General features: G+C 36.9%; 57 protein-coding genes (1 of these 57 running past the window's edge). 23 read left to right on the forward strand and 34 right to left on the reverse strand.

Annotated features, from left to right (window positions below; translation table 11 throughout):
- Positions 1-816: 816 nt before the first annotated feature.
- The 3 genes from DU508_RS18725 to DU508_RS18735 are packed head-to-tail and all read right to left on the reverse strand — an operon-like array spanning position 817 to position 3,246.
- The gene (locus DU508_RS18725; RefSeq protein ID WP_115404303.1) at positions 817-1,176 is read right to left on the reverse strand and encodes a CoA-binding protein; all 360 of its coding nucleotides are present in this window, start codon (positions 1,174-1,176) and stop codon (positions 817-819) included.
- Between the two features lie 21 nt (positions 1,177-1,197).
- Entirely contained in the window at positions 1,198-1,665 is a 468-nt protein-coding gene (locus DU508_RS18730; RefSeq protein WP_115404304.1) for a DinB family protein, read from the reverse strand.
- Positions 1,666-1,698: 33 nt separating this feature from the next.
- Positions 1,699-3,246 (reverse strand): NAD(P)/FAD-dependent oxidoreductase, encoded by a 1,548-nt coding sequence (locus tag DU508_RS18735; RefSeq protein ID WP_115404305.1) that lies wholly within the window; start codon positions 3,244-3,246, stop codon positions 1,699-1,701.
- Positions 3,247-3,923: 677 nt separating this feature from the next.
- On the opposite strand from DU508_RS18735, the gene DU508_RS18745 reads away from it, so the two are divergent.
- From DU508_RS18745 to DU508_RS18765, 5 genes are all read left to right on the forward strand, one after another.
- Complete coding sequence (locus DU508_RS18745) at positions 3,924-4,505, forward strand: LemA family protein (protein WP_115404307.1); 582 nt, start codon at positions 3,924-3,926, stop codon at positions 4,503-4,505.
- A gap of 84 nt (positions 4,506-4,589) precedes the next feature.
- Positions 4,590-5,033 carry a TPM domain-containing protein gene (locus DU508_RS18750; protein ID WP_115404308.1) on the forward strand — a complete coding sequence of 148 codons (444 nt, stop codon included), beginning with the start codon at positions 4,590-4,592 and terminating at the stop codon, positions 5,031-5,033.
- A gap of 3 nt (positions 5,034-5,036) precedes the next feature.
- Positions 5,037-5,825 (forward strand): TPM domain-containing protein, encoded by a 789-nt coding sequence (locus DU508_RS18755; protein WP_115404309.1) that lies wholly within the window; start codon positions 5,037-5,039, stop codon positions 5,823-5,825.
- Between the two features lie 141 nt (positions 5,826-5,966).
- Entirely contained in the window at positions 5,967-6,353 is a 387-nt protein-coding gene (locus DU508_RS18760; RefSeq protein WP_115404310.1) for a hypothetical protein, read from the forward strand.
- 52 nt (positions 6,354-6,405) lie between these two features.
- Positions 6,406-6,954 carry an NUDIX hydrolase gene (locus DU508_RS18765; protein ID WP_115404311.1) on the forward strand — a complete coding sequence of 183 codons (549 nt, stop codon included), beginning with the start codon at positions 6,406-6,408 and terminating at the stop codon, positions 6,952-6,954.
- A 156-nt stretch (positions 6,955-7,110) separates the two neighbouring features.
- Here the strand turns inward: DU508_RS18765 and dnaA are convergent, their stop codons facing one another.
- The 3 genes from dnaA to DU508_RS18780 form a co-directional block, all read right to left on the reverse strand.
- Positions 7,111-8,541, reverse strand: coding sequence for a chromosomal replication initiator protein DnaA (gene dnaA, locus DU508_RS18770; RefSeq protein WP_115404312.1), 1,431 nt, complete (start codon positions 8,539-8,541; stop codon positions 7,111-7,113).
- 643 nt (positions 8,542-9,184) lie between these two features.
- The gene (locus tag DU508_RS18775) at positions 9,185-10,723 is read right to left on the reverse strand and encodes an acyl-CoA mutase large subunit family protein (RefSeq protein ID WP_115404313.1); all 1,539 of its coding nucleotides are present in this window, start codon (positions 10,721-10,723) and stop codon (positions 9,185-9,187) included.
- Positions 10,724-10,831: 108 nt separating this feature from the next.
- A complete protein-coding gene (locus DU508_RS18780) occupies positions 10,832-11,362 on the reverse strand; it encodes a DUF7935 family protein (RefSeq protein ID WP_115404314.1) in 531 nt (176 codons plus the stop codon).
- A 91-nt stretch (positions 11,363-11,453) separates the two neighbouring features.
- On the opposite strand from DU508_RS18780, the gene DU508_RS18785 reads away from it, so the two are divergent.
- Positions 11,454-11,807: a HesB/IscA family protein gene (locus DU508_RS18785; RefSeq protein ID WP_115404315.1), complete on the forward strand. Its 354-nt coding sequence runs from the start codon at positions 11,454-11,456 to the stop codon at positions 11,805-11,807.
- A gap of 138 nt (positions 11,808-11,945) precedes the next feature.
- Positions 11,946-13,175 carry an ABC transporter permease gene (locus DU508_RS18790; RefSeq protein ID WP_115404316.1) on the forward strand — a complete coding sequence of 410 codons (1,230 nt, stop codon included), beginning with the start codon at positions 11,946-11,948 and terminating at the stop codon, positions 13,173-13,175.
- A gap of 118 nt (positions 13,176-13,293) precedes the next feature.
- Here DU508_RS18790 and DU508_RS18795 read toward each other — a convergent pair whose 3' ends face one another.
- The 4 genes from DU508_RS18795 to DU508_RS18810 are packed head-to-tail and all read right to left on the reverse strand — an operon-like array spanning position 13,294 to position 16,620.
- Entirely contained in the window at positions 13,294-14,031 is a 738-nt protein-coding gene (locus tag DU508_RS18795; RefSeq protein ID WP_115404317.1) for a tyrosine-protein phosphatase, read from the reverse strand.
- Between the two features lie 17 nt (positions 14,032-14,048).
- A complete protein-coding gene (locus DU508_RS18800) occupies positions 14,049-14,606 on the reverse strand; it encodes a hypothetical protein (RefSeq protein WP_115404318.1) in 558 nt (185 codons plus the stop codon).
- On the reverse strand, positions 14,607-15,629 hold the full coding sequence (gene galE, locus DU508_RS18805; RefSeq protein ID WP_115404319.1) for a UDP-glucose 4-epimerase GalE: 1,023 nt from the start codon (positions 15,627-15,629) through the stop codon (positions 14,607-14,609).
- A 1-nt stretch (position 15,630) separates the two neighbouring features.
- Positions 15,631-16,620, reverse strand: coding sequence for a UDP-glucuronic acid decarboxylase family protein (locus DU508_RS18810; RefSeq protein ID WP_115404320.1), 990 nt, complete (start codon positions 16,618-16,620; stop codon positions 15,631-15,633).
- Positions 16,621-16,874: 254 nt separating this feature from the next.
- On the opposite strand from DU508_RS18810, the gene DU508_RS18820 reads away from it, so the two are divergent.
- The gene (locus tag DU508_RS18820; RefSeq protein ID WP_317047854.1) at positions 16,875-18,113 is read left to right on the forward strand and encodes a 3-deoxy-D-manno-octulosonic acid transferase; all 1,239 of its coding nucleotides are present in this window, start codon (positions 16,875-16,877) and stop codon (positions 18,111-18,113) included.
- Here the strand turns inward: DU508_RS18820 and DU508_RS18825 are convergent.
- The 12 genes from DU508_RS18825 to DU508_RS18880 all read right to left on the reverse strand — a co-directional run bounded on the left by DU508_RS18825 (position 18,103) and on the right by DU508_RS18880 (position 26,194).
- Complete coding sequence (locus DU508_RS18825) at positions 18,103-18,552, reverse strand: RES family NAD+ phosphorylase (RefSeq protein WP_115404322.1); 450 nt, start codon at positions 18,550-18,552, stop codon at positions 18,103-18,105. The two genes, DU508_RS18820 and DU508_RS18825, sit on opposite strands and share 11 nt — an antisense overlap.
- Before the next feature lies 1 nt (position 18,553).
- A complete protein-coding gene (gene parS / locus DU508_RS18830; protein ID WP_115404323.1) occupies positions 18,554-19,024 on the reverse strand; it encodes a type II RES/Xre toxin-antitoxin system antitoxin in 471 nt (156 codons plus the stop codon).
- Between the two features lie 172 nt (positions 19,025-19,196).
- Positions 19,197-19,694, reverse strand: a complete 498-nt coding sequence (locus tag DU508_RS18835) for a gluconokinase (protein ID WP_115404324.1) — start codon at positions 19,692-19,694, stop codon at positions 19,197-19,199.
- A gap of 8 nt (positions 19,695-19,702) precedes the next feature.
- The gene (gene hemH, locus DU508_RS18840) at positions 19,703-20,716 is read right to left on the reverse strand and encodes a ferrochelatase (protein WP_115404325.1); all 1,014 of its coding nucleotides are present in this window, start codon (positions 20,714-20,716) and stop codon (positions 19,703-19,705) included.
- Positions 20,717-20,881: 165 nt separating this feature from the next.
- Positions 20,882-21,556 carry a fatty acid desaturase gene (locus DU508_RS18845; RefSeq protein ID WP_115404326.1) on the reverse strand — a complete coding sequence of 225 codons (675 nt, stop codon included), beginning with the start codon at positions 21,554-21,556 and terminating at the stop codon, positions 20,882-20,884.
- Between the two features lie 77 nt (positions 21,557-21,633).
- Positions 21,634-22,485 carry a 4-hydroxy-3-methylbut-2-enyl diphosphate reductase gene (locus DU508_RS18850; protein WP_115404452.1) on the reverse strand — a complete coding sequence of 284 codons (852 nt, stop codon included), beginning with the start codon at positions 22,483-22,485 and terminating at the stop codon, positions 21,634-21,636.
- Between the two features lie 10 nt (positions 22,486-22,495).
- Positions 22,496-22,777 carry a Txe/YoeB family addiction module toxin gene (locus tag DU508_RS18855; protein WP_115404327.1) on the reverse strand — a complete coding sequence of 94 codons (282 nt, stop codon included), beginning with the start codon at positions 22,775-22,777 and terminating at the stop codon, positions 22,496-22,498.
- Positions 22,759-22,965: a DUF2683 family protein gene (locus DU508_RS18860; protein WP_115404328.1), complete on the reverse strand. Its 207-nt coding sequence runs from the start codon at positions 22,963-22,965 to the stop codon at positions 22,759-22,761. Before DU508_RS18860 ends, DU508_RS18855 begins: the two co-directional genes overlap by 19 nt.
- 9 nt (positions 22,966-22,974) lie before the next feature.
- A complete protein-coding gene (locus DU508_RS18865) occupies positions 22,975-23,649 on the reverse strand; it encodes a carotenoid biosynthesis protein (RefSeq protein ID WP_115404329.1) in 675 nt (224 codons plus the stop codon).
- Complete coding sequence (locus DU508_RS18870) at positions 23,619-24,716, reverse strand: glycosyltransferase family 2 protein (RefSeq protein WP_115404330.1); 1,098 nt, start codon at positions 24,714-24,716, stop codon at positions 23,619-23,621. Before DU508_RS18870 ends, DU508_RS18865 begins: the two co-directional genes overlap by 31 nt.
- Positions 24,713-25,336, reverse strand: coding sequence for a 1-acyl-sn-glycerol-3-phosphate acyltransferase (locus DU508_RS18875; protein WP_115404331.1), 624 nt, complete (start codon positions 25,334-25,336; stop codon positions 24,713-24,715). Before DU508_RS18875 ends, DU508_RS18870 begins: the two co-directional genes overlap by 4 nt.
- Before the next feature lie 351 nt (positions 25,337-25,687).
- Positions 25,688-26,194, reverse strand: coding sequence for a phosphoribosyltransferase family protein (locus DU508_RS18880; protein ID WP_115404332.1), 507 nt, complete (start codon positions 26,192-26,194; stop codon positions 25,688-25,690).
- 127 nt (positions 26,195-26,321) lie between these two features.
- Between DU508_RS18880 and DU508_RS18885 the strand changes: the two genes are divergently transcribed.
- The gene (locus DU508_RS18885; RefSeq protein ID WP_115404333.1) at positions 26,322-27,026 is read left to right on the forward strand and encodes a head GIN domain-containing protein; all 705 of its coding nucleotides are present in this window, start codon (positions 26,322-26,324) and stop codon (positions 27,024-27,026) included.
- A 135-nt stretch (positions 27,027-27,161) separates the two neighbouring features.
- On the opposite strand, the gene DU508_RS18890 is transcribed toward DU508_RS18885, so the two are convergent.
- From DU508_RS18890 to DU508_RS18900, 3 genes are all read right to left on the reverse strand, one after another.
- Positions 27,162-27,575, reverse strand: coding sequence for a hypothetical protein (locus tag DU508_RS18890; protein ID WP_115404334.1), 414 nt, complete (start codon positions 27,573-27,575; stop codon positions 27,162-27,164).
- A gap of 72 nt (positions 27,576-27,647) precedes the next feature.
- On the reverse strand, positions 27,648-29,060 hold the full coding sequence (rlmD, locus tag DU508_RS18895) for a 23S rRNA (uracil(1939)-C(5))-methyltransferase RlmD (RefSeq protein WP_115404335.1): 1,413 nt from the start codon (positions 29,058-29,060) through the stop codon (positions 27,648-27,650).
- 162 nt (positions 29,061-29,222) lie between these two features.
- A complete protein-coding gene (locus DU508_RS18900) occupies positions 29,223-29,333 on the reverse strand; it encodes a phenylalanyl-tRNA synthetase subunit alpha (RefSeq protein ID WP_115404336.1) in 111 nt (36 codons plus the stop codon).
- 214 nt (positions 29,334-29,547) lie between these two features.
- Between DU508_RS18900 and DU508_RS18905 the strand changes: the two genes are divergently transcribed.
- The 7 genes from DU508_RS18905 (at position 29,548) to DU508_RS18945 (ending at position 33,595) form a co-directional block, all read left to right on the forward strand.
- The gene (locus DU508_RS18905) at positions 29,548-30,006 is read left to right on the forward strand and encodes a DoxX family protein (RefSeq protein WP_115404337.1); all 459 of its coding nucleotides are present in this window, start codon (positions 29,548-29,550) and stop codon (positions 30,004-30,006) included.
- Positions 30,007-30,047: 41 nt separating this feature from the next.
- On the forward strand, positions 30,048-30,392 hold the full coding sequence (locus tag DU508_RS18910; protein ID WP_199562746.1) for a zinc-binding metallopeptidase family protein: 345 nt from the start codon (positions 30,048-30,050) through the stop codon (positions 30,390-30,392).
- Positions 30,393-30,525: 133 nt separating this feature from the next.
- A complete protein-coding gene (locus tag DU508_RS18920; RefSeq protein ID WP_115404338.1) occupies positions 30,526-30,810 on the forward strand; it encodes a hypothetical protein in 285 nt (94 codons plus the stop codon).
- Positions 30,782-31,630 carry a hypothetical protein gene (locus DU508_RS18925; RefSeq protein ID WP_115404339.1) on the forward strand — a complete coding sequence of 283 codons (849 nt, stop codon included), beginning with the start codon at positions 30,782-30,784 and terminating at the stop codon, positions 31,628-31,630. Before DU508_RS18920 ends, DU508_RS18925 begins: the two co-directional genes overlap by 29 nt.
- Complete coding sequence (locus DU508_RS18930) at positions 31,627-31,971, forward strand: hypothetical protein (RefSeq protein WP_115404340.1); 345 nt, start codon at positions 31,627-31,629, stop codon at positions 31,969-31,971. Before DU508_RS18925 ends, DU508_RS18930 begins: the two co-directional genes overlap by 4 nt.
- Before the next feature lie 5 nt (positions 31,972-31,976).
- Positions 31,977-32,384: a hypothetical protein gene (locus DU508_RS18935; protein WP_115404341.1), complete on the forward strand. Its 408-nt coding sequence runs from the start codon at positions 31,977-31,979 to the stop codon at positions 32,382-32,384.
- Positions 32,385-32,989: 605 nt separating this feature from the next.
- Positions 32,990-33,595, forward strand: coding sequence for a tetratricopeptide repeat protein (locus DU508_RS18945; protein ID WP_115404343.1), 606 nt, complete (start codon positions 32,990-32,992; stop codon positions 33,593-33,595).
- 971 nt (positions 33,596-34,566) lie between these two features.
- Here the strand turns inward: DU508_RS18945 and DU508_RS18950 are convergent.
- Entirely contained in the window at positions 34,567-36,384 is a 1,818-nt protein-coding gene (locus DU508_RS18950) for a serine hydrolase domain-containing protein (protein WP_115404344.1), read from the reverse strand.
- Positions 36,371-38,005 carry an amidohydrolase gene (locus tag DU508_RS18955; RefSeq protein WP_115404345.1) on the reverse strand — a complete coding sequence of 545 codons (1,635 nt, stop codon included), beginning with the start codon at positions 38,003-38,005 and terminating at the stop codon, positions 36,371-36,373. The genes DU508_RS18950 and DU508_RS18955 overlap by 14 nt, the downstream gene beginning before the upstream one ends.
- 440 nt (positions 38,006-38,445) lie before the next feature.
- On the opposite strand from DU508_RS18955, the gene mutL reads away from it, so the two are divergent.
- The 6 genes from mutL to DU508_RS18985 all read left to right on the forward strand — a co-directional run bounded on the left by mutL (position 38,446) and on the right by DU508_RS18985 (position 47,038).
- Positions 38,446-40,281 carry a DNA mismatch repair endonuclease MutL gene (gene mutL, locus DU508_RS18960; RefSeq protein ID WP_115404346.1) on the forward strand — a complete coding sequence of 612 codons (1,836 nt, stop codon included), beginning with the start codon at positions 38,446-38,448 and terminating at the stop codon, positions 40,279-40,281.
- A 144-nt stretch (positions 40,282-40,425) separates the two neighbouring features.
- The gene (locus DU508_RS18965) at positions 40,426-41,139 is read left to right on the forward strand and encodes a rhomboid family intramembrane serine protease (protein WP_115404347.1); all 714 of its coding nucleotides are present in this window, start codon (positions 40,426-40,428) and stop codon (positions 41,137-41,139) included.
- Complete coding sequence (locus DU508_RS18970; protein ID WP_115404348.1) at positions 41,132-41,986, forward strand: rhomboid family intramembrane serine protease; 855 nt, start codon at positions 41,132-41,134, stop codon at positions 41,984-41,986. The genes DU508_RS18965 and DU508_RS18970 overlap by 8 nt, the downstream gene beginning before the upstream one ends.
- Entirely contained in the window at positions 41,986-43,092 is a 1,107-nt protein-coding gene (locus tag DU508_RS18975; protein ID WP_115404349.1) for an endonuclease/exonuclease/phosphatase family protein, read from the forward strand. Before DU508_RS18970 ends, DU508_RS18975 begins: the two co-directional genes overlap by 1 nt.
- Positions 43,093-43,501: 409 nt before the next feature.
- Positions 43,502-44,134 (forward strand): NAD(P)H-dependent oxidoreductase, encoded by a 633-nt coding sequence (locus DU508_RS18980; protein WP_115404350.1) that lies wholly within the window; start codon positions 43,502-43,504, stop codon positions 44,132-44,134.
- 177 nt (positions 44,135-44,311) lie between these two features.
- On the forward strand, positions 44,312-47,038 hold the full coding sequence (locus DU508_RS18985) for a carboxypeptidase regulatory-like domain-containing protein (RefSeq protein WP_233509674.1): 2,727 nt from the start codon (positions 44,312-44,314) through the stop codon (positions 47,036-47,038).
- Positions 47,039-47,165: 127 nt separating this feature from the next.
- On the opposite strand, the gene DU508_RS18990 is transcribed toward DU508_RS18985, so the two are convergent.
- The gene (locus tag DU508_RS18990; RefSeq protein WP_158542211.1) at positions 47,166-48,188 is read right to left on the reverse strand and encodes an IS110 family RNA-guided transposase; all 1,023 of its coding nucleotides are present in this window, start codon (positions 48,186-48,188) and stop codon (positions 47,166-47,168) included.
- A 634-nt stretch (positions 48,189-48,822) separates the two neighbouring features.
- Between DU508_RS18990 and DU508_RS18995 the strand changes: the two genes are divergently transcribed.
- Positions 48,823-49,125 (forward strand): GIY-YIG nuclease family protein, encoded by a 303-nt coding sequence (locus tag DU508_RS18995; protein WP_115404454.1) that lies wholly within the window; start codon positions 48,823-48,825, stop codon positions 49,123-49,125.
- A gap of 720 nt (positions 49,126-49,845) precedes the next feature.
- On the opposite strand, the gene DU508_RS19000 is transcribed toward DU508_RS18995, so the two are convergent.
- From DU508_RS19000 to DU508_RS19025, 6 genes are all read right to left on the reverse strand, one after another.
- On the reverse strand, positions 49,846-50,805 hold the full coding sequence (locus tag DU508_RS19000) for a 2-hydroxyacid dehydrogenase (protein WP_115404352.1): 960 nt from the start codon (positions 50,803-50,805) through the stop codon (positions 49,846-49,848).
- 59 nt (positions 50,806-50,864) lie between these two features.
- Positions 50,865-51,665: a DUF4249 domain-containing protein gene (locus tag DU508_RS19005; protein WP_115404353.1), complete on the reverse strand. Its 801-nt coding sequence runs from the start codon at positions 51,663-51,665 to the stop codon at positions 50,865-50,867.
- Between the two features lie 4 nt (positions 51,666-51,669).
- On the reverse strand, positions 51,670-53,994 hold the full coding sequence (locus tag DU508_RS19010) for a TonB-dependent receptor (protein WP_115404354.1): 2,325 nt from the start codon (positions 53,992-53,994) through the stop codon (positions 51,670-51,672).
- 71 nt (positions 53,995-54,065) lie between these two features.
- Entirely contained in the window at positions 54,066-55,193 is a 1,128-nt protein-coding gene (locus DU508_RS19015; RefSeq protein WP_158542212.1) for a multiheme c-type cytochrome, read from the reverse strand.
- A gap of 91 nt (positions 55,194-55,284) precedes the next feature.
- Entirely contained in the window at positions 55,285-57,036 is a 1,752-nt protein-coding gene (locus DU508_RS19020; protein ID WP_115404356.1) for a cellulase family glycosylhydrolase, read from the reverse strand.
- Positions 57,037-57,095: 59 nt separating this feature from the next.
- Positions 57,096-57,671, reverse strand: partial view of a glycosyl hydrolase family 28-related protein gene (locus DU508_RS19025; RefSeq protein WP_115404357.1) — the final stretch only. Its footprint extends 2,424 nt past the window's final position; 576 of the gene's 3,000 nt are visible here — the last part of the coding sequence; its start codon lies beyond the right edge, outside the window — the gene reads right to left on this strand; it ends in the stop codon at positions 57,096-57,098.

Here is a 57,671-nt window from a genome sequence, read left to right on the forward strand (position 1 = left end):
TAAAATTGGTCATCTTTTTTTGTTATGTCTGTCAGACATTGACTTTAAAATCAAGCTTCGGAACTCTGTACTTGAATCCGTACTTCATTACCCCGCTTGCGCTACATTGACATCTCTTTTAAGAACTCATCGACTGTTGTTACCTCGCGGCCCGTCTGTGTATATATCTTCGAACTTCAGTTCGCTTAAGTCGTATTCGTCTTAGCGTGTTTTCGCTCGTTTTGATCTTTGTTTCTTGATCGTCGTGACATCCGCCACCTGATCTCTTGTTTTCCCTTCGTTTCCGTTGGGAGTGCAAAGGTAGGAATCTTTTTTTGACTTCCAAATAAAAAATGATTTATTTTTTCGTCGTCCATTTCCCCCTTTTGCCTTTCAATGCGCCGGCCTTCCGGCCAGCCCCCCGTTCCTTCCGGACCGGGCCGCAAAGGTAGCGATCTTTTTCTTCTCTCCAAATTTATTTTGAAAAAAAATCCAGGCCCTTTTCCTCTCTCACGTTCCCCATGCCCAACCTTTCAACCTTACCGTCTCCTCCGAAGCGGGATGCAAAGGTAGAAAAAACAAACCCATTTCCAAAGCCTTTGTCGCTTTTCTTCTGCTGTTCTCCGTAAGCCACTGTCCATCAAAGGGAAAAATTTAACGCGGCCACAGCCAAATCCCTCATGGGCCATCAAGTCATTAAGGGAATCAAGGCCTGGACGTGGGGCATATGACCTTGAACCCATCTCCATAAAAGGCCGTTTGGCAACCGGTAAACGTTCAAAAAGAAGGATCGGATGATGAATATTAGAATGGAACTGTATTTGTTTTTCTAATTGACTAGTATTGTCCGGTACTCAACATTACTAAAGTACATGCTCTGATGGGCTCAATATCATGTTGATCAAGCAACTTTTCTAGTTCATAGTTTTCAGTGCCAGGATTAAAAATCACACGTTTTGGTTTCGTATCTAAAATGTAATCGTGATATTGAGGTTGTAAAGCTGGTCCAATATATAACGTAATTGTATCAATATCCTGATGAATTTCGGTCGGATTTTCTATCTCTACCCCAGCAACCTCTCCTTTTTTAATACCAACGTTAACAATATCATGATTGAAATGCTTTAACATATGTGCAGCTTTGTATGAATATCTCGATGGATTTGGCGATGCGCCAATAATTAATGTCTTTTTCATTTTATAATTAAATTACACAGATTAAAACTTTGAAAGTAATGCAATCTGCCCAGAGTGATAAGCATGGTGCTGGGCTAAACCATTCAAAAGCTCTGCATTGGTAACACCTGATCCTAAAGCTGGATTTCTTTCATCCATAACTTCGTTATTCCACTCGTTATCTTTTATAGTTTCGCAGTGTCGGATTAATTCATCATTAGCGACTTTAAAATCAAAAATGATTTTTTCCCAAGCTTGTGGTGTCTTCTTTTCCGGAACCGGCCAATCGCCCATTGCTGGTTCGGCAGCTGGTTCACCCATTAACCGCGAAGTGACTTCTTCTGTCCATGCCGTTAAATGCAGGGCTATTTCTGCTATGGAATGTGCATTGGGGATAAAATGTTCAAATGCATTTTCTGGCTTAACGTTATTTAAAATCTGCATTGCATGATTTCCGTGCCAGGCATCGCCATTAAAGGCTTTCCTAATTTCGTTCGTAATATTAAGCATAATTAAATAACAACCCGATGATTATAAAGTTTTCTAAGATGCGTTTAAGATTGCATTGGCACAATTGATTCCATCAATCGCTGCTGAAACAATTCCGCCCGCATAACCAGCACCTTCCGCGCAAGGATACAGTCCTTTAATTTGTGGATGCTGAAAGGTTTCTTTATCTCGTGGGATACGAACCGGAGATGAAGTTCGACTCTCTACACCAACCAAAATCGCTTCATTGGTATAATAACCTCTAATCTTTTTTCCAAATAACGGCAAAGCAGATTTTAAGCTTTGAGAAACAAACTCAGGAAGGATATTATCAAGCATTACACTTTTTGTACCAGGAAGGTATGAGTTTTTAGGCAGATCAATTGATAGCTTATTATTCACAAAATCAATCATTCGTTGTGCAGGAGCCACTAAATTACCTCCACCGGCTTCAAATGCAAGTTTTTCAACTTCAGATTGGAAATTCAACATCCTTAGCGGATCATAGCCCTGAACATCATTTAATGTTACCTGCACAACCGTACCCGAGTTAGCAAAAGGGTTATTCCGTTTTGACGGCGACCATCCATTTACTACAATCTCATTTTCACCTGTGGCGCAAGGCGCAATAATTCCGCCCGGGCACATACAAAAAGAAAATACGCCACGAGTGCCCACTTGCTCTACTAAGCTATAATACGCAGGAGGTAAAAACTCTGAACGGATATCACAATGGTATTGCGCCGAGTCGATTATTTCTTGTGGGTGTTCGATTCTTACCCCTAAAGCAAAAGGTTTTGCTTCTATTAATATATTTTTGCTGTTCAACAATTCGTACACATCTCTTGCAGAGTGGCCTGTGGCGAGGATGATGTGATCAGCAAATAATTTATCTTCAAAATTTATTTCTATACCTTTTACCCTGCCAAACTCGGTGATGATATTTGTCATCTGGCTATCGAACATGACCGCTCCACCTGCATTTAAAATGGTATCTTTTATCGAAGTGATGATATGAGGCAATTTATTTGTACCGATGTGCGGACGAGCATCGATCATAATATCTGCTTCAGCACCATGATCAACAAATACCTGAAGTACTTTATTAATATCTCCACGTTTATTGGAACGGGTATATAATTTCCCATCAGAATAAGTTCCGGCCCCGCCTTCGCCATAGCAATAATTAGATTCGGTATTGACTAATCCTTGTTTATTTATAGCAGCGAGATCACGACGGCGTTGCTTTACATCCTTGCCCCGCTCAATAATAATCGGTTTTAACCCATTTTCGATACATTGCAATGCAGCAAATAATCCGGCGGGACCTGCACCAATAATTAACACTGGTTTTGCATCACTGACATTTTGATAGTTGACAACATGAATTTCAGTTATCGGCATTTCATCAATAAAAACCCTTACCTGAAGACGGAAAATAACTTTTCTGGAGCGCGCATCTATAGAGCGTTTTAGAATTTCGTAGCCTTTAACTTTAACACGCGTTTCCGGTATTTTCAGGCCTTCGGCCAATTTGGCCTTGATTACCTCCGTTTGCTCAACCTGATGGGGAAGCAACGTAATTTCAATGTCTTTTTGCATATAATTTGTCAGGTTTTTATCCCGATATGATACAAAAATACTGTTTTTTCCTTGATAGGAAATATTTATAGCTCAATCATCTGGCCTTGCTGAACTTAATTCACCATCTTTTACTTTGCGTTCATACTATTAAGGTCCTGAAATAAATTCAGGATGACGAGCGTTCATATACGGTGTTTGAAGCGCTTAGCCAAACCACCACGCCTTGCTGAACTTAATTCACTATCTTTTTTTGCTTTGCGTTCATACTATTAAGGTCCTGAAATAAATCCAGGATGACGAGCGTTCATATACGGTTTTGAAGCGCTTAGCCAAGCCACCACGCCTTGCTGAACTTAATTCACCATCTTTTTTACTTTGCGTTAATACTATTAAGGTCCTGAAATAAATTCAGGATGACGAGCGTTCATATACGGTTTTGAAGCGCTTAGCCTAACCACCACGCCTTGCTGAACTTGATTTACCATCTTTATTGCTTTGCGTTCATGCTGTTAAGTTTCTGAAATAAATTCATTATGACAACCGTGTTAACCAGAACAAATAACGTTGTAAATTGTAATCTTAACACGCCATGCTGACAGCAAATTTCAGAAAATGTAACAAAGGCATGCAATTTGATATCTAATTCGTAAATTGAATAAATTTCAGTTTGGAATAAAAAGACAAAAACCATAAAAATGAAAAGATTAGTATTTGGAATTTTAGCTGCTGTAATTGCAGTTAGCACTTTAAGTTCATGCGGATACAATAGCATGGTTAACCTTGATGAGAATGTAAAATCGAAATGGGGAACTGTACAAACCCAATATCAAAGAAGAGCGGATTTGATTCCGAATCTGGTAGCAACTGTTAAAGGGGCTGCTAAATTCGAGCAAAGTACCTTAACCGCTGTAACTGAAGCTCGTGCAAAAGCAACGCAAATGACAGTTAAGGCCGATGAATTAACTCCAGAAAACATCCAAAAATATCAGGCTGCTCAGGGACAGTTAAGCCAGGCTTTAGGTAAGTTATTATCCATCACTGAAAATTACCCTGAATTAAGAGCTACTCAACAGTTTAGCGACTTATCAGCACAATTAGAAAGTACAGAGAACAGAATTACTGTTGCGCGTAAAGATTTTAATGATGCTGTACAGCAATACAATGGCAAGATCAGATCATTTCCAACCAATTTAACCGCAGGGATGTTCGGCTTCAAGCCAAAAGGTTATTTTGAAGCCGATGCGACTGCTAAGGATGCACCAAAAGTAGAATTCTAATTATTTAGCCATAATATTTAAGGGTAGTGCATGTTTAATTAGTTGAACATTCATTACCCTTTTTACTTCTTTAAAAATAAAGACATGTCATTATTTTCAGATTTAGAACAAGATAAAATAGCAAAAGCGATAGCAGATGCCGAAAACACTACTTCGGGAGAGATTAGAATTGCTATTGATAAACATTGTGCAGGTGATCCTTTTGAAAGAGCCACAGAATATTTTGCACAATTGGATATGGATAAAACAGCACAACGAAATGGTGTTTTAATTTATTTAGCACATGCCGACCATAAATTTGCAATTATTGGTGATTCTGGAATAAATCGCGTAGTACCAGAAAATTTTTGGGAGACCACCAAAATTGCCATGAGTGCCCATTTTGCAAAGGGCGATTTAGCTGATGGAATTATTGCAGGGATTGCTTTAGCGGGCGAGAAATTAGCACTATTCTTTCCTCCACAAAAAGGAGATATTAACGAGTTGCCAAACAGTATTGTATTTATGGATAATCAAGAAAATAAATAAGCGATGAAAAAATTATTTCTTTTATCGTTATTCTCTTTAATATTTTTATTTGCATTTGCACAGGATTTCCCGGGGAAACCATCAACTTTGGTTAACGATTATTCTGGAGTTCTTTCTATTGAGCAAAGAGCCATGCTCGAAAAAAAGTTAGTTGCTTTTGACGATTCCTCCTCAACACAAATCGCCATTGCTATATTAAAATCGGTTGGCGATTACGATATTAATGAATATGCTGTAGAACTTGGCCGAAAATGGGGTGTTGGGCAGAGCGGCAAGAATAACGGGATTATGATTGTTGTGGCTGTTGGCGACAGAAAAATCTCTATCCAAACGGGTTACGGTGTTGAAGGCGCTTTGCCTGATGTATATGCCAAACGCATCATCGATGAGGATATTAAGCCAAATTTTAGAAACGGGGATTATTATGCCGGCCTGGATGAAGCCACTACGGCAATAATCAAATATACAAGAGGCGAATACAAAAATGACAAACCAAGGGTTTCTTCTTCTAAAAAAGGAACTGGCGGAAGTGTTGCCCTTATTGTGATCATTGTTATCGTAATCATTATCATTATGAGGAAAGGCGGTGGTGGTGGCAACAGCGAAGTAATAGGTGGTCGTGGTGCATCAAATGCACTGTTCTGGGCCATGCTTCTTGGTAGCAGTGGTGGCCGTCGTGGTGGAAATAGCGGTTGGGGCAGCGGCGGTTTTGGAGGTGGATCTTCAGGAGGTGGATTTGGTGGCTTCGGCGGTGGAAGTTTCGGAGGGGGCGGATCGAGCGGAAGTTGGTAGACCAGGATGAATGGGGTTTTGGGATGACAGGATTATAGTCCGTAGTCCGTAGTCCGTAGTCCGTAGTCCGTAGTTTGGAATGTTTACTGTAGCTATATGTTACAGTAAACATTGGCATTAATAAATATACTATCCAAAAAAATGTACAGAAGAGATTTACTTACGGCAGAAATCCAGAAACTTGCGCAGGTTTTAGCTCGTATTATGGGTTTAAAATTAGAGGGAAAACTTGAAGATGCCCAACAAGTTTTTGATGAAACCATGGAAAATAGCTTTGGTCTTCCTAAGGAAATTTTGGAAGGACAAGATATTATTGGTTTTGAAGATTGGCTTCATCGCGTTGATCTGGCTCCTGAGCAACTGGATTCGCTTAGTGAATTCCTATATTATGAATTAGGCATTAGTGAAAATAGAAATAGTCTTATCGCGCCAAAACTGAATCTGGTTTATCAATATCTTGCTGATCGGCATAAAATTGTACATTTAGTTAATTTGCATCGCCAGAAATCCATTCAACAGTATCTTTAATTTACAAATTTTCAATCACTGTTAAAACTGAACAACTCAAATAATAAAATTTATGATTATAGAAAAGTGGCAAAAACTTGCCTCTAAATATTTGGTAAATGAGAAATGGGCTACCCTACGGGTAGATGAAGTAAAACTTCCTGATGGTGTAGTCAAGGATGATTATTACGTTTTGGAATATCCAAATTGGGTTAACGCCATCGCTTTAACGGAGCAGGGAAAAATCATATTGGTACGTCAGTATCGTCACGCGGCCGACATCGTTTCGCTGGAAGTTCCCGGAGGGGTTATTGATGGGGATGAGGCACCAGAATTTGCAATTAAACGCGAACTTTTAGAGGAAACCGGGTATAGTTTTAAAAGCTGTAAGTTATTGGTTGAACTTTATCCAAATCCAGCAACCTCAAACAATAAAACCTTTACCTATTTTTTAACTGGTGGTGTTAAAACACATGAACAACACCTGGATGAACATGAGATTTTAAATGTAGAGGAATATACTGTTCAGGAGGTTATACAACTACTTAAAGAGAATAAGATCGCTCAGGCGTTGCATGTTGCGGCGCTGCATTATGGTTTAACAGCGCTCAAAAGCATATAATCTTACTTTAGGCGAAGAGAATTAAAACTTCAACAGGCAAAAAAGCATCAAATAAAAAAGTCCTGAAAAATCAGGACTTTTTTATTATGCCATAAGGTTTTGATTGAACGTTAGGTTTTTACATTAAACCTTCCATCTTTAACCTTCCACCTTTCTTTAGCTCATTTTCAATTTCTTTTGAATATCGTGAACATAGGCTTTGAATTTCTTATCAGTATCGATTAAATCTTCAACTGTTTGGCAAGCGTAGATTACAGTACTGTGATCACGACCACCAAAGAAAGCACCAATCGTTTTCAACGATGATTTGGTATGGCTTTTTGATAAGTACATTGAAATTTGACGGGCCTGCACAATTTCGCGTTTACGGGTTTGTGATTTAACCATATCAACAGGAACTTCGAAGTATTCACATACCAATTTCTGAATGTATTCCATCGAAATCTCTTTCGAAGTGTTCTTAATGAAGTTCTTCAACATCTGTTTAGCCAGTGCCAAATCAATTTCTTTCTTGTTCAAAGTAGCCTGCGCAAGTAAAGATACCATGGCACCTTCCAGCTCACGAACATTATTATCAATGTTGTGCGCAACATATTCTACAACTTCGCCTGGCAGTTCAATACCATCGGCATACATTTTCTTTCTTAATATGGCAATACGTGTTTCCAGGTCGGGAACCTGTAAATCTGCTGATAAGCCCCATTTGAAACGACTTAATAAACGTTCTTCTAAACCAGCTAAATCTTTTGGTGCTTTATCAGATGTTAAGATAACCTGTTTACCTGATTGATGTAAGTGGTTAAAGATGTGAAAGAAAATATCTTGTGTTTTTTCTTTACCCGCAAAGTTGTGTACATCATCCATGATGATCACATCCATCGCCTGATAAAAATTAACAAAATCGTTAATAGTGTTATTTTTTAATGAATCTACAAACTGTTGGCAGAATTTCTCGCAGCTCACATAAATAACCAGTTTATCTGGCATGCTCCGTTTAATTTCATTCCCAATTGCTTGTGCCAGGTGGGTTTTACCTAAACCTACCCCACCGTAAATCATTAACGGGTTAAATGATGTGCCACCTGGTTTAGCTGCTACAGCATAACCCGCAGAACGAGCTAAGCGGTTGCAATCTCCCTCAATATAATTTTCGAAAGTATAATTACCGTTTAATTGAGGATCAACATTTAATTTTTTTAATCCAGGGATAATGAATGGATTCTTAATATCCTTATTTATTGAAACCGGAATTGGCATTGATTGTACCTTTGCCTCTGCTCCGTTTCCGTTTGATGGCATATTGGTGGTATAAGGACTACCGCTGTTTGATGATTTATCAACAACGATGTTATATTCCAACCTGCCATCCTCTCCAAGTTGCTTCTTTACAGTCTTGCGAAGCAAGCCTACATAATGTTCTTCAAGCCATTCGTAAAAGAACAAACTTGGCACTTGTATGGTTAAAACCTTACCTTCCAATTTAAGGGCTGTTATAGGCTCGAACCAAGTTTTAAAACTTTGATTCGGGATGTTATCCTTAATAATTTGAAGACAGTTCTTCCACACTTCTGTACAAGTTTTTTCCATTGCGATTTCTATAATTTATTGGTTTACAGTGCCGATTCGAAATAAAGGGATGGTCCGTTTCGGGACTACGAATATTGAGAAAATTATCAACATTTTAAACAAAAATTTCAAATAAATCGTAACGCACTGATAAGGAATATAGTAGACTACTTAACCTCAATTTTTTATGTTGATAACTATTTATTAACACTGGTTTTCCACATTCTCATTATCTAACGCTAATATTCAAGCATCATTTCAAATCATTATTCTGGAAAGCAAATTCCAAGCCATTAAAAGTTTAACTGGGCGTTTTGCTGCAGTTTTAAGTGGTCAAAAACTCAAAAACCTGATTATCAAAGCAATTATTTCCAGGCAAAAGCAACAAACAGTTGCATTTATTTCGAACAGAATTTAAGAATCGTGGCATTATTTCCCCCTTCTTATGCGGTGCGCTTAAAAACTGTATTTCTTACTTCTTATGCATCAACATTTCTTACCTGTTAATGGAAAATAATGAGTAGCAACCATCTCTATTCAGCTTCAGTTTTTTCTAAACAGAACAGGAGAATCAATTTGCCCCAAAGAACTTCTGAAATTTGCGATCTAAAAAGATTTGAGATTCTGAAATGACCCGGAGGATAAGACAGGTAAACATATCAGCTTAATATTCTCCAAACACTCTACGCAGCACATCAGCAATTTCGCCAAGGGTTGCATATTTCTCTACAGCATCAATAATAAAAGGCATTAAGTTTTTATCTCCATTTGCCGCCTCCTCCAAAGCTTTCAGGGCATTGGCAACCGCTGCGTTATCCCGCTCGGCTTTTAAATGATCAATCTTTTCGGTTTGCAGCATACGAATGGAATCATCGATATTGAAAACCTCAGTCAAACCCTCTTCTTCCTGGGTAAATTTATTGACACCAACAGAAATTCTTTCGCCGGCTTCAATTTCCTTTTGATAATGATACGAAGCACTTGCAATTTCATTTTGCATATAATCGCTCTCTATGGCATTTACAGAACCGCCCATGGCATCAATCTTATCTATATATTTCCAAGCGGCAGCCTCAACCTCATCAGTTAAATTTTCTACAAAGAATGAGCCTGCCAGAGGATCAACAGTGTCGGTCACGCCGCTCTCAAAAGCAATGATTTGTTGAGTACGCAAGGCGATTTTTGCAGCCGCCTCGGTTGGTAACGACAGTGCTTCATCGTAACCATTGGTGTGTAAGGATTGCGTTCCTCCTAAAACCGCAGCCATGGCCTGATTGCTTACCCTGATCACATTATTTAATGGTTGTTGGGCCGTTAGTGTAGAACCACCAGTTTGAGTATGAAAACGAAGCATTTGTGCCTTTTCATCGGTAGCGCCTAAATCTTTGGTGATCTTTGCCCACATTCGTCTTGCTGCCCTGAATTTGGCAATTTCCTCGAAGAAATTATTATGGCAGTTAAAAAAGAATGACAGTCGTTTTGCAAAAACATTAATATCCAGATCTTTTTCAATGGCGGCTTTTAAATAAGTTTTACCATTTGCCAAAGTAAAGGCCAATTCCTGAACGGCAGAAGAACCAGCTTCGCGGATGTGATAACCAGAAATAGAAATGGTATTCCATTTTGGAACTTCTTTACTACAAAATTCAAAAATATCGGTAATTAACCGCATTGATTGTTTTGGCGGATAAATGTAAGTCCCTCTGGCAGCGTATTCTTTTAATATATCATTTTGTATTGTGCCAGAAATCTGCTTTAAATCGGCGCCTTGCTTTTTTGCCAGGGCAATGTACATCGCCAATAAAATAGAAGCAGTGGCATTAATGGTCATCGATGTGGTAATATTTTTTAATTCAATGCCATCAAACAGAATTTCAATATCTTTTAATGAATCAATAGCGACACCAACCTTCCCTACTTCGCCGTCTGCCATCTCGTGATCAGAATCGTAACCAATTTGCGTAGGTAAATCAAAAGCCACCGATAAGCCGGTTGTGCCTTGTTGTAGTAAATAATGATAGCGTTTATTAGATTCTTCGGCAGTTGAAAAACCAGCGTACTGCCTCATTGTCCAAAGCCTGCCTCGATACATATCTTTTTGGATGCCCCGGGTAAAAGGAAATTCCCCGGCTTTTTCTTCCATTGGTTTTGCCGAGGTGTAGATTTCTTTTATCTCAATGCCAGATGTAGTGGTATGTTTCATGGCGAATTTGTTAGGGGTTAGGAGTTGAGTGTTTAGGGGTTAGATGGTTAATTGATTAGATGGTTAGAGGTTAGGTGGCCAACGCATTATCTAGCCAACTAACCTTAGTTAAAATAGTTTCTGGATATCTTTTTTGATCAATTCGATGGTTAAATCATATGGATTTTCATCAATACCAGCCATGTGCTGCAAAATTGCCTTACTTAGTTCAATCCCGTTAGCATCGGTTGGCAAGCCCTGAACAGCATTGTTGATCATGGCAATGGTATCGTCTTTTAACTTACGTACCACATTCCAGGTGCCGCTGTTTACATATAATTGCTGGGTAATATTGTGTTGGTATTCTGAGCGAACCTCATTTAATATTCCTGCCTGCAAAGCTGCAATTCCAATTCCCTGCTGATGCAGGCGTACCAATAAATTTGCCGGGTTAATGCGATCGGTAAAAATGATCAATCGTTCGTGTGCCTGTAAACGTAATGGTAAAATATGGGCCCTGCTTTCCTTATTGAGTTCAATATTTTTCAGACTGAAAAAATGCTGTATATCGTTCTTCAATATATAATAAACTGCCATAAGGGCTAAAAAAACACCGGCAAACAGAACAACTACATCTGTTAAAACTTGTTGAATATTCATACTATTGTTTAATTACGGTAATATTAACGCACCGTTAAAAGCAAAAATGTGCATTATTATTTATATTTGTAACAGATAAAATTTAAATAACATGAGCACAACAGTTGAGACATCATTTGCACCGGTTACTTTTTCGGAGGGAGCAGCTAAAGAGCTAAATAAATTAAAAGATCAGCAGGAGATTGGCGAAGATTACGGATTACGTGTGGGCGTTGAAGGCGGCGGTTGTGCTGGCATGAATTATATTTTAGGTTTCGATCAGAGAAAAGAGGGCGACCAGGAATTTTTCATTGATGGCATTAAAGTTTTCATGAACAAAGCACACCAGATGTATTTAATGGGCATGATGATCGATTGGCAAGATGGTTTAAATTCACGTGGATTTACCTTCATCAACCCAAATGCGACCAGCACATGTGGCTGTGGCACGAGCTTCTCTGCATAAATAAAATATTATTGTAACATATAGTGCAGTCCCCTTGTCTAAACATCGGGACTTTTTTTATTTTTACAACCAGAGGTTTAAGGCAAAAGGTATAGGGCTTAAAGCTATTTTGATACTTAATACCCGATACTTACATAAATGAATTACAGAGAAAACATCAGACTGGCATTAGAATCTATAAAAGGCAATCGCTTGCGCACCATGCTTACGGCCTTAATTATTGCAATAGGTTTAATGGCGTTGGTTGGCATTTTAACTACGCTTGATGCAGTTAAGAAAAGCATGACTGATGCTTTTAGTAGCATGGGTGCAAATTCTTTTAACATCAGAAACCGTGGTAGCGGGATCAGAATAGGGAACGGAAAGCGTCCAAAACCTTTCAAAGCGATCCGTTATGAGGATGCACTTAAATTCAAAGATAGATTGAACGCACCAGCAACGGTTGCAGTAAGTGTTTTTGCAAGTGGTGGCTCAACAGTAAAATACGGCAACTTAAAAACCAATCCTAACATTAATGTACAAGGCATTGACGAAAATGGCTTAGCTTCTCAGGGACTGGGTTTATCTCAGGGAAGAAATTTTGGCGCATCTGAAGTGACCATGGGAAGCAATATTTGTATTGTTGGTGGTGAGGTTGTTGAAAGGCTTTTCAAAAATTCAGATCCTTTAGATAAATTAATCAGCGTTGGAAACAACCGGTTTAAAATCGTTGGTGTTTTAGCCAAAAAAGGTTCAAGCATGGGCTTTAGTGGAGATAGGGCAGTTTATGTGCCATTATTAAAAGCGAAACAGATCAATGCCAACGCCAACCCTTCATATACCATTACAGTAATGGTTCCTGATAATAACAATCAGGAAAATGTTATTGGCGAATCGACTGCACTATTTAGAAATATCCGTAAGGTCAAAATTGGCGAAGCCAATAATTTCGAGATTACCAAAAGTGATGCAATTGCACAAACGCTGTTTGAAAATCTTGCCTTTGTGGCTATTGGCGGTGTGGCTATAGGTATCATAACCTTAATGGGCGCATCCATTGGATTGATGAATATCATGCTGGTGAGCGTAACGGAGCGTACAAGAGAAATTGGCATCAGAAAAGCCATTGGCGCAAATCCTCAGGTGATTCGACGTCAATTCCTTATTGAAGCTGTGGTAATTTGTTTAATGGGGGGAATACTTGGAATATTTCTTGGAATTGTATTGGGTAATATTATTTCGCTGGCGATGGGAGGAGCTTTTCTTATTCCATGGCTCTTCATTATTGGCGGATTTATATTATGTGTGTTCGTAGGTGTTATATCCGGATATTACCCTGCAAAAAAAGCATCGAAGTTAGATCCGGTTGAAGCGTTGAGGTACGAGTAATCATCAGCTTTTAAAAAGGGGTGTAAAAGGCAAAACGGAAATCCAAAACACTGTTAATCAGCAACAAATTTCTTTACGATATTTATGGCGTTAGCATGAGAAAGTCTCCTTTAGGAGATTAGGTCAAAACATTGTTCAATTGATGTTGAGTGAGCAATTGCTGCATCAATGGAGTGCTTAAACTATTTTCCAGGGCTGCTGCGTGTTTGAGATGGTGCATGTCACTTCCGATAAAATCAACCAGGTGATTTTCGACCATTTCTTCCGCAACTTTTTTAGCGCCGGAGCCATAATATCCCGTAAGTGCGATGGAATTCATTTGTAATAAACAACCAGTTTCTCTGATTTCGTGGTAGCTTTCAAAAGCACCATAGTAGTATGGGTATCTTTCCGGATGAGCTAAAACGGGTTTAAATCCTGCATCCTGTGTGATTTTAATGATGTCAAACAGATTTTGCGGAGCATTGATATAAGAAAGTTCGAAAAGCAGGTAATTATTTCCAAAAGTTAATACCTCCTTCTGTCTTATTTTTTTTTCAAAAGTTTCATCCAGATAATATTCAGCTGCTGCTTCAACCTCTAAATCCAATTGTATTTCCTGAATACCTTTTCTTAAAATATCCAAACCTTTGTTGATGGTATCGGGCGTATTACGAAAGTAATCGGCCATGATATGTGGGGTGGCAATCAGCTTCCTAAAACCCAACGCCTTGAATTTTTTCGCTAATAAAATGGAATCGTTTATCGTTTGTGCGCCATCATCAATACCCGGAATAATATGCGAATGCATATCGGTTCCAATATTGGAGAAATTAAATTCGGGCACTATTTTCTTCTTTTTAAATAATCCGAACATAACGATGGGTCATAGCTTTAACTTATTTCTTTGGGCAGATTTGATGCCTCGGCTGAAGCAGCTAATTTAGAGGAATAGATTTTATTGAGCAAATAATTAAAATTTTCACTTAAATCAAATTGCAAATCCTCATGCAATTTCTTGTATTTATTGAGTGTTACAGATACTGTTTTTAAGTAAAATGAAAAAAACAGAATGATATAATCACGATAGCCGAACATAGATCTTCGATAATCGAGCGGAACGCTATTTAAAATAAAGAGTTTTAATTCAACCTCGCCAAAAGAATCTTTTGTAACCTTATAAAAGTGGTTAACCGATGTGACCATTTTCCGAACTTTAACCAACGCTTCTTTAGCATTTAGTTTTTTTAGTTCAGAAATCTGTTCGCTCACATCGGCTTTAATTTTCTCTTTTCTATCTTCCAGGTCGATCTCACTTTCCAGAAGTTTATAGTGAAGATGTTCTGTGAGCACTTTATCTTTAGCCACCAAACGTAACAATAGCTTATCCTTTTCCTTGACAGGCAAATCTGTAATGGCAGCTTTTAAATCTTTGTGCTCAGACAATTTCATTTAAAAAGGATTAGCCTTAATATATTTTTCCCACTCCCAGGCCGAACGCATCATTTCATTAATATCAAGGTTTGCTTTCCAGCCCAATTCTTTATTTGATTTTTGAACGTCGCCATAAACCTGAACAACATCACCCGCTCTTCTCGGGCCAATTTTATAATCAAGCTTTTCTCCCGTTACATTTTCGAAAGCAGAAATGATTTCCAAAACTGAAGACCCTTTTCCAGTTCCAATGTTAAACACTTCGTAATTGGTATTGGCCTTACCATCTTCTAACCTTTTAATGGCGGCAACATGTGCTTTTGCCAAATCAACCACATGAATATAATCGCGGATTGCTGAACCATCTGGTGTGTCATAATCATCTCCATATACAGTAATAGAGCCACGTTTACCTATCGCAGATTGCGTGATAAAAGGAACAAGATTAGCGGGAACACCATTAGGAAGTTCGCCAATCAAAGCGGTTTCATGTGCGCCAACAGGATTGAAATAACGCAAAGCGATTACTTTTAAATCTGGCGTTACTGCAGCCGTTTCCGCCAAAATTTCTTCAGCAATCTGTTTGGTATTTCCATAAGGAGATTCGGCCTTTTTAATGGGGGCGTCTTCTGTAACCGGCAAGCTATCTGGTTGACCATAAACCGTACAAGAAGATGAAAACACGAAATCGATCTTTTTATTAAATGAAGTTAACAGATTGATCAATCCATAGAAATTATTCTTATAATATTTCAATGGCTTTTCAACCGATTCTCCTACTGCTTTTGATGCTGCAAAATGAATGATACCAGTGATATCATTGTTATTTTCTGCAAATTCCTGAACTGCTTTATCGTCCTGAAGATCAATTTCATTAAAATTGAACCATTTGCCTGTAATGGCATGGAGCTGTGTTAAAATTTTAATGTTTGAGTTAGAAAGATTATCTACGATTACGACCTCGTAACCTGCATTGTGTAGTTCTACTACAGTATGTGAACCTATATATCCGGTTCCACCAGTAACTAATATTTTTGACATCTTAACGGTTAAATGTGGTAAAATCTTTATGCTCTACTTTTGCTAAAGCTTCGGCAGGCAGTGATTTAAAATATTCATAAGTTATTTTTAATCCTTCAGCACGGCCAACCTTTGGCTCCCATCCTAAAAGTGCTTGTGCTTTTGTGATATCAGGCCGGCGTTGTTTAGGATCATCCTGTGGCAGTTCCTTGTAAACAATTTTTTGCGAAGTTCCGGTAAGTTTGATAATCTCTTCACAAAATTGCCTGATCGTAATCTCATCCGGGTTGCCAATATTTACGGGTTGAACGTAATCACTCATCAAAAGGCGATAAATGCCTTCTATTAAATCATCAACATAACAAAAAGAGCGTGTTTGGCTTCCATCTCCAAAAATGGTCAGATCTTCTCCTCTCAAAGCCTGGCCAATGAATGCAGGTAATACACGTCCATCATTAAGCCGCATTCTTGGTCCGTAAGTATTAAAGATTCTCACAATTCGGGTTTCAACACCATGAAAAGTATGGTAAGCCATGGTAATGGCTTCTTGAAAACGCTTAGCCTCATCATAAACACCACGAGGGCCAACTGGGTTCACATTTCCCCAATATTCCTCAGGTTGGGGATTCACATTTGGATCGCCATAAACCTCTGATGTGGAAGCGATGAGCATTCTCGCCTTCTTATTTCTGGCCAGGCCCAATAAATTATGTGTTCCCAATGAACCAACTTTCAGTGTTTGAATAGGGATTTTAAGGTAATCTATAGGGCTGGCTGGTGAGGCAAAGTGTAATATATAGTGTAATTTACCCGGAATGTGCACAAACTTGGAAACATCGTGATTGTAGAATTCGAAATTCTCCAGTTTAAAAAGATGTTCAATATTAGCTAGATCACCAGTGATCAAATTATCCATTCCGATAACGTGATAATCTTCTTTTACAAAACGATCGCATAAATGTGAGCCTAAAAATCCAGCTGCACCCGTAATTAAAATTCTTTTTTTACTCATCTTAATCTGTCAGTTTTCTACCTGTGCCGTTATAATAATAGCCAAGATCGATCATTTTTTGCAAATCATATAAATTTTGGCCATCAAAAACTACTTTATTTTTTAATTTCCATCAATTTTATTGAAATCCGGATTCCTGAAATTCCAATCATTTCATTATAATCGTCAGTTAATCAGTAATTTAAAAATATATCTGGCGTTAATAATGGCTATCTTCATATATTATTAAGCTTTTTAAATATATTCGTTTTATCTTGGCACGAAGATATGAATTTACACCAATGCTTTTGCTTTACATATTAGGAATTAGGGCTTACAATTTACTTATTTTAATATTTTCGCCGTTCAATACTAAAGCGAAATTATTCATTAACGGGCGCAAAAATCTTTTTAAGCACATTAAAGAGAGGGTTGATGCGACAAAAAAACATGTGTGGTTTCATTTTGCTTCATTAGGTGAATTTGAACAGGGAAGACCTGTTTTAGAGAAACTAAAAGCACTTCATCCTTCAAAAAAAATAGTGGTTACCTTCTTTTCTCCTTCGGGATATGAAATCAGGAAAAACTATCCTCTGGCTGATGTTTTTTATTTGCCTATTGATACAGCAGATCATGCAAAGCGATTCCTTGATCTCATTAATCCGGAAATGGCCATTTTTACGAAGTACGAATTCTGGCATTTTTATTTTAAGGAATTAAAGGATAGGGGCATTCCGTTATACGTAATTTCAGGGATTTTCAGGCAAAACCAGGCTTTTTTTAAATGGTATGGAAATTTCTACCGAAACATCTTAAAGTCTGTCACATATTTTTTTGTACAGAATGAAGAGAGTAAGATGCTTTTAAATTCGATTGGATTGAATAATGTAACGATTAATGGCGATACACGTTTTGACAGGGTTTATGAAAATGCTCAATTACCCAGGCAGTTAGCAGAAATTGAAAAATTCATCGGCAACTCATCAACATTAATTTGTGGCAGTACCTGGCCCGAGGATGAAAAATTGCTGTCTTTTTTGCCCGAAAAATATCCTGAATGGAAATTCATCATCGCACCGCATGAAATCGGTTCATCACATATTCAAGATATCGAACGCCTATTTCCAGGCGCAATTAAGTTTTCGGATCTCCATTCTCCTTTTTCGGGAAGCGAATCAAAAGTTTTAATCATTAATAATATAGGAATGCTTTCATCGCTTTATCAATATGGTAAAGTAGCTTACATTGGTGGAGGTTTTGGAGCAGGCATCCACAATACTTTAGAAGCTGTAGCTTTTGGTTTGCCTGTTATTTTTGGGCCGAAATACGATAAATTTCAGGAAGCTAAGGATTTGATAGCCATTGGAGCAGCAAAAAGCATCATTTCAGCAGATGAATTGATTGGTGCTTTTGAACATTTCAAAACAAATAAGAAGGCATCAACTGAAGCAAAAAAATATGTGTTGAGTAAAAAAGGGGCGACAGAAATGATATTGAAAAAGATTAATTTTTAACCCTGTCATCAAACAAGAAAGGTTCTATCTCTGTAAGGATGATTTTTTCAAAATCAGGATGACCTGGATTAATGAGATAGTTAAATTCTTTAGCAATAATGGCCGAAGGAACCTGCAATACACAAGCTTTCATACTGAGCACCCAATTATTACCAATGGCTTGTGTTAAATGCATTTGTTCATAAGTATTCCAATTTTCTGGCAACTGATCCAATGTTATTTTTTCTATCGGCAGGTTGTTGGGTATTTCTATAGTTAAGACCCTAAAACTGGCCGAAAGCCCCAATTTGCTGCGATGCACAATATTTTCTAAACAAGCCAATGAACATGATGATGAAGTATAAATCAGCTTTACATCATTACCATTCCACCGGGCAGAACGCCCCGAAGCCAATAAGGCACTATTGTATTTTTCAAGAACGATCCTGTAAACCTGCATATTAGGCCAAATCACCAAATTCTATACGAACCAACTCTTCTTCAATTAAGCTGATGCCGGTAAAGGTATCCATTAAATTGTAAGGAATTTGGTTACCTAAACCATACGCTGGTGTATTAAGCCATTTATAAAATGATTTTGCATCCCCAAAAACCTCTATCCCCTTACTAAAAAGCTCGAAACATTTAAGTAGTTTTTCGCTTAAAGGCGCATCAAGTTTTAAATTTTGAACAGTATAGTTCTGTATGGTTTTTACGGTGGTGTTAAAAGTATGTTGAAATTCATCGTAAGTGAAGCCAGAAACAGTAATAAAATCTAAGGCTGCTTTAGCATTCAAACCCTTTTTGGCATTGGATAAAAGCATAACTGGATTAGTATACAAAGATTGGTACACTGCCACTCTTTCATTTACTGTAGAATACTGATTTAAATCTTCCAGAATAGGATATTTTTTAGGCTTTTGCTTTTTCATATCCTAATTTAGTAATTTTTCTTTATGTAAAAGAATTTTTTCTCAATTATTTTTTTTGGCTCAATCAGTGCTTTTATAAATTAGTGATCATCATTTAAGCTTTCTACCATCAACGTCATTAGCAGAGATTGAAAGATTCATCTATAAGGCTTTTATTTCTTGATCTTTCTCATTAAACAGCCTTAATAATTTCGTCGACAATCGCTGGGATTTCCTGATTAATGAGCACCACTAAAACATCGGTTTCATCAGCTTGAGGTTCTTCCAACGTATCGAACTGGCTTTGCAATAAACTCGCAGGCATATACTGATGTGATCTTTTAGAGATACGATCGTGTATTAAATCAAAACTTCCTTTTAAATAAATAAATCGTATAGATTCATTATTGTTCCGTAATAAATCGCGATAAGTTTTTTTGAGTGCTGAGCACGCTATAATACAAGTAGTGCCATGTTCAACATGATCATGACCAACTTTAGCAATCAGGTTTAACCAATCTAAACGATCTTCATCAGTAAGGGGAATACCAGCAGCCATTTTATCAACATTTCGTTGCGAATGCAGGTTATCTCCATCGATAAATTCAGCGTTAATTTTTTGAGCAAGCGATCTGCCTACAACAGTTTTACCACTTCCAGAAACGCCCATTAAAATGATAAATCTCGCCATATTGAAAATTATTTAACCATTCCGGCAAGTGCCTCAATAAATACTGGGCTATCATTCAAGCTTTCCACCAATTGAACATGTTCTCCACCCAAAGCCCGGAATTCTTCGTGGTATTCTACTGTAATTTCGTAAAGCGTTTCCAGGCAATCGGCCACAAAAGCCGGACTAAAAACCAATAAACGCTTTTTGCCTTCAGCTGCTAATTTCTTTAAAACATCTGTTGTATATGGCTGTACCCAAGGCTCCTTTCCTAAACGGGATTGAAAACAAACAGTATAGTTTTCTTTAGAAAGATTCAGTTCTTTAGCAATTAATCTGGCTGTATCATAACTCTGTGCCAAATAGCAAAACTTATTATCATCATTTAAAACCTCACGCTGTGAAATGTCTCTGAAGTTATAATTTTTACCAAAATAATCTCCTTTATCAATTTGCCGTTCTGGCAATCCGTGAAAACTAAATAAAACATGATCGTAAGATTCAGGATTATGTTTACGGGCATTTTCTGCAAAAATCTTTATCATCAATTCATTATCGTGAAATGAATTGACGAAAGATATGGGCGGTATGGTGTGCCATTTGCTCACCAGTTTCATTACTAATTGTAATACTGAACCTGTACTTGCTGAGGCATATTGAGGAAATAAAGGAATAACTTGAATACTATCTACCCTACCAGCTTTTAAATTAGCCAAAGCAGATTCAATTGATGGATTTTGGTAACGCATGGCCAGTTCTACGTGGTAGTCGTCGCCCAATCTCTCCTGAAGCATTTTTGCCTGCAAGCGGCTATAATACAAAAGTGGCGAACCGTTTTCATTCCAAATTTCTTTATATAATTTGGCAGTTTTAGGGCTACGGAAGGGAACAATTATTCCTTTAATCAATAATATTCTATTTAATTTAGGAATATCAATAACCCTTTCATCCATTAAAAACTGATCGAGATATTTTTTAACATCTGCTGTTTCCGGACTATCGGGTGTGCCTAAATTTACCAGTAAAATTCCCTTTTTGCTCATTTAATTAAAGAATATGTTTGTGGCGCTAATATCGTGTTTTTATTATTTTTTATCCATTTCAAAAAAGTGATGGTGAACATATTTCAGTCAAATTTCAATCAGATTTAAAACCTGAATAAAAATCATCCTGCTCTGATCGATCTTTTTAACGGTTTTGGTAAAACCTTAGCGCTTTGTTTTATACAGCTGCCACCACGGCATGCCAGGCTTTTGATGGTGCTCCAAATGGTAGCCAAAAAAGTAGCAGGTTATGAAGGCCACAAAATGATTTTTTTGTAAAGTTGATGAATGATATTCATTGTCGTGCTCGCCTTTGTGAGGAAGGTAAGTTCCAAAATAAAACAATTGAAAAGTACTTAACAGTGATGGTAAAATCCAGAAAAGCAAAAGGTTTGGCTCATCAATCCAAATTTTTAAAATATTGTATGCAACTGCCATAATAACCAATTGAATTATGGTCAGATAATTCATCATAAAGCGAAAATACCATTTCCAAAATCCGTGTGGGGCAAAATCAGGATCATCCGTTGTATGTACGTGGTTGTGGTGCTTATGATGTTTTGCATACAATTGATTATAGAAAAACCCGGCATAAAGGAATACTGAAAGATGGCCCATGGCATTGTTAATCTTTTTATTAGCGGAGATTGTGCCGTGCATGGCATCGTGTGCAGTAATAAACAAGCCTGTGTATAAGTGCATTTGCACAAAAACCATTAGGTACACCAAAGGATTATTCCATTCAAAATCCCAATTCAGCAGAAAATAAAGTGTAATAAACCAACAGGAGATTACGGTTAACGCAACTAAGATTCCGGTAATAGAGCTTGCGGTTTTCAATTCTGTTTTCGTTTATTAAAGTATATTTAAGATAAACAGCGACAACTGAAAAATGTTAACTGAAAACCGAAAATGGGTTAATATTGTTCTAATTCAGCTTTAACTTTTTCCATTAACCACATTGGTGTTGAAGTGGCTCCGCAAATTCCTACTTTATCATTTTCAGCAAACCAGGTTGTATCCAGTTCTTCAACATTTGAGATGAAATAAGAATGATCATTATACTTTTTGCAAACATCGTAAAGCACTTTTCCGTTTGATGATTTTTTCCCAGATACGAAAACAATTTTATCGTAATGACTTACAAAGTTTTCCAATTCCTCGTAGCGGTTAGATACCTGCCTGCAAATCGTGTCGTTTGCTTTTACATCGTAACCACGCCCTAACAATTCATCTTTGATGGTATAGAATTTATCGGTGCTTTTAGTGGTTTGACTGTATAAAGTAAACTTTGACGGTAATTCAATGTTGTCCAATTCTGCCAAATCCTGAAAAACAATTGCTTTTCCATCGGTTTGTCCCTGCAGTCCAATAACTTCCGCATGACCATGTTTACCAAAAATCAAAACCTGCTCATCATCATCATGAGAGTTTTTAATCCTGTTCTGCAATTTCAAAACCACTGGGCAAGAGGCATCAATAAGTGTAAGGTTGTTTTCTAAAGCCAGCTGATAAGTTGATGGGGCTTCACCATGTGCCCTGATTAAAACTTTTTCATTATGCAGGTTTTTCAAAACATCATGATCGATGATTTTTAATCCGCGGCTGGTTAGGCGTTCAACTTCTTCATCATTATGAACAATATCACCGAGGCAATATAAATAACCTTCGTTGTCTAAAATATCTTCGGCCATTTCAATGGCATAAACTACGCCAAAGCAAAAGCCTGATGATTTATCTATATTGACCTGTAAGTTTAAATTATTCATTTTTTGAGGATTATTTATCGTCATAATGTCCTTTAGCTGAAATTACAAATACTGTAATAACCTCATCATTAATCCTATAGATTAATCTATCTTTTTTATTTATTTGTCTTGACCAATAACCGGAATATTCATATTTCAGTTTTTCTGGTTTACCAACGCCAGTTTCAGGATGTAAATGTAAATCAATAAAAATCTGCTGAATTTTCTTGATGGAGGCTTGATCTCCAGATTTACTAATTAATGCTAAATGTTTTTTAGCTTGATCAGTAATATCTATAAAATACTTTCCCATATATTTTGAACGTCTTCAATCCTTGTCAACCGTCCCTTTTTTATATCTTCCTCACCTTTTGCCATTTCATCAATAAATTTTGCATTATAATGTTGTTCCTTTTTAAAAGTTACATTTAATGCATGCAACACAGCCTCAATTGCCAAAAGTTGTTTTTTATTTTTAGGCTGTACGATTAGTGTTTCCATAGTACAAAATTAAACAAAAATATTTGTTCCGGTTGTCATGTACAAGACAACAAAGAAGATTAGTTGCGAAACAAACATGGTGGTACCGATATATTTCTGTTGTTTTAAGCCTAAAGCATAGTAAAACTTTAACAAAATAACAGATACAATAAACCAGGCTACAAAATTCTGGCCTGGAATTTCGTGCCAATCCCATTGCCAGTAATTAAATTTCATGGCAACCGGTTCAAGGAAATAATCGAAAATTACCAACACAATGGCTCCAAATAACGATGCCAGAATGCTATTTCTGATCTTTAAGCCTTTCATCATTTGCCCAACACTAAAAATCAGGATTACCCAGTTAACTCCCATTAACAATGGAACTGCTGCGATTTTGTAACCTAAGGTGCTTCCATAATAGTAACTTCCAAAAATTTTTCCGGTATGGACACCCAACACTTCGACCAAAAAGCCACATAAAAAAACTCCTGATACAAAAAGCAATAATCGTTTCACATTTGCATTGTAAGAAAAAACAATTACAGCGAACATCAGCAATAAATGAAAAGGAACCAGTTTAATAAAATAAGGTTGGGTTGCCGGAATTAAAAAGCCAATTAAACCAACCAAATGAAAAATGATGATTACAGCAACCGCAATTTGTTTAATTTTTAAATCGCTTTGATCGTTCTGCCCTTCCATGTGCCAGTTTTAAAGATGTGTTTTTGTATTGAAATGATTGAAATAATTAAGAAGAACAACATCTGTAATGGATGTAAAATCAAATTTATTAAAACATTTTGCCCCGATAAATAAGAAATCATCATTCTGCTTAAAACTATTAAAGTTATTGGTAATACAAGTAAATCAACATTAAAGTTTAAGATTAAAATAACCGGACCTATAATTACCAAAAGCAGGTAAAATAGCAATATTAAAATGTTATTACCAAAACCTGCAAGTAAATTTTTACTAAAACCGTTAAGGCTTTCGCTTAAATTTTTATACATCCTGCAATAAATGAGATGGTTGCCCAGAAGTGCCTCTGCATTATATTTTGCTAGTTTAACTAATTTTATGATCTCTACATCTTCTACTACCTGTTGTTTTACCTGATAATGCCACTGGTTTTCCTGATAATTTTTAGCGTTGAAAAACATACACTGTCCGCTGGCTGCCGCAAATGCAGGATTTTTTGAAAGTTTAACCAAACGTAATGGAAGCAGATTTAAAAGGATAAAATGCATTAAGGGAATGGTTAATTTCTCTCCCATTGATTTCATTATTTGATTGGTAAAAACACTTAGCAAAGTTAAATTGCCAAGCTCCATCCTATCGATCAAACTATTGATCAATCCTTTTTTTATAGCTTCATCTGCATCAACAAATAAAAAATATTTTCCTGTTGCCAGTTCAGCCAATTGATGGCAGGCATAATTTTTTCCCAACCAATCTTTTGGTAATTCTTTTCCCTTAACAATTTTAAATTTCGCATTTAAAGTGCAAAATTCTTCAACCAGGGCATAAGTATGATCTGAACTATTATCATCTAAAACAATTACCTCGTAGGTTGTATAATCCTGTTCCTTTATCGATTCAAGTAAGTGGATAATATTCTCTGCTTCATCACGTACCGGAATTAAGATGGAAACCTGATCCTGATAATGCTTCATCACTCTTGGTAACTTTGGATTGGAAAGAAAATTAAAAAGAGTAACAGAAAATCTGATTACCAGAAAAATTAAAACCGCGTAAATAAAAATAGTCATTCAGTAATCTGTGTTTGTTTAACAACCGACTGATCGTAATGTTTATTGTATGCACTTTTTAATAACTGCAAACTCACGTATTCCTCATTTTCCCAGTTTTGAAGATAGGTATAAGCCGTTGGTTTTCTTTTGGCGAAATAATCGATAAATGTTGCAGCGAAAATGATATTGATTTTCTTTTGACTGGCATTAATCATCTGCATCACTCCTTTTTCGAAGCTGATGTTTTTTAAATGATTGGAATGCAATTTACCTTGCGGAAAAATCAACACCAGATTATGGGGATCATCCAACAATTTACCTGCGTAATTCAAGGTTTCCAGAACATCTTTTCCTTTATTTTCGGCGGCAAAAGCACCTAAATATTTTAAAAAACCAACTTTATTATAGTTTTCTGCATTAACCAAAACATGAAATTGTTTTTTGAATACTTTTTTATTGATGTAGAAAATGAAAAAGCCATCCCACCAACTGAAATGATTAGCCAGTACCAGTATCGAAGAGTCGCTTTTTATTTCAGCCTGATCATATTTGAAAGCTGCGAAATCTTTTTTGACGATCAACTGAATGTACCACGAGAAAAAGTTGTAGATGATTGTATTTTTTCGAGACTGATACATGAATGGAAGTTGCAAAAAATTGGGGTTAATTGCAAGTTTAAGTTATAATAGTTCAGTTTTTTAACTGTTGAATAAACAGATTAAAATATCTTACCAAATAAATTATATTTGAATATGGGAGGTAGCAGATATGTTATTGATGATCAACATCAAACTTATTTTATAACATGTACGACAGTGGGTTGGATTGATTTACTGACAAGACCAGAATATAAATCCATAATTATCGATTCTTTAAATCATTGCATCAAACCATAAAGGCCTGGTTCTAAAATGGCTGGGGTATTATGGCTCATCATATTCGTTTGTAACGAGGATTGACGAGAAGCGCATTTTCAATGCATAAAAAATTTAACTTAAATAGACCCGGTCTTCTTCTCCCTCAACATCCATTACCACATCAACATGCTCTTTTAAAATAGTGGCAAGTTCCAGTCCGACAAAATCTGTAGCGATTGGGAAAATTTTATGGCTTCTATCAATTAAAACAACAGTACGGATTTTTTTATGAGGTGTATTTAAAAAAACGCCCAAACCGTAGGCAAGTGTTTTGCCACTATTCAATACATCATCAACAATGATAATCACTTTATTTCTCCAATCACTTTCATCCAGGTCCGTTTTTGCGATTAGTTTGCTGCTCTCTCTTTCCAAATCAATCCGCAAAAGTGTCAATTTAAATCCAGAGATTTTTTTCAAAACCTCTTCCAATCGTACGGCCAGTTTATAACCGCGATCCCAAATTCCGGCAAGTACAATTTCTTTCTCATTTAGATTATCTTCCAAAATTTGATAAGCGATACGATCTATCTTCTGCTGAATTTGTTTCTTATTAAGAATAAGTAGTTGTGATGCCATTGTATAAAGGTTTGAATACAAAAAGAACGATTTTAAGGATGAAATTCAAACTATTTGAAAAATAATTTCGATTGCTTGCAACGTTTTGGCTTAAGATGCGTCTAATTGTTAACCAAAGATAAAAATCATGAAATTACTTGCCAAATCAACCACTCTCCTATTCATCATCGTTAGTAGCTACATGGCGAAAGCCCAGGAAACAAAGAATTTCCCCGTAAAAAATTTTACCAGTATTGGCGTAAGCAGTGGAATAGATTTGTATTTAACTCAAGGTAATAGTGAAGATGTGAGCATCAAATCGGATGCTGAAACATTGAAAAACATTCTTGTTGAACAAAATGGTGGTAACATCAATATAAAATTTAAAGATGGCATTAACTGGAGTGGTTTATTTAAAAACCGCACTATTAAGGCTTATGTAAATTATAAAACATTAAATGCACTAGCTGCATCTGGAGGTTCGGATGTATTTACCCAAAACCAAATGAAAACCGATAAGCTTGCCATTCGTTCATCGGGAGGAGCAGATTTAAAAATGAATGTTGTTTGTAACGACATTACCATCCAATCAAGCGGTGGTAGCGATATCGATTTAAAAGGAAAGGCTACGAATATGAGCATCCAATCGAGCGGAGGTAGTGATATCGATGCTTATGAGTTCATTACAGATTATGCAAAAGTACAGGCATCAGGCGGCTCTGATGTACACATATACGTGAATAAAGGTTTAGAGGCCGCAGCAAGTGGCGGTGGAGATGTAAGCTACAAAGGAAGTGCGTCACTGAAAAAAACATCAAATTCCAAAAGCGGAGATGTTCGTCATGTAAATTAAGAAATTTTAGTTTAGTTAATGATTAATTCGCTGCTTTGTGGATGCAAAGCAGCGTTTTCTTTTAGAAAAGATTGCACAGATAATGGATTACAACAATTTAAGGCTACTGTTAAAAACCTTAAACCTCTTACCTTCCTACCTTCTACCTTTCTTATAAGGGTAATAAATAAAGTTTGCACCTTCCGGAACGATCACGAAAACGCATATAAAATCTTCTGGCTTTTTATAAACTTTTAGAAAGGACTCTTTTTTGTCTTTCCTGATGATTCCTTTTTCTACAAATTCCTCTAAAGTTGAAGCCTGAATGGTCCAGTCTGTATTCAATTCCTCTTTATTTAAAATCAATTCGCCAATGTTCACCTCATGTTGGTGGGCAATAAAAATTGGATGGGCAGAAATTCCCTCAACCATAATTTCAATGGCAACCTCTTTAATTGCATCAGCATAAAATTCTAAATCCTTTTCTAAACTTACTAAAGGGCTTTCTTGTTTTTTTTGCGGTGCTCCGCTATCTTCCGGCGTTGCGCCTAATAATTCTTCTCTATCCATTTTAAGGTAAAAGGTTTAAGGTAAAAGGTTTAGGGTGTAGGGTTTAAGGGCATCATCCTTAAGCCTTCAACTTTACGCCTTCAACCTTAGTAAAACTACATTCTCTACATGCTGCGTATGCGGGAACATATCTACAGGTTTAATGCGCACCACATCATATTTCTCTTTCAACATTTCCAGATCTCTGGCCTGAGTTGCAGCATTACAGCTTACATAAACAATTTTTTCTGATTCCATTTCCAACAATCGTTGTACCACATCTGCATGCATACCTGCTCTTGGCGGATCAGTGATTACCACATCCGGTTTACCATGTGCAAGAATAAACTCAGCAGTCAGGATATCCTTCATATCTCCTGCATAGAAAATGGTGTTGTCTATTCCATTTAATGCAGAATTGAATTTCGCATCTTCAATTGCTGTTGGCACATACTCTATGCCAACAACTTGTTTCACATTTTTAGCCACAAAGTTTGCAATGGTTCCGGCGCCTGTATATAAATCGTAAACCAGTTCATTACCATTAAGTCCGGCAAAATCTCTGGTGATTTTATATAATTCAAAAGCTTGTTCTGAGTTGGTTTGATAGAAAGATTTCACTCCGATTTTAAACCGGATGCCGTCCATCTCTTCAAAAATATGATCACGACCAGCGAAAACATTTACCTCCTGATCAAAAATAGTATCGTTTTTCTTCTGATTAACAATATATAAAAGCGAAGTAATTTGTGGGAATTCAGTTTGCAGAAAACTCATCAAACCATCTATCTGACCTTGCTCCGGATAGGCAAACACCACTGCAACCATTACTTCCCCAGTGGTAGATGTACGAATGATCAGGTTCCGTAAAACGCCTTCGTGATTCCGTAAATCGTAAAATGACAAGCTGTTTTCCAGTGCAAATTTACGAACAGCATTTCTGATGGAGTTTGATGGCTCATCCTGTAGGTAGCAATGTTCGATATCCAGAATTTTATCAAAACGCAATGGAACGTGAAAACCCAAAGCATTCATATCAAAATCCTCATCGCGTTCTACATCGGTTTTTTCCAGCCAGCGTTTATTTGAAAAAGTAAATTCCAGTTTATTGCGGTAATATCTGTTTTTCGCTGAGCCTAAAATAGGTTCAGTACCAGAAGTATCTATTTTACCAAGGCGCTGCAATGCTGCCTCAACATTTTTTTGCTTAAATTTTAACTGAGAATCGTAACCCATGTGCTGCCATTTGCAACCACCACAGGTTCCAAAATGAGGACAAAAAGGATCGGTACGTAAAGCTGATTTTTCATGTAACTGATCAATAACGGCCTCTGCAAAATTCTTTTTCTTTTTGGTTAACCGAACATCCACAACATCGCCAGGAACAGCCTTGTCAACAAAAATCACTAACTCATCGGCTTTGCCAACGCCTTTCCCTTCTTCTGCGATATCAATTATATGTACGTTTGGAACTATGGTTACCGTACCTGGTTTTCTTCTACTCATTATTTTGCAAAGATAAGGGTAAAAGCTGAAAGACTAAAGCAGAAAGCCAAATAGTAAAAACCAGGAAGATTAAAGTGAAGGAGACATATGTTTACATCGAAAATTTGAGCAATAGTTTTCCTTTCAGTTATGAAACTGACCAGGATTTTTCGATTTTAAAAATTATTTTCCAAAAAATCTAAGTGCGGCTCCCCAAAAGCCATCTAACCAGTTAAATTTTAGGTCAAATTTTTCATCTACTTGTACAGAAAACTCTAATATTTCTTTGCTCATGATAAAAAACTTATCTATTTGAACAATAATACAAAATTTATACCGAAAACCGAAACAGTACAAATTAAGTTTAAGTTAATTTTACATGAATACGTTAAAACTTGTTTGGGTTGATTTTGTTTATGATTTACGATTGATTAACTGCTGATGATTTGATTTTACGATATAAATCTGTAACTTAATATATCATTCACATAAAAAATGGAGGTTCATTATGAACGTTATCCGTAAAATTGAACATTGGGGCGATGTTCATCATTCAAAATGGCTGGATTACCTGCGCATTATCCTGGGGTTAATCATTTTCGGCAAAGGTGTTTCATTTATCAGTGATACTTCTGTATTACAAAACATGATTACGCAAAACAATGTATTTGGTTTCTCTGGCATGATGATCAGCGTTGCCATTCATGTTGTTGCTTTTGCACATCTTGTTGGCGGCATTCTAATTACTTTAGGTTTGGTTACGCGTTTTGCAGTAGTCATTCAAATCCCGATTTTACTGTTTGCCGTGTTTTTTGTTAACCTTACTCCTGGGTTTTCAGCGCCAAATTCAGAACTGTGGTTATCTGTTTTAGTGCTCTTTTTACTGATTATGTTTTGGGTGGTTGGTTCCGGTCCGCTTTCTGTTGATGAAGGTTTAAAACACAAAACCGGTAAGCGATATGCTTAAACAAGATTGAATATTCTTAGTATATTTCGCTTTTATAATTAATGATGAAAACGAAAATACTTTTTGTTCTGCTTTTTGCGGGATTGGCAACTTACGCACAAAATCAAACAGCTGAATATTTTAAATTAACACGAAATGGTTTTAATGAAAAAAATGCCTATGAAACTAAAGCTTTCGTAGAAAAGTATTTTCGCGTTCCCGGCAACACGGGTTTCAATGCAAGTATTCATTATGTAGAAAATATCTTAAAAAAAGCTGGTTTTACAGAACAGAAACAAAATGAGTTTGAAGCTCCGCTAACCTATCGCATTGAAAAGCGACCAATGAAGAACAATACCTGGGAACCTGTAGATGCAAGTATTGATATTTTCAACGTGTATCATTAGGCCACATAGCCTCACATTTAGGAATTTCTCAGGAAACGTTGAGCAGAATTAGAAAACCAAAATGATTTTTTGACTTTTGTCAAAAGTTGGATGATTGCGTGTAACTAGTTTTGTTTAACTAAAACAAAAATCTATGCAATTAAAATCTAAACTTAACGATCATCCTTTATTAAAATTATTAATTGTTTTATTAATACTGATCAGCTCCTGTAAAAAGGAATTCTATGTGAACGAGAAGATAAATCCTGAAATGCTTCAGAGAAACCTCACATATAAGAATGGTCCTCAAATAGCAACGGTTAACCTTTCGCAGTTCAGGGCTAAAATCAATCAAGCTGCATTGGGAACCCTAAAAAAGCAATTTGACATAAGATTCCCCTCAAAGGTTAATGAGGATCGAGCTTCCCGAAACATATAAGGGATTTACCCTGATTACGGAGAATATACAAATGATTACCAATGGCAGAAACACAAGTTATGTTTTTCCGGTAAAACTCAATAGCGCCAGGGCCATTACATTTCAAAACCTTACTATTGTCGAGTCTGCAAATGGAATTTCGGCATTTGTTACCTCTTATACGCCAACAAGGGAATGGATCAAAAACTGGCGAGATGGAAAACCTAGAAAATTCGATGGGGATATAGCCGTTACTCCCTTATATCTGGAAAACGGAAGTATGCCTACTGTTCTGAGCCTCAACACCTCACTTAAAAACAAAAAGCTTAACTCCCTTGCCCCCGTTACAAAAACCTCGTTGGCAGCACCCGGATGTACCGAGTATACTTTTTATTACGCCGTAGCCTATCAATGCGGTTCGGGAAACCATTGGCCGGGAGATCCAAACTGCACACTTACCGGAGCCGGCGCTGCCGGTTACGCAAATCTTTCCAGCACAACCACAATCTGCACAGGCGAGGGCGGCGGCGGTGGCACCACCCCAACACCTGACCCGGATTACAATCCCTGCCCTGAGGCGCCATCCCCGATAGATTTCCGTGGCGTTAGAGGTGAGCGGCTTGCTGTTGCTGAAGGAACGACGCCATGTGATTTACAACCCTTGCCGCCAGCTCCTATCCTAATGCCGCCCCCACCCGATATCCCAATTGTAGATATGGAAAAATTTCTAAAATGTTTTGATAAAGTAAGTCTGCAAATCTTACCGTTTATGCAGAAAAAACCACTACATCATCATCAGGGCATGCATTTATTGAAATTACACAAGGCAATAACACTATGATTTTTGGATTTTATCCTAAAAACTCCTTTCCAAGTAATATTTCAGGCCCCGGCATAATGGGTGAAAATGGTGGTCATTATTATAATGGCAAATGGAATTTAGGAAACATTTCAGCAGATAAATTACAACAGATAATTAGTTTATCAATTAATTACTCATTAAGTGATTATGGTTTGGCTTACAACAATTGTGCTGATTTTACTTTGGGAATACTCAGTATAGTTGGTATAGCTAACAGTAGTAATGGAATTGACGGACCTAATACTATTCTTGATTTAATGCCTGCATCCGCAAAAACTAATAGTGGAAACGCCCCACAAAGCCATAGAACTTGTAATTAAATATTATGAAATACTTAAAAATAATTTCAATAATTTCTTTCCTGCTAATTAATGGATTAGGCGAACATGGCATTCCAAATTTTGCTGGGATATTTCTTTGCTTACATGAATTTTTAACAGATATTATAACATTACCGCATACTCACGAAATAGCTTGGGGACTCGGCCTATTTGCCATTTCAGCTATTGGTTGTATTTTAATAATACTTTTCTCAAAAAAATATAGAGATCGCTATTTATTGGTATTTTCTTTTATGGTCTTAATAGCAATAGAGATATACTCTTCTGGCATACTTCGCTATAACAAAATAACACTTTGGTTTATATTTCCTTTTTTAGTTTTTATAGTAAGCTCGGTCGTATTAATATTAAGAAGTTTTAAATCGCAGAGAAAATCAATTCCTGATGTTTAAACAAAATATCATCTAAATAACAGGTTAAAAGCTGATGGGTTCTTTCATCAACTTTTTTCTTTTTTGACTTTTATCAAAAGCCTGAAGATATAAATATGAATAGATTTGTTTAGCTAAAAGATAGGTTGGTATGATCTTTAAATTTAACTATTATCGGAGTATCCAATTTCTTTTAATATTACTTCTTATACCGACAACTTATATAGGCATTCCATTAAATGGTGGAAGAAAAGGCTGGATCTATGTAAATAGTTTGCTTAGAGATTTTTATTCTGATTGGTCTTCATTCTTTGTTAATGAAAACTCCATCCTATTTATATCCATTAATTTCTTCATCCTGTTAATAAATATCCTATTATATAGCAGCCCTATTCTGGTTTTCACCAAATATAATAAAATGGGATCAATGTATATTCCCACTATTTATTTAATACTTACGATTGCTTATTTTCCATTAATGGTCATCCTACTTATCCCATATATTTTTATATGGGCTACTTTATTCATTTATTCAAAGTATGCGCTAGAAAAGCAAGCTTTTTGATGCTTATTTTACACCAGCTACTAAAAACTAAATTTTATTTATCTTCGCCAAAAAATATCTAATGAACAAGCTCTTATTTTCAATACTGTTAATTGTAGCAGGTACTCAATCTGGTTTTTCACAAAGCAAAAGCATCAAAGATCTTTACTGGGATTATTCGCAAATAAGAATGACTGATACCCAAAAACCAAAGGCTATTGAGATGGCGGAGGCATTATTTAAAAGATCATCTGAACTTACAAAAACACAATTAGGCAATGTGAGCTACCACCTGGCAAGACTTTATGAAGAAACAGGCGAAACGGAGAAGGCAATCCCCTACTACGAAGAAGCAATAAAAATTACGCCAGGTTATTACGTTCCTTACCGTGCCTTAGGCTTTATTTTCTTAAAAAAATGTAATGCCATTGGCAGCAAAATGAATGAGGCGGGGAAATCGAAAGATTTAAAGCTATATGGAGAACTTTACGCACAATACAAATTACTTGCGTTTAAGGCTTTACCTAATTTAGAAAAATCGCAGGCTTGTGATCCTGATGATGAAACCAAAACCATCATTACTAATTTATACCGCAGCCTTAAAGACAATGCATCAATTGTTTCTCTTGATGAAAGGCTAAAGAAAAAAGCAACAGATTGTATTAGTTTGTTGGATGATGAATATTAAATGATTTTAATAGGATATTAAGGTTCTGAAAAAAGTTTCAGGATAACGGCCGTTCATGTGTGGCGTGTTAAGCGTAATGCCTAGCCATCTCGTCATGCTAAATTTATCTCAGCATCTTTCCTGCTATGTTTTCATGCCATTAAGGTTCTGAAACAAGTTCAGAATGACGGCCGTTTATGTATGGTGTGTTAAGCGCTTGGCCTGGCCACTACGTCATGCTGAACTTGTTTTACAAGTGTAAATATTAATTTTAAAAGGTCTTGTAGTTACTTCGTGGTCAGCATCTTTCCTGCTATGCGTTCATGCGATTAAGGTCCTGAAACAAGTTCAGGATGACGGCCGTTCATGTATGGCGTGTTAAGCGTAATGCCCTAGCCATCTCGTCATGCTGAACTGTTTCATCATCTTTCCTGCCGTACGTTCACGCCATTAAGTTCCTGAAACAAACGGCGCAGCCCTCTTGAATACCAATAAAAACTTAAAAACAAATGAAAAATTCAGGATGACGGCCGTTCATGTATGGTGTTTTAAACGCCTCGCCAAGCCACCACGTCATGCTGAATTTATTTCAGCATCTTTCCTGCTATGCGTTCATGCTATTAAGGTTCTGAAACAAACGGCGCAGCCCTCTTGAATACCAATAAAAACTTAAAAACAAATGAAAAATTCAGGATGACGACCGTTCGTATATGGTGTGTTAAGCATGATGGCTAACCGCCGCGTTCTGCTGAACTGTTTCATCATCTTCCCTGCCGTACGTTCACGCCATTAAAGCCCTGAAACAAACGGCGCAGCCCTCTTGAATACCAATAAAAACTTAAAAACAAATGAAAAATTCAGGATGACGACCGTTCGTATATGGTGTGTTAAGCATGATGGCTAACCGGTACGTTTCATATTTAGTGTCAAGCGCTAAAACTTACGAAGTTTCTCCGAATTAGCGGCTTTAAAACTTCGTAAGTCAGTTCAAATTATTTCTTTGATTCATCTATCGCTTTATTGATCACATCCTGAATTCTTCCCCTGATTTTCAAGTTTGAAAGCTTCTCGGTTACTGTCGGATTAACACGGTTTGACAGGAAAACATAAACCAATCCTCTTGATGGATCTACCCAAACACAGGTTCCGGTATAACCCGTATGTCCGTAGGTTTGTGGAGAAGCTAAATCTGATGGATAATGCTTGGTGGTATCCGGGTCCCAACGATCGAAACCAAGGCCACGTCTGCTCACATTCGATTGTTTTGAGGTAAACATATCAACTGTTTGTGGTTTGAAGTATTGCGTTCCTCCGTAAGTGCCACGATTTAAAAGCATCTGGTAAATAATGGCCAAATCGTTTGCACTGGAGAATAAACCTGCATGGCCAGAAACTCCACCGGCTAATGCCGCACCCTGATCGTGAACATAACCTACCAATAAAGTTTTTCTGAAATAAGTGTCCTGCTCCGTTGGAATGATCTGCTCTTTTTTAAAACGATTTCTTGGCAAGAAACCGGCTGTTTGCATGCCTAACGGCTTATAGAAGTTTTCATAAGCATACTGATTTAAAGGCTCTTCGCTGATATGCTCTACAATATCCTTCATTACATACATGCTGATATCGCTGTAAACATATTTTCCCCGGGTTTTTATTGGGGAATTTAACATTGTTGGCCACATAAAATCTTTAAAGAAATCCTTCTTGATATAATAACCATCGGCAACCTTAGTCGGAAACGCAGCTGAAGAGTCAGTGCTGTAATCCCCTGGTTTTATATAATTATGAAACGGAATGTATGGAATAAATCCAGCCTGGTGCAACATCACTTCCCGAATGGCAATATTGTTCATTGGTGTAGTGCGTGCTTTTGGAATATATGCTCCAATGTTTGTATCTAATTTCAATTTTCCTTCTTCAAACAAACGCATTACCGAAGGTGTGGTTGCAGTAACCTTCGTTACCGATGCCAAATCGAATATATCGGTTACTTTATCACGCACATTAGTATCATAAGTATGAGTGCCATATGCTTTATTAAAAATTACCTTCCCATCTTTAGCCACTAAAACCACCAGGCCTGGTGTGGCTTTCTGGCTAATCGCTTCTGCAGCAATGGCATCAATCTCTTTTAAGTTATTGGAATTCAAGCCTGCATCTTCAGGAACGGTATATTTCAAGCGTGTTTTTGTTGTATTAAAACCCGAACCAATGGTATATCTCGCCGAAAAAGCTTTGGTCAGTTTATTTTCTGCTGCAATTCCACCAAAAATATATTGAGGAACAATCGCTGCAGCATCAGCATTATTCTGAGCTGTCCAAATTATTGGCGATTGCAATAAATCATAAGATTTTAACGCTGTTCCATTTCCAAAAAGTGAAACAATTACCTTCTTTGTTTTAGAAATGCTATTAATAAAGTTCACATATTTTGCTTTATTCGAATTCTGATCATCAATGGAAACCAAAATTGTGTTAAAGTATTTCAGGTCATCTTCCAAATCATTAAGATTCACACTGTCTTTATAAGAATTGGCTGAAAACGAAGTGACTTTATCATACTTATTGGCCAAGCTATCGAAAATGGTACTATAAGAAAAATCCAAACTAACCGAGGCAATGCTCATCTTATCAAGCGATTTAAGTGGTATAATCGAATCTTGATTATTAAGCAAAATTGTTGCTCGTGTAATGCCATTGGCCACTGAAAGTTTTTTTTCGTTGGCGGCATGTTCCTGTGCACAAGCCGTTAAACATAAAATATTAAAGAAACTTGCTGCAGCCAGAATGAGTAATCTATTTCGCTTCATATACTTTTTCTCCGTTTAGGTAGGTTTTTAAAACTTTGGTTTTTAATATGTTTTGTGGGATCGATTTTAAAATGTCATTATCGAGAATTACAAAATCTGCAAATTTTCCTTTTTCCAGACTGCCTTTTTCATTTTCTTCAAAATTAGCTTTTGCTGCCCAAATCGTCATTCCACGCAATGCCTCTTCAGGTGTCAGCGCATTTTCCATCTGGAAACCTCCTTTCGGAAAACCCTTTGCATCTTCTCTTACTGTTGCAGCATAAAACGTTAGTATTGGATTAATGTTTTCTACGGGGAAATCAGTTCCCAACGGAATCCAACCATTTTGTTTTAATAATTGCTGATATGCATAAGCACCCTTAACCCGGCTGGCACCTAACCTTTGTCCTGCCCAATACATATCTGATGTTGCGTGTGTAGGCTGAACTGATGGAATTATGCTTGTTTTTCCGAATAAATCAAAGTCATTGGCGTTTACCACCTGAGCATGCTCAATTCTCCAGCGTTTATCGTTTTTTCCTTTCAAAACTTTATTATAAATATTAAGCATTACACGATTGGCAGAATCGCCGATGGCATGGGTGCACATTTGAAAATCATGGGCTGCGATTTTTTTGGCGACCTCTTCAAAATGTTTTTGATCACTCAATAAAAATCCTGTTTTGCCGGGCATATCGCTATATGGATGTAACAAACAAGCACCACGAGAACCTAAAGCACCATCAGCATAAACTTTAAATGATCTTACATTCAATCGATCTGTTTTGATTGCCCCACGCTTAAAAAGGTAGTCATAATTTGCGGGGGCATCAGAAAGCATCACATATAAACGCATTTTCAATTTGTTTTCTTTTTGCAGTTTTTCAATAAAATCTACTGCTTCAAAGCCTAAACCGCAATCATCAATGGTTGTTAACCCTGCAGCAAAGCAATTTGTTTGTGCATCAGTCAGAATTTTTTCTGCAAGTTTTGCATTTGGCGGTGGGATTTTGGTTTCCACTAGGCCTACGGCATTATCGATCAAAACACCTGTTAATTTTCCATTCACGGTAAGCATGTCGCCACCAACAAGTTTCTTTTCGCCTTTTATGGCAGCCTCATCAAAGGCTTTCTGGTTTACTATCGCCGCATGACCATCAATTCTATTTAAAAAAACAGGTCGATCAGGAAAAAGTTGTGTTAGTTTTTCATTAGTAGGGAAACTTTTATTATCCCAATCATTTTGATCCCAACCATTTCCGATTAGCCAACCATCTGGATGTGTTTTAGCAAAATCTGTTAACCTTTGCAAAACTTCATCCCATGAACTTGTTTCCCGTAAATCAGCCGTTTGCAAGCTTTGTCCATAGCCGAAGAAATGTGCATGTGCATCTATAAAACCCGGATAAACAGATTTGCCTTCAGCATTGATTTCTTCTTTAGCCGTGTATCCGGCCTGAATATCCTGACTGGAGCCCAGGGCTAAAATTTTTCCATCTTTTACTGCAAAAGCCTCAACAGTATCGAACTTATCATTAACGGTATAAACCTTGGCATTGTAAACAATTACATCAGCTTGTTCTTTCTTATTGCAGGAAGAGAGTAACACCGCCAAAAACAGCGTGCATAAATAGGATTTCATGCTGCTAAAGATAGAAAATTGAAATCATTTGGCTTTGTAAATTCAGCTTTACAGAGGAAGAGGAATTAGAGATTAAGGTTTTGAAAGGGAAAATCATTTGCTTTTATTTATGGAGTTGACAACTTTCTTTCGAAATGATGATTAAAGTTGTCAACTCTTAAAAACCAATTAAAATATTATGTTGCCTGTCTGTGATAAGAAAATGATCATGAGTGTAATCTATTTGCGGTATTAATCAAAGTTTGTGTTTATTGGTTCGAAATTATCATTAAATCAGAAAGGCTCTATTAAAACTAAGTTACTTTTCTTACTCTGCAGCTTTAGCCCCCTACAATTATTTAAACCGATTGCCTACAGTCATTTACATGTTGAGTTTTAAACAAATCCCTATCCTTACGCTTATTTTGCATAAATTTAGCGAATTCACTTTGCCCTGATACATGACTGATATTATTCACTTATTGCCTGATGCTGTTGCCAATCAAATTGCTGCCGGAGAAGTTGTTCAACGACCTGCTTCTGCGGTTAAAGAATTGCTCGAAAATTCGATTGATGCTGGCGCAGATAAAATTCAACTGGTAATAAAAGATGCTGGTAAAGCGCTGATTCAGATTATTGATAATGGTTGTGGAATGAGCGTTACTGATGCCAGAATGTGTTTTGAACGCCACGCCACTTCAAAAGTAAAAAAGGCCGAAGATTTGTTTGCCATTCGTACCATGGGTTTCCGTGGCGAGGCAATGGCTTCTATCGCGGCAATTGCTCAGGTTGAAATGAAAACCCGCAGGCATGAAGATGAAATCGGAACCTGCATTTCCATTGAAGGTGCTCAGGTCGTTTCACAAGAACCTGTAGCCACGCCTGCAGGCACACAAATTGCGATTAAAAATTTATTTTTCAATACACCTGCCCGTCGCAACTTTTTAAAAAGCAACCCTGTAGAAATGCGTCATATTATTGATGAATTTCAACGCGTGGCTTTGGCGCATCCAGGAGTATTTTTCAGTTTACATCACGATGGAACAGAAATTTTTAACCTTCCCAAAGGCAATTTAAAGCAACGCATCGTCCATCTTTTCGGCAATAATTATAACGAACGTTTGGTTCCTGTTGAAGAAGAAACGACCATCATCAATTTAAAAGGATATATTGGCAAACCTGCTTTTGCCAAGAAAACCCGTGGAGAGCAATTCTTTTTTGTAAACAACCGTTTCATTAAAGATCCTTATTTAAACCATGCCGTAAGTTCGGCTTTTGATGATCTTTTGCCCGATGACAGCTATCCGCTTTATGTGTTGTTCATAGAAATCGATCCATCGAAAATAGATGTGAATGTTCATCCAACAAAAACAGAAATTAAATATTTGGATGAAAAATCCATTTATGCAATTATGAAGTCGGCGGTTAAGCGTTCCATTGGTCGTTATAATATTGCTCCTACTCTGGATTTTGATCAGGAAACAGGTTTCAGTAATATGATTACCCATAAAGCGGTTGAAGATATTATTCCGCCGAGTATTAATTTCAACCCCGATTTTAATCCTTTTGCAAGCGAAAGCAGTTCAACTTCCGGCTATTCGTCATCACCAAGAAATTACGAAGCGAAACCGAGCGCCAAAAACTGGGGCTCACTTTACGAAATTACCGAACAGCCAATTGTTGAGCAAGCCTCTTTTTATACCGATGAACCCATTTTAGAAACAAAACAAAAGCAATATATGCAATTGCATAACCGCTACATTGTTTCACAAATTAAATCGGGTTTAATGGTTATAGATCAACAAATGGCACACGAGAGAATCCTTTATGAGCGATTTCTCGTACATTTAGATGACCGCAAAGGCGCTTCCCAGCAGAGTTTATTCCCACAAACGATTACGCTTAATGCAAACGATTTTGAGCTGGCCAAAAGTTTGCTGGATGATATAAAAAGTTTGGGGTTTGATGTACGCGAATTCGGAAAAAATACGTTGGTTGTTGAGGGAGTACCGGTAGATTTAGGCAGCAGCAACATAAATGAAACACAATTATTTGAGCAATTAATAGAAGGTTTTAAAAATTCCCAACAAGAATTGAAGTTAACCAAGCGTGATAGTTTAGCCAGAACACTTGCTAAAAACAGTGCCATCAAAGCCGGTACAGCTTTAGCACAAGAAGAAATGAATACATTGATTGATGAACTTTTCGCTTGTAAAACACCTAACTTTAGCGTGAGTGGCAAACCTGTGATCCAAACCATTACTTTAGCAGAGCTGGATAAAAAATTTGAAAAGTAAGCAGAAAGGTTAAAGCTTAAAGACCAAAGAAGAAAGCTAAAAGATTAAAGAAGAAAGAACAAAGGGGAGAAAACAAAACAACTCTAAATATCGATAATTTAAATCAGTGCAATCATCGCGAAGCAAAAGAACAATAAGAATCAAATGAACAACATATATATTCCACCAATAGTTAAAAATCTACTGATCATCAACATCTTGTTTTTTGTGGCAACCCTTGTATTTAATGCAAATGAGACTTACCCTTTTGTCGAATGGTTCGCTGTTTATTTTTATGCTTCTCCCGATTTCAAAATATGGCAGGTTTTTAGCTACATGTTTATGCATAGCCCGGTAAATTATTTACACATTATTTTTAACATGTTTGCGCTTTATAGCTTTGGCAGCATTTTGGAAAATAAATGGGGGGCCAAAAAATTCTTGTTTTTCTATTTTATTACAGGATTAGGCGCATTAGGTTTACAATGGACAGTTCAAACTTATGAAGTTTATCATAGTGTAGGGCATATCATTACAGACATAAGTAATTTCGTTCCAAAAAGTCAACAACAAGCAGATTTACTTAGAAGTATTTATTTTGGCCCCATGTTAGGTGCATCAGGCGCAGTATTTGGATTGTTAGTGGCTTTCGGCATGCTTTATCCAAATGCAGAGTTAATGATTCTTTTTATCCCGGCACCGGTAAAAGCAAAATACATTATACCTTTTTACATTTTAGTAGAGCTGTTTTTAGGGGTTAGTCAATTTGAAGGAGATTCTATTGCACACTATGCCCACCTGGGGGGAGCGTTAATTGGTTTTATATTAGTTAAAATCTGGAAGGATAAAAACACAAACTTTTATACTTACTATGAATAATACGGTTAAAGATTTAAAATTTAAGATATTTCAGTCAGGTAATCCACTGTTTTTCTATCTGGGATTAAATGTTATTATTTTTTTAGCAACAGCTATCATCGGCGTATTTTTATTTCTGGGGAAAAGTGATTTTATAATAAGTGAATGGATCAGAGAATATTTTGGCTTGCCCGCTCTCATCTCTGCATTGCCAATGCGTTTTTATACCATTTTAACTTACATGTTTTTTCATGACGGCTTTCTCCATTTGCTTTTCAACATGCTGGGTTTATATTGGTTTGGCAATATTTTTATGAACTTTTTAAAAAGCAAACAGTTTCATTTTGTTTATTTAACGGGAGGTATAGTTGGGGCATTAATTTATGTTGCCGGCTTAAACCTCATTCCTGTATTCGCAGGGGGCTTAATTGGCCAAACTGTTATCGGATCATCAGCGGCAGTAATGGCCATTATTGTGGCAACAGCCACCCTGGTTCCGAATTATACCATTATGATGTTATTCTTTGGGGAAGTTAAAATCAAATGGATTGCTATTGCTTATTTCCTTATATCATTCATTGGTTTATCATCTGCAAATGCTGGTGGTAATTTAGCACATATCGGTGGCGCAATTTTAGGTTTTATCTTCATTAAAAGCCTACAAAACGGTAAAGACTGGAGTAAAATTTTTGAACGCAAACCAAAATTAAAAGTAGTGAGAAACGAAAAACCAATTACTAAAAAAACCGCTTTTAAAGATGTATCTCAACAGGAAATTGATGCAATTTTAGATAAAATATCTTCATCAGGTTACGATAAATTAACAGCTACTGAAAAAGAAAAACTATTTAAAGCAAGTAAAGATTGATGGCAAAAAAGAAATACAATTTCTTGGATAAACTCTTATTGCCAATTGCAGTTGTATTTGCGATCGCATTAATACTTGGAACGGTGGCAGGCAGCATGGATCCGCGCCAGCATCCGATCATTGCTTTTTTCGGCCTGGCCTATCCTTACGTGCTTTTCATAAACATTATCTTTTTATTTTGGTGGTGCATAAACAAAAAATGGTTTTTTACACTTGTTACCTTTCTGGTTATGGCTTCAGGTTTTAAAACCTTAAAAGCAACCTTTGCTATAGGTGGCGATAAAGGTGGGGTAGAAAAAGCTGAAAACAGCATTCGGATGATGACTTATAATGTTCATAATTTTAAGCTTTATGGGGGAAAGAATGATGAATCTGTTAAAGAAAAAATGCTTAAAGTTGTCGGGGATGAAAATCCTGATATTATCTGCTTTCAGGAATTTTACACCCGTAATAAAGGAAATTTTGACACCATTGATAGTTTGAAGGCAATATTGAACACCAAATATTTCTATTTTGTGCCCACAAATAAAAACAATTACGAAGCTTATGGACTGGCTATTTTTACCAAATATCCTATTATCAACACAGGCAAGATCCCATTCGTTGATGGCTATAATGGCAATATGAGCATCTATGCAGACCTCAACATATCAGGCAAAACATTAAGGGTTTATAATGTTCATTTCCAATCTATCTCTTTTCAAAAACAGGATTACGAATATCTGGATAAAGTAAAAGGGATGAATACCGAGCTTAAACCCTCAAAACGCATTTTAAAAATGCTAAAAAGTGCATTTTTAAAGCGCAGCGGACAGGTTGATCTCATGAAAAACGAAATGGCAAGCTGTACAACACCATATTTAATTGCCGGCGACTTTAACGATACGCCTGCATCTTACGTGGTTACTCAGATCACAGCAGGTCTTAACAACGCATTTATAAAAAAGGGATCGGGTTTAGGCAAAACCTATAACGGTAAATTTCCTAATTTTCAAATCGATTATATTGCCACTTCAAAAGAACTCGAGGTACTTAATTATAATATAACCGAAGCCAAATTATCAGATCACTTTCCAGTGAGAAGCGATTTAAGATTTATTCCTTAACCGCTACTTTTAGAATTTTCTGGTTAAAGATCAGTTCCGGGCAAGAGAATCAATTTCCTGGGTTATGAATGATGATCCCCAGGCGATGAAACACAAACTTTACCAACAGTACAGCCCTTCTACAAAAAATAAAGTCAGCAGTAAACCTGGTACAATGCCTGTAGGCAGGGTTCTTCACTGCGTTCAGAATGACAATTATTTTTTGTTTTCTCCTTAACTTAATGACATTGATTCCCTCCCTGAAAGGGAATCTTAAAACGCTTGCCTGTTTGAGCCTTATCAGGATTCTGCTCACGTTAATTAATAGATTTTTACTATCCTTTATGATAGCAAACTACTTTCTTACCATACATCAACAATTCAAAAAAGAGGAATAGTGATATTTGGATCATAAAATTGAAAAAAAATCATGAGCTTAATAGATGCACTAAACTGGCGCTATGCCGTAAAAAAAATGAATGGTCAACCTGTAGAACAAGAAAAAGTTGATCAAATTATACAAGCAGCTTTATTGGCCCCAACTTCGTCGGGTTTGCAACCGTTTAAAGTTATTGTAGTCACCAATCAGGAATTAAAAGAGAAGATTGCACCAATCGCTTTTAATCAGTCACAAATTATCGATTCTTCTCATTTATTGATTTTTGCTGCACAAGAAAATTATACAGACGCTGGTATTGATGCTGTTTTTAACAGAATGAACGCAGAACGCGGTTTACCTTTAGAAGCTTCTGACGCATATAAGGCACAATTAAAAGGGATGCTTTTATCAAGATCCGCAGAAGAAAACTTTCATCATGCAGCAAAACAGGCTTATATTGGTTTTGGTATAGCCATTGCTCAGGCTGCTTCATTAAAAGTTGATGCCACACCTATGGAAGGTTTTAACGGACCTGCTTTAGATGAATTATTAGGTTTGAATGAAAAAGGATTAAAAAGCGTGACTTTATTACCATTAGGTAACAGAGATGAATCTGGCGACTGGTTGGTTAACCTTAAAAAGGTTCGTACTCCACTAAACGAATTCGTAATCGAATACAAATAAGAAATTCACATCCATAGTATAATGAAACAAGCTACCCAAAAGTAGCTTGTTTTTTTTGGGTGTTTTTTCGCTTAAAAAGTTGAAAACTTATGTAAAAAAATGTTAAACATGCCTACAATTTAGGTGCTCTATTTTTAATTGGATATATTTACAACCTTAGTATTTAATTTCCAATTCATGAAGATTTTTAGATTATCCTTTTTAATACTCTCCATCCTGTCATTACTAAATCTATCTTCGTCGGCACAAACCGATACTGTTAGCATCAATACCCTCATCGCTAAAACCAATAAAGTTTTAAACGATTACCCTACAGAAAAAATTTATTTACATTTTGATAAACCTTATTATGCGGTTGCTGACACGGTTTGGTTTAAAGCTTACGTAACCGAGAATCAAAACTTTTTATCCGGATTAAGCAAAATCATCTACGTTGATGTCATTAATCAAAAAGATTCTCTCATTCAAACCTTAAAATTGCCCATCACAGGTGGTGTGGCAAATGGAAATTTCCCATTGGATCAGGTTAATTATAAACAAGGAAATTACCACATACGTGCTTACACTATGTGGATGTTGAACTTTGAAGACCCAGGTTTTTTTAATAAAACTTTTTATGTTGGCGAAGCCATAGATAAAGAAGTAAAAACACATATTACTTATAAAAACACCTCCACTGATAAGCTGGAGAAAATTGATGCAAGGATACAATTCAAAGATGCAAACAATAAACCTTATGCTAACCGAAATGTAAACTGGCAAGTGGTAACGAGTTTTACTGTAATTGCCAAAGGCAGAGGCACAACAGATGCAAATGGTTATTTAACCATTGCCATGAGCGCCAATCAAAAGGCAGAGTATCAATTAAAAAAGGGTGAACTTATTACTTCATTAAATACAACTGAAAAGGATGTGGTAAACAATACTTTTCAGTTAGAAAACGCAATTGTCAATAAAGACTTTCAACTTTTTCCGGAAGGTGGGAACTTAGTGGCAGGAATAACCAATAAAGTGGCTTTCAAGGCCGTTAAAAGCGATGGTCTGGGCATAAATTCAAAAGGTACAGTAACCGATCAGGATGGTAAGCAGGTAGCTGCCTTTACAGCGCAACACTTAGGAATGGGTAGTTTTAATTTACTGGCAGAAAGTGGAAAAACCTATAAAGCCAATGTAACTTACGCTGATGGAACTATTCAGAGCTACAATCTACCTGCGGTTAATGAATCGGGCATTACAATTAGCATTGATAACAGCAACGCGGAAAATATTGCGGTAAAAATTCTGTCTAACGATCGCTTTTTTGAGCAGAATCAAGGTAAAAAGTTTTATCTGGTTGCCCAGAGCAAAGGTGTGATTTGTTATGGTGCTCAAACTGCACTTTCCACAAAAGAATACAGCACATCGATTTTAAAATCCAAGTTTCCAATGGGGATTGCGCAATTCACACTGTTTTCTGACCATGGTAATCCACTTAGTGAACGATTGGCTTTTGTACAAAATAAAAACACGCTAAACATTGCTTTATCAACCGCAGCGCCAAGTTATGGTGTAAAGAAAAAGGTAAAAGTGAATATTGCAGCTAAGAAAGATGGTGCTCCTGTTGAAGGCAGTTTTTCAGTAGCTGTAGTTGATGAAAGTAAAGTTCCATCAAGCGAGGATGGAGCAAGTACCATCTTAACGGGCTTACTTTTAAGTAGTGATGTTAAAGGTTATATTGAAAAACCCAACTACTATTTTAATGCTTCTGATGCTAAGAAAAATGCAGATTTAGATGTGCTTCTGTTAACACAGGGGTATCGCAGTTTCAAATACACCGATATCTTAACCGGGAAATTGCCGAAGATTAGCTTCTTGCCAGAACAAGGAATTGAAATATCAGGGGTTTTAAGGATGAATAATGGTATTCCGGTTAGAAAAGGCCAGTTGTTGTTAACTATCCCCGATAAACGCCTTAACCTGGAGGGCACTACAGACCCCGTTGGAAATTTTAAATTCCAAAACCTGGTTTTTAACGATTCTTCGAAAGTTACCATTACCGCAAAATATAATGTGAATTATAAAGCGATGGCGATAAGTTTGAATGGATCACCTGTACCAGGTTTAACCAGAAATTTTAGTGCTGCCGAAGAAGTTTTAAATATAGACAGTGCCTTGACAACATATTTGGATAACAGTAAAAAGCAATATGCTTACCTGCACACACTGAAAGATGTTACCATTAAAGGATCGGTTACGCCGAAAGTTAGTCATAAGGATTATCCTGCTTTGAGTGGATTGAGCCAAATGGCAGATCATGAAATCACTGGCGATCGTTTACAGGGATGTGCCTTATTGATCAATTGCTTACAAGGGATGTTAGCAGGTGTAACCTACCAGGATAATAACTTTTATGTGAGCAGAGATTATAATGCTGGCAAACGAATCCCGATGGGGATTTTCATTAATGGGATGAATGTAGATGTTAATCAAATTAATACCCTGAATCCAAATGAAATAGAATCAATAGAAGTTTTTTTAAGAGATGAATTGGGTCTTGTGAACAGAGCAAATAACGTAAACGGAGTAATTGTAATTAATCAGAAAAAGGCGCCAAAAGGAACAAAAATATCCAAAGCGCAATTGATGGATATGTTGCCAAAAACTTATGAAATTACCTTTTCTCCGCAAGGTTATAATAAAGAAAGGCAATTTTACTCACCAAGATATGATGTACCTGCAAGCATGAATAGAAATGATTTGCGCACTACCATTTATTGGGACCCGAAAATTGTAACAGATGCAACAGGAGCTTCATCTTTTGAGTTTTACAATGCTGATGGCAGAGGCCAATACAAGGTTATTATTGAAGGAATTGATGCCAATGGAAATCTTGGCCGATCGATTTTGAGATACACAGTAAAATAAAGATTGTTCAGACATTCAATAAGAGGAATTTTCTAAAAAGGTTCGTTTAATCGTCCTTCCCCTAGTACTATAATATAGATAAGAGATTCTTCGTGCCTCAGAATGATTGTTATGACATTTACAAATTTTATGCAACCATATTGTATTTATCATGATATGGTGTTTGATTTTTAATAACTGCAGCAATTCTTAGTGCTATTTTATTTCTGACGGCGTTGAGTATACTCATACTGTGCTTACCTTCATCTTTTTTCCTGTTATAGTATATTTTAAATTCCTGGTTATGTTGGATCAGGCTTAAGGCGCACATATGCAGCAATCGCTTTAGTTCCTTGTTCGCCATTTTATGTACCTTTGTTTTACCTTTGATGCTTATACCGCTGCTATGTTGAAATGGTGCGACACCTGCATAGCAGGCCAACTCTTTTCCGCTTGGACGTCCTGCAAAATTTGCGGTGCATCCAATTAGATATACGGCGGTGACATGCCCCAATCCCGGGATGCTGAGCAAAAACCCATGGTTCCTCTTGAAATCCTGATTCTCAGAAATAATCTTCTTGATCTGATCCTCAATGTTCTTAATGGATCTGGTCACGCCCTGGATCGCATCTTTGAGGGCTTTTTCCACCACTTTCTGATGCGACTTCTCATTCACGTTGCCCAGTTCTCTGATGGACACACCAAGACTGGATTTATGTTTGAGCAATTTCGTTCTGGTGGATATGAAATCTTTCAAATGTAAAAGCTGCGGATCTAAGGCAGCCGTTGCTTTCAGGCCATCTGATTCCTTAAACCCATACTTGCACAAACGGATACTGTCTATCTTATCGTTTTTTCCTCTGGCTATTCCAAAGCTCCACTTGATATGGGCAGCATTACCAATATGAAGGGGCAAATGTTTTTTACTGCAAAAGGCCCAGATCAAACGGTGGTAAATTCCCGTGTTTTCGATAACGACCAGGGAATCTTCGCCAAAGGTTACCTTATGTGCTTTAAGCCACTTCTCAAATTGTTTTATTCCAGAGGCTGTGTTGTCAAATCGGGCACTTTCCAATGGCTGTTTGACATAGCTGATGACAGACATCAAAGAAACGTCGAAACAGGGCTTTGAGACATCGATCCCAATGAAAAATTTTGTGTCAGCAATCATCTTGATCATCTTTATTATTCCTTAAATTTGTAGCGATCACCTAAGTTTTGCCCCATCGATCCAAGTCCTTGATAATGGGTAATGCCCTAATTGTTATCTGGTCACTAAGGGAAAAATCGGTAGCGGATTATATCATTCTATAGGTATTCAACCTTGACAATCCTTAATGAGCCGCTACCGATCTAGGTAATCTTTTAATCCTAAAATATAAATTCAAATCATATATTTTAGAGAAGCACAAATCTAAAGGACAAGCACATTCCAACGTTGTCATTCTGAGGTACGAAGAATCCACAGCCGATGAAATACAAACTTTAATACAGCACTGCCCCCTTAAAAAACAAAGTTAGCGATAAACCAAGGTACAATGCCGGTAGGTCAGGGATTTACTTCGTAGCTGCTTCGCGGTCTTCGTGCCTCAGAATGACAAGCACATTCCGGCACTGTCATTCTGAACGCAGTGAAGAATCCACAGGCGATGGAACACAAACTTTAATAACAGCACTGCCCCCTTAAAAAACAAAGTCAGCGGTAAACCAGGTACAGTGCCTGTAGGTTAGGGATTTACTTCGTAGCTGCTTCGCGGTCTTCGTGCCTCAGAATGACAAATCGTAAAAAATTTCTATTTTTAATAATGATCCATAACTATTTCGTATATATACTTACAAACAAGAACAAGACGGTAGTGTATACTGGAGTAACAAATGATTTATCAATCAGGCTTAAACAACATATCGAGAATACACAAAATAAATTTGCCTTTACAAAAAAGTATAATTGTTTTTATTTAGTTTTCTTTGAAAGACATCAATTCATAGAACACGCCATCGAAAGAGAAAAAGAAATAAAAGGGTGGACAAGAGTGAAGAAAAATTCCTTAATAGAAATTGAAAATCCAAATTGGAGATTTCTGAATGATGAAATTTTTGCCGAATAATCCTACACACTGTCATTCTGAACACAGTGAAGACCTGCGAAGCAAGTATGAATACAATTAAAAATAACGTTATTAATGAATAATCCGCAGCCGATGGAACACAAAACTTTAATGCAGCACTAACCGCCTTAAAAACAAAGTCAGCAGTAAATCAGGTACAATGCCTGTAGGTCAGGGATTTACTTCGTAGCTGCTTCGCGGTCTTCGTGCCTCAGAATGACAAGCACATTCCGGCACTGTCATTCTGAACGCAGTGAAGAATCCGCAGCTGATGGAACATAAAACTTTAATACAGCACTAACCGCCTTAAAACAAAGTCAGCAATAAACCAGGTACAATGCCTGTAGGTCAGGGATTCTTCGTGCCTCAGAATGACAAAACCAACCTGTCAATTTTGAACGTGGTAAAGACCTGCGAAGCAAGTATGAATACAATTAAAAATAACTTTATTATGAATAATCCACAAGCGATGGAACACAAAACTTGAATACAGCACTGACTTTTATAAAAACAAAGTCAACAACAAATCAAGTACAGTGCCGGTAGGCCAGGGATTTACTTCGTAGCTGCTTCGCGGTCTTCGTGCCTCAGAATGATAAACACATTCCAACGTTGTCATTCTGATCAGAAGGACAAAACCCAAGCAAAAGGTAGTTTGCTAAAAGAATGATTTAGCAATTAAACAATTGTAATCAATACAGAACATCCAAAACGTTAATTTTAATAAACAGGATAAGGGATTTTTTCTCCTTTCAACCCGGCTACGATATTTTCAACAATCAATTCTGCCATTGCGGCTCTGGTTTCTTCCGTTGCCGAGCCAATATGTGGCAAAACTGCTACATTTTCCATATATAATAATGGATTGTTTTTCTTCATCGGTTCCGGATTGGTTACATCTAAACCTGCGCCCCAAATTATCTTTTCTTCCAAAGCCCTAATCAAATCTTGTTCATTATGAATTCCACCTCTTGCGGTATTAATGAAAATCGAAGCAGGTTTCATTTTTTTAAAAACATCGATTGAAAATTTTCCCGTGGTTTCTGAAGTAAGGGCTGTATGAACTGTTAGCACATCACTTTGTGCCAGCAATTCGTTAAAAGAAACATATTCAGCCTGAATTTCCTGCTCAGCTTCCTCGTTTCGCGATCGATTATGATAAACAACTTTCATATTATAGGCAGCCATACACTTCTTCGCCATTTCCAGTCCAATTTTGCCCAGGCCAAATACGCCCAATGTTTTACCATTAAGTTCTATACCTAATTCTGGCGTTGGTTCATAGTTTTGCCATTTGCCATCAATGATCTTTTTATGGAGATAAAAAGCTTTTCTGGAAACAGCCAGCATTAAAAGAAACGCGGTATCTGCCGTTGCTCCACTCAAAACCCCAGGTGTGTTACCTATTGGAATTTTTAATTTCTTAGCTTCTCCAACGTCAACCTGATCAAAACCCACAGAATGAAGCGCAATAACTTTTAAATGTTTGCATGCGTTCAAAAATTCAGAATCAATTTTATTCGGACCAACGCTTACTAATCCAGCCTGATTTTTACAAGCTTCAATGAGTTCTTCCTGGGTAATTTGTCTGTCTTCTTTCCATTGTGTGATGGAAATATTATTTTCTTCCAATTGTTTTAAAGCAATTGGAGCAATGTTGCCGCTTATAAATACTTTCATGATTAATTAACAGCAAAAATTTAGAGGTGTTTTTATTAATAAAAAGATTATTCTTAATCTTATTTTACAGTAGCGCTTTTCCGTTGAAGGGTATGGGCACTAAAATAACCCAGCGCATTATTTGAAATATTTGAAGGCGGATTAGCGGGCGTAGTGCCTTGATTTGGTCCACGGCCAGAATGCTGGCTTAAGGCATACCAGTAATCAAATATGTTTGAATCAATCCCCTCCATTTCTATACTGATCTTGTCTCCTGTTTTCAATCCATCGTCATCCTCATCATCTGATTCATAAAATAGTTGAATACGCAACCTATTGCCATTGGTTAACCGATCATTATTTACATATATCCTCCTGGAAAAAAGGTTATTCACATATAAATTAAAATGATAGAAATTGGTTTCATTAGCGGGATCTACTAAATAGGCAGCAGCGGTTTTGCGTTCCTTACCAAAAAAGGAATTGATCACTACGCCAATTGAATCCAATTTAACCAGGTTCGGCATTTTAGAGCTTGCCGAAAAAGTTTTGCCTTCAGCCGAAACATTTAAACTATAAGTTACGCCAGAAATCCCTCTCATTCTACTGGTATAAATTCCTGGTTCTTTTTCAGTAAACACATAATTATTACCCCTGCTATCGCTTACCTTTACCGTTGCACCGGTAATTTTGGGGTATGAAGTTTTTTCGTCATAACCAACCGATTTACTAATGATAATTTGCTGATCGGTAAACTGGTCGGTAATTTTTCCTTCTATCACGATTTGTGGTTCTGCATTATTTGTATCTATTTCAATGATTTTCTTGCAGGCGGTAAAGCAAAAACTTAAAATGGCCAGGTATATAATTAGTCTTTTCATGATTTTAAAATTTAAAATTCCAGGTTATGGATGGAATTAATCCGAATAATGATGTTTGTTCGGCAACCGTTCTACTCGGGTCATTAGGGTCGTTTATAAATTCAATTGAGTAAGGATTTTTCCTTCCCAAAGCATTGTAAACCCCAAAATTCCAACTTGAATGGAATTTTCCGGTATTCTTTCCTTCTAATGTTGCGCTCAGATCCAGGCGCATGTTGTAAGGCATTCTACCTGCATTTCTTTGCGTATAATAATAAGCGGTTTGTCCGCTAATAATATATTTACCTGCCGGAAAAGTTACCGCATTTCCCGTGCTATAAATAAAGCTCGATGAGAAAGTCCACCGTTTATTCAAATTATAAATCACTACAAGTGATAAATCATGCGTTCGATCCTGCCTTGAGGGAAAGTAATTTCCATTGTTAAGTTCGGCAAATTTTCTTTCTGTTCTGGATAAGGTATAGCCCACCCAACCATTTAATTTGCCAAATTTCTTTTTGAAAAAAAGCTCTAATCCATAAGCTCTTCCCTTACCATACAATAATTCTGATTCAACATTTGTATTGGCCAAAAGCTCTGCAGCATTTTTATAATCAATTTGATTTTGCAGCCATTTATAATAAACCTCACCAGAAAATTCATACTTATTCTCATCAAAGTTTTTGAAATATCCAAGAGCAATCTGATCTGCAATTTCCGGTTTGATGTTGTTGCTGCTCAACACATACTGATCGGTTGGCGAACTTGATGTAGCATTGGTTAAAATATGAATATTCTGCGTGTTGCGGTTGTAAGATGCCTTTACAGAATTTTCATCGTTGAACAAATAACTTAACGAAAAACGTGGCTCAAGGTTGAAATAATTTTTGTAAAATTTACCGCTGGGCACATTATCCCTTGATATTGTATTTCCAGCTGCATCGTATCTGCTAAAGTTGCCCGGACCTAAAAGCGAAAATGCAGCCAGCCTGATACCGTAGAGCAAATTCAATTTTTCTGTTACGGCCCATTCATCAGAAATGTAAGCTGCACTTTCCAAACCATAACGTTTTTCTTGTGTTAAAGGATTTACCTGAGATTCCTGATCGGTTGTAATATCAATTGGAGAAATACGATGATGCGTGGCGTTTAAACCAAACCTTAATGTATGTTGATTGCTGAAGTATTGAAAATCTTCCTTAAAATTGAAATCACGAACCAAAGATGTTGCTTTGAAATTAGTAACGTCATTTAATAATCTTACCGTGTAATTGTAATTATTATAAATTAATGAAGTATTAGAAAATAAACGATCGCTAAAAATGTGATTTAAACGGATGGTTGTCGTTACATTGCCCCAGTTATTTTCGAAAAGATCTTTCACACCGATGTTGTCCTTACCAAAATAACCAGAAATATAGATAGTGTTTTTATCATTGATTTTATAGTTAGCCTTTGCATTGATATCGTAAAAATTAAGGGTGCTTCCATTGATCGATGAATCAGGCGATGCCCTTAAAAACAAATCGATATAAGTTCTTCTAAAGCTAACCATAAACGAACCTTTATCTTTCACAATTGGTCCCTCTGCTTTCAGGCGTGAGGCAATTAATCCAATCCCCCCTTGAAACTTAAACTCTTTGTTATTTCCATCATCCATTTTAACATCTAAAACGGATGATAAACGACCGCCATATTGCGCAGGCATTCCGCCTTTGTAAAGGCTTACATCTTTGATGGCATCAGCATTAAAGGTAGAAAAGAAACCCAATAAGTGCGATGAGTTATAAACCACCGCTTCATCCAAAATAATTAAATTTTGATCTGCAGCGCCTCCACGCACGTAAAAACCAGTGTTACCTTCACCTCCTGATTTTACACCAGGCAAAAGCTGAATGGTTTTTAAAACATCTTTTTCACCCAACAAAACCGGAATAGAATTTAAGGATTTCATATCGACCCTTTCTAAACCCATTTGTGCACTTTTTACGTTCTCGTTTTTACGATTATTTGCGCTAACTGTAACTTCAGCCAGTTCATTTGCTGTTTTGAGCTCTTCGTTAAGTTTGGTATCCTTATTTAAGTTGATTGTTTTTGAAATCGATAAATAACCGGTATAACTGATGGTAACGGTATAATTTCCTTCAGGTTGTGTTAAAGCAAAATAGCCATAGCTGTTGGTCAGAGTTCCTACAGCGGTTGTTCCTATGATTTTTATTGTTGCGCCAATTAAGGTTTCGCCTGAGCTTGCATCGCGAATGGTACCACTTAAAGTAAATTTGTTTTGAGCTAAAACGCCTGAGCTGGAAAAGAATAAAAAGAAAATGAACAAATACTGTTTTATCGACATATTGAACTGCTACCTATTTTGAAGATGGTTTTCCAAATGTACGAATCCAAGCTCTTTTATTTGAATGTGTTTTAATTGGAGTTTGCAGGGTAAACTGCAATTCTGTGCGACCTTAACATATATGGGCTTAATTGTTCTTTACCAGCCTGTTGAAACGAAATTAACTTTGATGATTCTTTTGGCATATGGCAATCAATGCAATTACTGGTTAACATTCCTTTCGCCAAAGTAGCTTTTGTGTGATTAGTGGTTTTATGGCAACTCATACACCGTTGCGAATAGATACTTAAATTGCCTTTAACGTTTTCATGGGTGTTGTGGCAAGATTGGCAAGTCATTGTTTCACTTTTGATATAGCAGCTACTGCTCATTAACATAGTGGTTTGATTGCCATGAATATCGGGGTTTCCTCCGCCAAAACCTACAAATTCCTGCGCATAATAATCACCCAGGCTATCGCCCGGTTGGAATTCAAAAACCGACTTTAGGGGTAAAACATTATTCCCGGAATGACAAACACCGCAGACATCCATTTTTTGCCTGCGGGTTAAACTTTTATAAACCGTTATAAATTTAGATTTCTTCTCTTCCGGATTCTCCATGTGGAAAACAACATGCTGTTTTCCTGGCCCATGGCAACGTTCACAATCTATTCCATAAATTAACGATCCCTTTTCCATTTCTTCATCAAGGGAAATACCCGATGTTTGCGTCAGTTTTTTCTCTGCATACGAGGCATGGCATTCCAAACACCTGCTTGTTATTCCCCTATCGTAATAAATGGTATTTTTAGGAAAGCCCGGACTGTTTGCCCAATTGTTAATGGCCGAAAAATACGACAAAGGTAATTCATACAGCTTCTTCCCCTTCCAGTAAGCATAGGTAAATGCCTTTTCCCCTGATCCGAAAGCAATATCAAAACGTTGTGCCCTTACTTCTTTTCCATCTGTATAAGCAACCTGGTAAATACCGCTATCTCTTTTTTCAACAACTACTTTTTCATGTTCACCGAAATTAAACGAGTTGGAATCGGGCGCAAATACTTTTAACAATTCCTGATCAATTACAGGCATAGAGGTTAATCCATGCGGACTATGGGCATAGGATCGGGATAAATCCTGATGGCATTTTACACACGTTTTGGCGCCGGTATATTGCTCTCCTCTAATATCCTTTGGTAATTGGTCAGCCGTATTCATGCATCGCGATAGCATGATGATTATCATCGAAATGGTACCCAAAATGAGCAAAATACGTTTTATGCCTTTCAAAATCCAGAAATTGGTTAGTTTATTTTATGAATTGAATATAACTAAAATTATATCCACCTTCATCTGCCAAAACCCTGATTTTTTGCACTCCTGATTGGAGTGGAATGTTTTTAATTTCAAACGGAATAAACGTTTTATTGTTACCGGTATTTGGAACCGCAACTGCTTTAACAATCGTTTTTCCATTTACCTGTATTGAAATTTTTCCATCGGTGGTATTGGCAGCAGTATTTATTTTTAAAGTGTAATTTCCTTTTTTAGCCACGTTTACAGTGTACTGCAACCACTCTCCTTTTTCAATATTATTGACGTAATATTTTTCATATTGAGTGGAATCCTTTGCAATATCCACACCATCATTACGGTAAATTCTTCCACGGTTTCCGGCAGATCTTTTTCCTGTTGAAACATGGTAATCAGCTGTATCCGTATCAAAATAGGCTCTGCTATTTTTACCCAAATCATAATCTACAGCATAAATTATCGCATTGTTTTCAATTATATTTGGTTTAAAAGGCTTAGTTTCCTCACTAAATGGCTGGCGGATCATGGCATCGATTACATCATGATGGATAATATTATTCTCTAATTTTAAATAAGTTGCCAGTTCCATCAATCCACTGTAAACATTGCTGTCTTTGGGTTTGTTTCCACCATTGTTCAGGTATTTTACCAAAGCATCATAATTAGGGTTCGATTTAATTTCTAACGGGTTGTTGAAACCAATTTTCTTTAATGGCCACCATGACCAACCAATATTATTTTCTTCAAAAAGCCGAATCGCATCGGTAAACCAAACGTTTGAATTTTCGCCGGTTTCGCCCAACCAAACCGGTACATTTTGCTCCGCTCTGGCTTTGATGATATGCGCAATTGATTCCTGGGTATTGTAATTCCAATATTTATGGTAGCTAAGCGCCATGTTTTTATCCCAAACGGGGAAAATGCCATTGTAATTGTTTCCCCATGCATTTCCCTCAATAATGATAAGATGCTTTTGATCGACCTCACGAATGGCCTTGGTAATTTCCACCATCAGCTTTCTTAAAGGTGCATTCAATTTTTCTTTCGTTCCATTTTTATCTTCTGTGGGATTTTGAAAACCATAATTCGGTTCATTTAAAATATCATAGGCCCCAATGTATGGTTCATCTTTATATCGCTCGGCTAATTTTTTCCAAAGGGCAATTGTTTTTTGCTGATTGGCCTCACTATCCCATAAATAAGGTTTTGATGGATCTCTATCTGCGATATTCAAATCATTTCCCTGTCCGCCAGGTGCGGCATGTAAATCTAAAATCAGATACATTTGATTGGCCTTACACCACGAAAGTAAACTATCTGTTAAAGCAAAACCTTTTTCAAGCCAGGTATTTTTTCCGGCAACAGGTTCTTTTTCAACAGGCAAAGTATAAAGGTTGTAATGCATGGGCAAACGAATGGAATTAAATCCCCAGCGTTTCATCGAGTCCACATCAATTTTTCTGGTGTGATTGGCCAGCCAGGCATTATAAAATTCTTCCGTTTGTTTTGGCCCGATTAATTCCTCAATTCTTTCACGAATTCTATATTGCTGTGCTTCTTTATTAATTTTCAGCATGTAGCCCTCTTGTAGCATCCATCCACCTAAACCAATACCCCGCAACAGAACGTTTTCGCCCTTTTCATTTACGATTTTTGTACCATTGGCTTTGAGGAAACCTTGAGCAAAACCGGCAAAACCTAAAAAGCACATAAAAACAGATAGGATAAAGGTTTTTAAAGGAATCATATTTTTAAATTTAAAAGAATGTGTGATTGATCGATTAATCATGTTGAATATATTATTAATTAAGGTTTTATGCTAAAAAGTGAAGATCGTGAAGTGATAAACAGTGTTTTTCCATCTTGCCCACCAAACATAATATTTACTGGTCGTTCGGGCACATTAATTTGATTGATTTGCTTACCAGACTGATCAAATACATAAATTTGTCCATCAGCCACATACAAATTTCCATCCTGATCCAGGCAAGAGTTAAATTCTCCTTTTTCTACAAAATATTTTAAGTCTGATAAATAGCCCTGATCATTTACCTGAAGCTGAACTGTTCGTTTATCATATTCGTCAGTTGCATATAGCGTTTTACCAGGAAAGCCTTCAACCAGTGAATTTGATCTTGCCAGATCGTAAACAACCGGGATAACGGTAACGCCATCGGGTGCCACAAACATTTCTGTGGGTTTATTTAAAACAACACGATTAAAATCATGGAAATCTCTCCACCGGTTGGCTGGATACAGTACTTTGTGCACTTTTTGTATTGATCCCATTGCCATTCTTTTCAGCAATTGAATCGATTTTTCGGGTTGATCCGGATCAATTGAATACACCCAAACACCATAACCAGAATTTCCATAGCCATT

It is taken from the genome of Pedobacter chinensis (assembly GCF_003339865.1).
Classification (GTDB): domain Bacteria; phylum Bacteroidota; class Bacteroidia; order Sphingobacteriales; family Sphingobacteriaceae; genus Pedobacter; species Pedobacter chinensis.

Coding starts and splice junctions, on each gene's coding strand:
- DU508_RS18725 (WP_115404303.1), bottom strand. CDS start 1,176: ATGAAAAAGACATTAATTATTGGCGCATCGCCAAATCCATCGAGATAT.
- DU508_RS18730 (WP_115404304.1), bottom strand. CDS start 1,665: ATGCTTAATATTACGAACGAAATTAGGAAAGCCTTTAATGGCGATGCC.
- DU508_RS18735 (WP_115404305.1), bottom strand. CDS start 3,246: ATGCAAAAAGACATTGAAATTACGTTGCTTCCCCATCAGGTTGAGCAA.
- DU508_RS18745 (WP_115404307.1), top strand. CDS start 3,924: ATGAAAAGATTAGTATTTGGAATTTTAGCTGCTGTAATTGCAGTTAGC.
- DU508_RS18750 (WP_115404308.1), top strand. CDS start 4,590: ATGTCATTATTTTCAGATTTAGAACAAGATAAAATAGCAAAAGCGATA.
- DU508_RS18755 (WP_115404309.1), top strand. CDS start 5,037: ATGAAAAAATTATTTCTTTTATCGTTATTCTCTTTAATATTTTTATTT.
- DU508_RS18760 (WP_115404310.1), top strand. CDS start 5,967: ATGTACAGAAGAGATTTACTTACGGCAGAAATCCAGAAACTTGCGCAG.
- DU508_RS18765 (WP_115404311.1), top strand. CDS start 6,406: ATGATTATAGAAAAGTGGCAAAAACTTGCCTCTAAATATTTGGTAAAT.
- dnaA (WP_115404312.1), bottom strand. CDS start 8,541: ATGGAAAAAACTTGTACAGAAGTGTGGAAGAACTGTCTTCAAATTATT.
- DU508_RS18775 (WP_115404313.1), bottom strand. CDS start 10,723: ATGAAACATACCACTACATCTGGCATTGAGATAAAAGAAATCTACACC.
- DU508_RS18780 (WP_115404314.1), bottom strand. CDS start 11,362: ATGAATATTCAACAAGTTTTAACAGATGTAGTTGTTCTGTTTGCCGGT.
- DU508_RS18785 (WP_115404315.1), top strand. CDS start 11,454: ATGAGCACAACAGTTGAGACATCATTTGCACCGGTTACTTTTTCGGAG.
- DU508_RS18790 (WP_115404316.1), top strand. CDS start 11,946: ATGAATTACAGAGAAAACATCAGACTGGCATTAGAATCTATAAAAGGC.
- DU508_RS18795 (WP_115404317.1), bottom strand. CDS start 14,031: ATGTTCGGATTATTTAAAAAGAAGAAAATAGTGCCCGAATTTAATTTC.
- DU508_RS18800 (WP_115404318.1), bottom strand. CDS start 14,606: ATGAAATTGTCTGAGCACAAAGATTTAAAAGCTGCCATTACAGATTTG.
- galE (WP_115404319.1), bottom strand. CDS start 15,629: ATGTCAAAAATATTAGTTACTGGTGGAACCGGATATATAGGTTCACAT.
- DU508_RS18810 (WP_115404320.1), bottom strand. CDS start 16,620: ATGAGTAAAAAAAGAATTTTAATTACGGGTGCAGCTGGATTTTTAGGC.
- DU508_RS18825 (WP_115404322.1), bottom strand. CDS start 18,552: ATGCAGGTTTACAGGATCGTTCTTGAAAAATACAATAGTGCCTTATTG.
- parS (WP_115404323.1), bottom strand. CDS start 19,024: ATGAAAAAGCAAAAGCCTAAAAAATATCCTATTCTGGAAGATTTAAAT.
- DU508_RS18835 (WP_115404324.1), bottom strand. CDS start 19,694: ATGGCGAGATTTATCATTTTAATGGGCGTTTCTGGAAGTGGTAAAACT.
- hemH (WP_115404325.1), bottom strand. CDS start 20,716: ATGAGCAAAAAGGGAATTTTACTGGTAAATTTAGGCACACCCGATAGT.
- DU508_RS18850 (WP_115404452.1), bottom strand. CDS start 22,485: ATGAATAATTTAAACTTACAGGTCAATATAGATAAATCATCAGGCTTT.
- DU508_RS18855 (WP_115404327.1), bottom strand. CDS start 22,777: ATGGGAAAGTATTTTATAGATATTACTGATCAAGCTAAAAAACATTTA.
- DU508_RS18860 (WP_115404328.1), bottom strand. CDS start 22,965: ATGGAAACACTAATCGTACAGCCTAAAAATAAAAAACAACTTTTGGCA.
- DU508_RS18865 (WP_115404329.1), bottom strand. CDS start 23,649: ATGGAAGGGCAGAACGATCAAAGCGATTTAAAAATTAAACAAATTGCG.
- DU508_RS18870 (WP_115404330.1), bottom strand. CDS start 24,716: ATGACTATTTTTATTTACGCGGTTTTAATTTTTCTGGTAATCAGATTT.
- DU508_RS18875 (WP_115404331.1), bottom strand. CDS start 25,336: ATGTATCAGTCTCGAAAAAATACAATCATCTACAACTTTTTCTCGTGG.
- DU508_RS18880 (WP_115404332.1), bottom strand. CDS start 26,194: ATGGCATCACAACTACTTATTCTTAATAAGAAACAAATTCAGCAGAAG.
- DU508_RS18885 (WP_115404333.1), top strand. CDS start 26,322: ATGAAATTACTTGCCAAATCAACCACTCTCCTATTCATCATCGTTAGT.
- DU508_RS18890 (WP_115404334.1), bottom strand. CDS start 27,575: ATGGATAGAGAAGAATTATTAGGCGCAACGCCGGAAGATAGCGGAGCA.
- rlmD (WP_115404335.1), bottom strand. CDS start 29,060: ATGAGTAGAAGAAAACCAGGTACGGTAACCATAGTTCCAAACGTACAT.
- DU508_RS18900 (WP_115404336.1), bottom strand. CDS start 29,333: ATGAGCAAAGAAATATTAGAGTTTTCTGTACAAGTAGATGAAAAATTT.
- DU508_RS18905 (WP_115404337.1), top strand. CDS start 29,548: ATGAACGTTATCCGTAAAATTGAACATTGGGGCGATGTTCATCATTCA.
- DU508_RS18910 (WP_199562746.1), top strand. CDS start 30,048: ATGATGAAAACGAAAATACTTTTTGTTCTGCTTTTTGCGGGATTGGCA.
- DU508_RS18920 (WP_115404338.1), top strand. CDS start 30,526: ATGCAATTAAAATCTAAACTTAACGATCATCCTTTATTAAAATTATTA.
- DU508_RS18925 (WP_115404339.1), top strand. CDS start 30,782: ATGAGGATCGAGCTTCCCGAAACATATAAGGGATTTACCCTGATTACG.
- DU508_RS18930 (WP_115404340.1), top strand. CDS start 31,627: ATGATTTTTGGATTTTATCCTAAAAACTCCTTTCCAAGTAATATTTCA.
- DU508_RS18935 (WP_115404341.1), top strand. CDS start 31,977: ATGAAATACTTAAAAATAATTTCAATAATTTCTTTCCTGCTAATTAAT.
- DU508_RS18945 (WP_115404343.1), top strand. CDS start 32,990: ATGAACAAGCTCTTATTTTCAATACTGTTAATTGTAGCAGGTACTCAA.
- DU508_RS18950 (WP_115404344.1), bottom strand. CDS start 36,384: ATGAAGCGAAATAGATTACTCATTCTGGCTGCAGCAAGTTTCTTTAAT.
- DU508_RS18955 (WP_115404345.1), bottom strand. CDS start 38,005: ATGAAATCCTATTTATGCACGCTGTTTTTGGCGGTGTTACTCTCTTCC.
- mutL (WP_115404346.1), top strand. CDS start 38,446: ATGACTGATATTATTCACTTATTGCCTGATGCTGTTGCCAATCAAATT.
- DU508_RS18965 (WP_115404347.1), top strand. CDS start 40,426: ATGAACAACATATATATTCCACCAATAGTTAAAAATCTACTGATCATC.
- DU508_RS18970 (WP_115404348.1), top strand. CDS start 41,132: ATGAATAATACGGTTAAAGATTTAAAATTTAAGATATTTCAGTCAGGT.
- DU508_RS18975 (WP_115404349.1), top strand. CDS start 41,986: ATGGCAAAAAAGAAATACAATTTCTTGGATAAACTCTTATTGCCAATT.
- DU508_RS18980 (WP_115404350.1), top strand. CDS start 43,502: ATGAGCTTAATAGATGCACTAAACTGGCGCTATGCCGTAAAAAAAATG.
- DU508_RS18985 (WP_233509674.1), top strand. CDS start 44,312: ATGAAGATTTTTAGATTATCCTTTTTAATACTCTCCATCCTGTCATTA.
- DU508_RS18990 (WP_158542211.1), bottom strand. CDS start 48,188: ATGATTGCTGACACAAAATTTTTCATTGGGATCGATGTCTCAAAGCCC.
- DU508_RS18995 (WP_115404454.1), top strand. CDS start 48,823: ATGATCCATAACTATTTCGTATATATACTTACAAACAAGAACAAGACG.
- DU508_RS19000 (WP_115404352.1), bottom strand. CDS start 50,805: ATGAAAGTATTTATAAGCGGCAACATTGCTCCAATTGCTTTAAAACAA.
- DU508_RS19005 (WP_115404353.1), bottom strand. CDS start 51,665: ATGAAAAGACTAATTATATACCTGGCCATTTTAAGTTTTTGCTTTACC.
- DU508_RS19010 (WP_115404354.1), bottom strand. CDS start 53,994: ATGTCGATAAAACAGTATTTGTTCATTTTCTTTTTATTCTTTTCCAGC.
- DU508_RS19015 (WP_158542212.1), bottom strand. CDS start 55,193: ATGAATACGGCTGACCAATTACCAAAGGATATTAGAGGAGAGCAATAT.
- DU508_RS19020 (WP_115404356.1), bottom strand. CDS start 57,036: ATGATTCCTTTAAAAACCTTTATCCTATCTGTTTTTATGTGCTTTTTA.